The following is a 56519-nucleotide window of genomic DNA, read 5'->3' as shown; positions in this document are numbered from 1 at the left end:
TTCAACGTATACAGGTGAATGCCCGGCGCCCCGGCATCAAGCAGACTACGTATCTGCCGCACCGCGTAATCAAGGCCCACCTGCCGCACGGCTTCCGCCCCGCCATCGTTATTGGCTTTCTCAAGGGCAAGGTAGAGCTTGCCCGGAATATTGGCCCCGCACAGCGAGAGCACCCGCCGCAGCGAGTCAAAACTCTGGATGGGCAGAATACCGGGGATGACCGGCGTAGTAATGCCCTGCCCGCGCAAATGGCTCACCAGGTCTTCATACTCGCGGGCGTCAAAAAACAGCTGGGTCAGGGCAAAATCCGCCCCGGCGCGCATTTTTTCAGCCGTGCAGCGCCTGTCGTCCGCAAAGGTGGGCGATTCGGGATGCGGGGCGGGATAGGCAGCTACGCCTATGCCCAGATCAGGCTGCTGCTCGCGGGCAAAGGCCACCAGATCAGAGGCGTGGCGAAAGTGGGCTTTGTTCCAGTCCCACGGCTTGTCGGCGGGCGGGTCGCCGCGCAGGGCCAGTACATTGTTGACGCCAGAAGCCTGCAAATCGTGCAAAAATGCGGCGATGGACTGCGGCTCCGCGCCCACGCATGTGAGATGCGCCATGGCAGTAATGCCCCGCCGCGCCAGCTCCGCCGTGACGGCAAGAGTATTCTGCTGCCGCGCGCCGCCCGCGCCGTAGGTTACTGACGCAAACAGGGGGTTGAGCGCGCGCAGGCGATCCACCGTGGCATAAAATCAGGCAACTGGGCCGTGTCAGAAGGAGGAAAAAACTCCAAAGAGTAAAACGGGGCCGAAAGTTCCCTGATCATTTTGCCGATATGCATGGAAAGACTCCTTGGCGCGATATGCCCGCAGCCTGATAAATTACTGCGGCGTGATTGTTTATGTTTATATCAAGATAAATTGATATGTCAATAAAAATGTGCCATCGCACCTTGCCAAATGGCAAAAGCGGTCGTAATGCAGGTTACGGACAATAAAAATAGACGGCAAGACATGAATACCCGGCAGTTTTTCTTTATAGCAACGGACGCAATCCGGCCCGCTTGGCGGGTAATCCGCAGTCTGCCGACAACATGGCTGGCGGCCCTGATTGTCTGTTGCACCGTAGCCATGCCCCGGCTCGGCCTTGCCGCGCCAGACCAGCAGGGCAATCAGCCCCCCGGCGCTGTATTGCCCGACGAGGGCCACGCGCCTGCGTTGCCTGCCGCTGCCCCCCACGCCATGCAGCCCGCTGACGCCGCAGCCGCCAAAGGCGGCGTGGACGCTCAGGGCCGAGCCGACTGGCGGGAGCTTGAACCGGGCCTCCTGTTTGGCGAATTTCAGCTCAACGAAGGCGATGCCCGCCTCACCGTCCTGCGTATTGACCCTGCATCATTTGACTTTACGCTCTGCTCCCGCTCTCAGGATGGCTGCCCCTCCCGCCAACTGAACCAGTGGGGCGAACAGTACAACCTTGTTGCGGCCATCAATGCCAGCATGTACCTGCCCGACGCTTCCACGAGCACAGGCTACATGCGCCAGGGTTCGCATGTGAACAACGGGCGCGTGGTGCAGCGGTTTGGCGCTTTTTTTGTGGCCGGGCCGGATGAACCTACCCTGCCCAAGGCAGCCATTCTTGACCGCGATAACCCCCTGTGGCGGCAACAGATGGATCATTATGATCTTGTGATTCAAAACTACCGCATGATCAATGCCGACAGGCGCATCCTCTGGTCGCCCGGCGGCCCGCACTACTCCATTTCGGCGGTGGCGCAGGACGGAGACGGGCAGATCCTCTTCATGCACTGCCGCCAGCCCGTGGAAGCCTATTCCTTTGCGCAACAGGTCTTGCACCTGCCCCTCAACGTGCGCACCGTCATGTACGTGGAAGGCGGGGGCCAGGCTGGCCTGCTGGTTCGTTCCGCAGCGCTTACCCGCGAACTTGTGGGCCTGAGCCCCAGCGGCCTGCTGGTGACTGGCGACCTGCGGGCAGTGCTGCCTAATGTGCTTGGCGCGCGCCGCAAAAACGGTGAAGGAAATTCCGATGGCAACCCTGGCGGCGCTCCCGGCGGCGTGGACGCAAGGCCCGCAGCACCTGTGGAAACACAAGCGCCACCCGTTTCTGCACCTGCACCCGCGGCAAATGCGGATCAAACCCAGCCCGTAACCGACACGCCTGCGCAACCGGCGCAGACCAATCCCTCCGGGCAAGCTCCTTCGGACACTGCGCCCGACATGGTTGTGCCCACCAAGCCAGAAGCCACCCCTGACGCTGAGGCTGCTCCGGCAAACGCAACTCCGCCTGCGCAAGCCCCGGGCACCGCAACAAGCGCGCCTGACGCACCCAAGGTTTCCCCGGCAGAATCGGCTCCTGCTGCCTCGCCGCTCACAGAACCGGGAACGTCCCTTGCCCATCCGGCATCCGGCCCGGAAAGCTCCAGTTTGCCCAAGGGTCCAAACAAGTAATTTACGGGCTAGTCTCTGCTTCTGAAAATTGGCTTTTCATGCGCTTCTCGTGGACTCACACCTCTCGCCTCTTTGTTGATAATAATTATCAATGCTAAAAAAAAGACTTTACATCGGGAGCCACTTCTTTCACAATATTTCTTGGTAAGGGGCTGAACGCGCTGATTGCGGCATGCTCAGCCGCCTCCCCCCAAGCTAACCTGTCAAAACAAGTGAGGGACTCATGCCCACGCAACTCGAAGTGTATAAGTGTACCCACTGCGGCAATATCGTTGAAGTTCTCCACGGCGGCGGCGCAGACATCGTCTGCTGTGGCGACCCCATGAAGCTGATGGTCGAAGGCGCAACCGACGGCGCGCTTGAAAAGCACGTGCCTGTTATCGAAAAGGTTGAAGGCGGCTACATGGTCAAGGTCGGCAGCGTTGCCCACCCCATGGAAGAAAAGCACTACATTGAATGGATCGAGCTGCTGGCCGACGGCAGGAGCTACACCAAGTTCCTGAAGCCTGGCGATGCGCCCGAAGCCTTCTTTGCCATTGACGCTGCCAAGGTTACCGCCCGCGAATACTGCAATCTGCACGGTCACTGGAAGGCCGAAAACTAGGTTTTCTGATGCAGGAACCGCACGGTTCCCATTTGTTACACCGGCATCAAGCCACAATTATATATTCAGGAGACATGCCATGCAAAAGTATGTTTGCGGCGTTTGCGGCTACGAATACGACCCCGCTGAAAACGACAACGTGCCTTTTGAAGATCTGCCCGATGACTGGACCTGCCCCGTTTGCGGCGTGGGTAAAGACCAGTTCACCCCTGCCTAATTTTTTTCTTTCCCCGTTCTTTCCCCCGCTTTGCCTTGCCCTAAGGCAGGGCGGGGATTTTTATAGAAGGGGATTCCCCAACACTGCGGAGACACATCATGCAGCCAGTAGAAATAAAAAAAGATATTTTCTGGGTCGGCTTTGTCGACTACGATCACAGGGATTTTCACGGTTATTCCCGTTCACCTGACGGTTCGACCTACAACGCCTACCTGATCAAGGACGAAAAAAACGTCCTGCTTGATACCGTCGCCTCGGGCTGCGAGGGCACCCTGCTGTGCCGCATGGCCCAGGTGCTTGAGCCGGAAAAGATCGACTACATCATCTGCAACCACATGGAACTGGATCACGCTGGCGCGCTGGAAGCCATTATTGAGCGTTGCAAGCCGGAAAAGATCTTTGTGTCGCAGACCGGCCTCAAGTCGATGGCTGGCTATTTTGACTGCAAAGACTGGCCCGTGCAGGCTGTGAAGAGCGGCGACAGCATCAACATCGGCAAACGCACCATCGTGTTTCAGGAAACCCGCATGCTGCATTGGCCCGACAGCATGGTTTCTTACATTCCCGAAGACAAGCTGCTGGTCAGCAACGACATTTTTGGTCAGAACATCGCCAGCTCCGCACGCTTTGTTGACGAATTCGGTGATGACGGCGAATACACTCGCCGCGTCAAGGAATACTACTTCAACATTGTGTTGCCCTACTCCCCCATGGTTCTCAAGACCCTGCCCGTGGTTGAAAAGCTCGATATCGACATGATCGCCCCTGACCACGGCCTCATTCAGAGGGGTGAAAAGGCCGTGCGCGGCATCATCGACATGTACCGCGCCATGGCCGAGCAGAAGCCCCAGCAGCGCGCGCTCATTTTTTACGACACCATGTGGGAATCTACGGAAACAATGGCCTACGCCATTTGCAGCGGCCTGGAAGAAAACAACGTTCCCACGCGCATCATGAGCGTGAAGCAGAACCACCACAGCGCCGTCATGACCGAACTGGCAGACTGCGGCGCGGTCATTGCCGGTTCGCCCACCCACAACAATACAGTGCTGCCCCTCATGGCCGCCCAGCTTACCTATATGAAAGGTCTGCGCCCCCTGAACCGCATTGGCGGCGCGTTTGGCTCCTACGGCTGGTCGGGAGAAGGTCCCAAGTTCCTGCACGAGCAGCTTGCCTCCATGAATATGGAAATGCCTGCTGAACCCGTAAAGTGCAACTGGCGGCCCGATCACGAGGCCCTCAAGGCCTGCCACCAGATGGGCGTCACCATTGCTGAGGCTCTCAAAAAGAAATGCCAGGGCTAAGCCCGGACTGCCCCTGACTGAAAACAGCAGCGCCCGCATATGCGGGCGCTGCTGTTTTTTTATGATGTGCGCACCTGTGCGGCGTGCTGTGCAATCAGGCCATGCCGCGCAATTGGCAGGCAGACGTGGCAGGCGGGCAGGCCATGCTACTCCGCCAGCCCGGCCTTTGCGGCAAAAGGATCCCAGGAAGGGTCACGGTGGGGTTCGTATTCCGTCACGAGAGCAAGCCAGTCGCTCATGGTCTGTCCGTACAGACGGGCTATAACCGCCAGGGTCATGTCCATACCGGCAGAAACTCCCGAAGATGTCACAACCGAACCGTCATCCACCCAGCGGGCCTTGGGCACCCAGTTCACCTTCGGGCCAGGGGCTGTGGACGCCTTAAAGGCCATCTTGTTTGTGGTGGCGGGCCTGCCGTCCAGAATGCCCGCAGCGGCAAGCAGTGACGCGCCGTTGCACACAGACATGACAAGCTTGGCGCTCTTGGCTTTTTTCTGCAGCCAGCCCAGAGTTGCCGGATTCTGAAGTTGCTGCGCAACATTGCCGCCTGGCACAAGCAGGTAATCCAGCTCTGGGGCATCCGCGTAGCTATAATCAGCCATGGTTTTGGGCCCCTGGTTGGATGGTACGGCTCCCTTCACAACAGCAACGGTAACCAGCCTCACATCCACACGCTTTGACGCATCCTCCCAAAAACGGGCCGGGGCGTGCCTGATGCTGCCCCACATTTCCATGGGGCCGTAGGCATCCAGCATTTCAAATCCGGGGAACAGCAACACGCCCAATGTTATCTGCCGGGCCCCTGGCGCGGGGTTTACATCGTACATGTTGTCAATCTCCACCTGTGCGGATATTTGCCCGGCTTGCGCCTGTACGCCAGTGGGCCAGAACGCTGCAAGCAGCGCCAGCAAAAGAGCCAGGGGTTGCAGACTGCGCTGAATATTCTGGTGCATACACGTCTCCTTGTTTGCCGGATAATGGAACACCCCGGCGTTGAAGTTATGCACCCATCCTAGGGCATGGCAGAGGCTGGCAACAATGACAATAAATCTGATCTTTCTGCCAATGCTGGCAGCATGCATGCCCATGCGGTAAGGAAGGATATAACGCGCACCAAAAGACGGGAGCGCAGACCAAACAAAAAAGCCCTCCGAAGCGGAAGGCTTTTATCATAATCGGGCGGCGTGCAGAGCGCACGCCCCATCATCAGCGGAGGAGCACCCCGCTGCTAATTGCGCACGTCGTCATCATTGTCGGCAGGACGCGCAGCAGGCCGCTGCCCTTTCTGGGAGTCGCGCTGCTGCATGTCGCGCGGGGGACGGCGGTCATCGCGCGGGCGGCCCATCTCGTCGCCACGGGAGCTGCGGCGGTCGCCCTTTTCGCTGTCGTAGCGGGGCTTGCCCATTTTTTCGCCCTGTTCGCTGCGGTTGTCGTGGCGTCCGTCCATGCGCCCATTGGGGTGGTTCTTGCTGTCCTTGCGGTCATACTGACGTCCGCCACGATCAGCGTCCTGGCGCCCGTTACGGTCGCCCTTCTGTTTGTACCCTTGCGGGGCATCTCCATTCTGGGCCGCCTGCACGGCAGGGGTGCCCACAAAGAGCAGGCCCACGGCAAGGGCGCTCAGCGCCAACGGTTTCAACACATATTTCATACGCATAAAGTTCCTCCTTGGGTGGGCATTTCGCCCATTGCCTCCTTACGCCAGCTCGAGCCTGTGCGCAAGATGGCAGCCATGCTATGGAACTTTATGTTAAAAAGCCGTTAGTGCGCCAACCAGCAGAATACAAGAAGCAGACCTTGTGCCGCAAAAAGGCCATCAGTTTTTGACGCGCGCATTGCGCAGGGCCGGGACGCCCACGCCGTCTCGCAAGGCTGCGGCCTTGAGCGCTTCTGCCTCGGGGCGCACATACGTTTGCCCTTCAATAGAATACTCCTTGGCGGCAAGAGGTTGCCCCGCCACGTCCACTGAAACAGCGCGACGCGGTGCAACCACGCGATCAAGCGTCTGTTCGCGCAGGCCCAGAGTGTGGGTGTGGCGCAGCACGGCATTTTCCACGCAATCTCTCTGCCCGGGCAGGCACAGCACACGCAGCAATCCGGCAGGGCGGTTCTTCTTGCCCACACCCGGCAGCCACAGCACGTCAAGAACCTCCGGCATGGCGGAGAGCGCCTCCAGCGCCATACCCAGGTCTTCGCCGTTAAGGTGATCAATATGGCTCTCGAACTGCATGACCTTTTCACGCCCTCCAAGCACATGGTCAGCGCCGCCTGCGCCGTCTTCCACAAGCCACGCCCGCAGGCCAGCGGGCGCGGGACGGGAGCCGTAGCCTGTGCCAAGCGCAACGGCAACGCCCTCCGGGCCGGAAACAAACTGGTCTGTCAGGACATGCACCAGGGCTGCGCCCGTGGGCGTAACAAGCTCCTCGCGCGCATCTGTGGCAAAAACCGGCTTACCGCGCATAAGATACGCCGTTGCGGGCGCTGGCAGCGGGATGCGCCCGTGGGCGCACTCCACGGTTCCGGAAAACCACGGCAACGGCGAGGCGCATATCCGGCTCACGCCCAAGGCCTCCACGGCATATGCCGCGCCCAGAATATCCACGAGGGTATCGATGGCCCCCACCTCGTGAAAGTGCACCTCAGCCGGGGCAATCTGGTGCGCGTGCGCTTCGGCTTCAGTCAATGCATTTAGGGCTGCCAGAGCGCGGCTGCGCACGCCGGGCGAGACTTCAACCCTTTCAAATATGGCGGCGATATCCGCCGGATGCCGCAGGGGCTGCCCCTCGGCATTCCAGCTTACGGCAACCATCTGACCCGGCCCGCCGGGCCGTGTTTCGCCCCTGGCGTCAATGCGGCAATCCACTCCGGCGCGGGCCAGAGCAGCAGCCAGCGGGGCATAATCCACCCCAAGGTGCGCAAGGGCCGCAAGGGTCATATCCCCGCTGATGCCGCCAGAGCAATCAAGATATAAAAACATATCGGCCCCTTCCAAATTTGTCTGCGCGCGCAAACTGAGCACGCGCACTTGTGCAGCCTCGGCACATTGGTGTATAAAAGGATTGTGCGGGTCGCTGCGACCACGCCGTTATAACCTGAAACATATCCCCCCGGAGGGAAGCATGCCTGTACAGAATTGGATGACCACCGATGTTGTCAGCGTTGGCCCCGATACATCGCTGCTCAAAGTGGGCAAGCTCATGAAGGATCACCACATCCGCCGCATCCCGGTTGTTGATGATAACGGTCAGGTCGTTGGCATTATCTCTGACCGCGACGTGCGCGACGCCTCCCCCTCCAAGGCCACCACGCTCGACATGTACGAAATGCACTACCTGCTGGCCGAGCTGAAGGCCAAAAACATTATGACGGCCAAGCCCATCACCGTCAAACCGACCGACACTGTCGAGCAGGCAGCCCTGATCATGCTGGACAACAAGGTTGGCGGCCTGCCTGTAGTGGACGACAACGGCAGGCTTGTGGGCATCATTTCTGACCATGATGTTTTCAAGGCTCTGGTCGACATCACCGGCGCACGCATGGGTGGTTTGCAATTTGCCATAGAATTGCCCGACCAGCCCGGCACGGCGCGCCCCCTGTTTGACCTGCTGCGCGCGCACAATGCCCGTTTGCTCTCGGTGCTGACCGTCTCCAATGCCGATGGCAACCGCCAACTGTTCATCCGTGTGCGAGACCTTGAAAATTCCAAGGCCGAGCAGGAGCTTATGGACGGAGTCGGCAAGCTCGGCAAAGTGCTCTATTGCCAGCACTAAATCCCTACAATTAAATCATATTTATCCTATCGCATCTGAATTACTCAACAAAAGCCGCAACAAAAAAAGTGGGGCAAGAGCAAAAAAGATGCACAGGACTTGCCATCAAAAATTATTTGTGTCATAAGGACTCTCGTTGTGATTGCGGTATGCTTTCGCGCCCAACGGAGGAATTCGGCCGGAAATATCCGGTTGTGCAACGCCTGGGCGTCCGCCCCGGCGAGGTTGAGCAATAGCTGTCCAAGGAGGACACACGCATGGCTGAGATCACCTATAAAGGTAAAAGCTTTGAAGTTGACGAAGACGGTTTCCTTCTGCGTTTTGACGACTGGTGCCCCGAATGGATGGACTATGTGAAGGAATCCGAAGGCATCTCTGAGATCAACGCTGATCACCAGAAGATCCTTGACTTCCTGCAGGACTACTACAAGAAGAACGGCATTGCCCCCATGGTCCGTATTCTTTCCAAGAACACCGGCTACAAGCTGAAGGAAGTGTACGAACTCTTCCCCTCCGGCCCCGGCAAAGGCGCCTGCAAAATGGCCGGCCTGCCCAAGCCCACTGGCTGCGTGTAGTCCAGCCGCAACATTTTGGAAAAAAGCGGAAGGGAAACCTTCCGCTTTTTTTTGCCCATACCGCCCTGCTCGGGCATGCGCCGCCCATACCGTGCGGCGCGCCCGCCGGGGCTTGCCTTTCTGGCAACATTTCATATCTTCTCATCAGCCCGCGCTACGCTCCCCTCCCTTTACGCCGGGCCAAAAAAACGGTATCGCCCTGCCATGAAAATTCGTCTGTCCCTGAAAAAATGCGCCCTCTGGTTTATGGGCATCGTTATAGTCTGCGGCCTGCTGGGCGGCGGCGCGGTGGCCATGCTTTTTTACTGGGCCTCGCGCGACCTGCCCGACCTGAACCGTATCGCCGAATACAAGCAGCCGCAGGCTACTGTCATTCTGGCGCGCGACGGTTCAACCCTTGGCACCCTCTATCACGAAAAGCGCTTTGTCATTGGGCTCAAGGACATGTCGCGCTATCTGCCCATGGCCTTTCTGGCTGCGGAAGACGACGCCTTCTACAGGCACATGGGCATTGACCCCGTGGCCATCGCACGCGCCGCCATCAACAACTTCCGCAAGGGACGCCAGGGCGAGGGCGGCAGCACCATTACCCAGCAGCTCATCAAGCAATTGCTGCTCACATCCGAGCGCAGCTATACCCGCAAGATGAAAGAGGCCATTCTGGCCTATCAACTTGAAAGAAACTTCACCAAGGATCAGATCCTTACCATATATCTGAACCAGATATATCTGGGTGAACACGCCTTTGGCGTGGAATCGGCTGCCCGCACCTATTTTGGCAAGCATGCCGCTGATATCACCCTGGCCGAAAGCGCCGTCATTGCGGGCCTGCCCAAGGCCCCCAGTTCTTACAATCCCTTCCGCAGGCCGGAGGAAGCCAAGAACCGGCAGATGTACGTGCTTGGCCGACTGCGCGACCTCAAGTGGATCACTCAGGCCGAGTATGATCAGGCTGTGGCCGAACCGCTGGTCTACTGGAGCATGCCCGAGGGCATGGGCGGTGCGGCGCAGTGGTATCTTGAAGAAGCCCGCCGCCTGCTGGTGGAATTTTTTACGGAATCCAACCTCCGCGCACTGGGGGTGGAAACCACCAAGTACGGCGCGGATTACGTGTATGAAGCAGGCCTGACAGTGCAAACCGCCATGGACCCTGCACATCAGACTGCGGCTGGCGCGGCCCTGCGCCGTGGGCTGGAAGAACTGGACAAGCGCCAGGGCTGGCGCGGCCCTGTGGAGCAGCTTGACCCTGCAAAACAGAAGGAATTTCTGGCGAAAAACCAGTTTTCTCCCCTTGATCTGGCAGGCGGTGACTGGGTGAAGGCCCTTGTGACCACCGTGGATACCAAGGAAGTCAAAGTGGCGCTGGGCCAGGGATATACGGGCATTGTGCCTGTTTCGGCCATGTCCTGGGCGCGCAAGCCCAACCCCAAGGTTGCGGCTGCCAACGCGCCAGCCATCAAAGACCCCCGCCAGGTGGTGGCGGTTGGCGATGTTATCTGGGTTTCCGCAGAAGAAATCACGGTTACGGAAACCAACGCCAAGGGCCGCAAAGAGCAGAAAACCATTCCTTTTGATCCCACTGCGGTCAAAAAGAATACCCCTATCCATCTGCGCTTGCAGCAGGATCCGCTGGTGCAGGGGGCCATTGCCTCCGTGGAACCGCAGAGCGGCGACGTTGTGGCCCTTATCGGCGGCTACCAGTTTGGCGACAGCCACTTTAACCGCGCAACGCAGGCTCGCCGTCAGCCCGGCTCCAGCTTCAAGCCCGTGGTCTATTCCACGGCCATGGACTTTGGCTTTACGCCCGCCTCCACGGTGCTGGACGCGCCCTTTGTGTATGTGAACCCCTACACCAATGAAGTGTGGAGGCCCTCAAACTACGAACACAACTACAAGGGCGAACTGCCCCTGCACACGGCTCTGGCCCTTTCCCGCAATACCTGCACCGTGCGCGTGGCGCAGCAGGTGGGCATAGCCAATGTGGTGCAGCGCGCCAAGGCTCTGGGGCTTGAACCGCATTTTCCGCAGGAACTGGCTATCAGCCTCGGCGCTGTGGCCGTGTCTCCGCTTAATCTTACGCAGGCCTACGCTGCCTTTGCCAATCAGGGGCTTGGGGTGCGCCCGCGCATCATCACCTCCATCAGCGACCCGCAGGGCCGTGTGCTCTACAGGCAGGAAGTGGAACACTGGCAGGCTGTCAGCCCCCAGAACGCCTACATTATGGACACTCTGCTCAAGGAAGTTGTCAATTCCGGCACTGGCGGGCGCGCCAGGATTGATGGGCGCATCATAGCGGGTAAAACCGGCACCACCAATGATGAACGCGACGCGTGGTTCATGGGCTTTTCGCCCTACCTCGTGACCGGCGTCTACGTGGGTTACGATCAGGTGCAGAGCCTTGGCCGCCTTGAACAGGGCGGGCGTACTGCCGCCCCCATCTTCCGTTACTACCGCAGTGAAGTGGAAGACCGCTACCCCAAGGACGACTTTGTGATGCCCGAGGGCATTGTGATGGCCGATGGCCTGGCTTTCAAGGCCGACCAGCCCATGCAGGGCGCATCTGCGACCTCCCCCACCACTGCCGATGGAACGGCAGTGGATACCTCGGAAGGCGGCGAAGACCTGATGCGCCAGATGTTCTAAGCGCAGGCCCCAGAAGCCAGACGTTTAAAGCCACAGTCACGCACGGAATTGCACCAGCCGAAAGACTATGCAGCTTCCGTGCGTGACGCGGCGTAGACAAGACCGCCCGGCAAAAGCCGAATTTCCCATCCTGCAAGCGCTCCGGCGTGGTGCAGCCTGCCCTGCGGGGCGGAGACCTCCATGAAACACCGCATCAACATGGCCGCCGGAACCGAACCGGCGGATATCCTCATCACAAACGCCAGAGTCGTTGATGTTTTTTCCGGTCTGGTGCGGCAGGATTCCGTGGCCATCGGCGACGGCGTTTTTCTGGGTTTTGGCCAGCGCGAGGCCCGCGAAGTGGTGGACGCACAAGGGGCCTATCTGCTGCCCGGCTTCATCGATGCCCACATCCATCTGGAATCCAGCATGGTCACTCCAGCGCGCTTTGCCGAGATGGCCCTGCCCCACGGCACCACATCCGTTGTGGCAGACCCGCACGAGCTGGCCAACGTATGCGGCACTGCCGCCTTGCGCTTCTTGCTTGCCAGCGCCCAGACCCTGCCCTTGAGCATTTTTCTGGCCCTGCCTTCATGCGTTCCGGCCACGCCATTTGAAGACAGCGGCGCGGTGTTGAAAGCCGAAGACCTGGCTCCCTTCATGGACGACCCGTACGTGGCCTCGCTGGGCGAAATGATGAACTACCCCGGCGTGCTCAGCGGCGATCCTGAAGTGCTGGAAAAGCTTGCCCTGAGCCGTTCACGGCGCAAGCCCGTTGACGGACACGCCCCGGCCCCGCTGGGCAGGGAACTTGACGCCTACCTGTGCACGGGCATTGCCAATACGCACGAGTGCACCACAGCTGAAGAATTTCACCAGAACCTCATGCGCGGCTGCCGCATCTTTTTGCGAGACGGCTCCGCAGCGCGCAACCTGCCCGCGCTGGCCCCGCTGGTCACGCCCGGCAACTGCCACCGCTGCGCCTTTTGCTGCGATGACCGCCACGCCTCCGAACTCCTTACTGCGGGCCATATGGACGAAGTGCTGCGCAAGGCCGTGGCCCTGGGCATGGACCCCGTCACGGCAGTGCGTCTATGTACCCTCAACGCCGCCGAGGCCGAGGGACTGCCAGGCAAGGGGGCCATTGCCCCCGGCTATGACGCCGACTGCGTGCTGGTTGACGATCTGGCATCCTTCAACGTGCGCATGACCTTTGCGGGGGGGAGGCAGATCGCCGCAGAAGGCCGCATGCTCGTCCTGCTGGCGGATCCGCCCCTGAACGACCTGACCAATACGGTGCGGCTTGCGCCCCTGCCGGATGACGTGCTTGCTCTGCCCCTGCCGTCGGGCCGCGCACGGGTTATCCGCCTGCACCCCGGTTCGCTGGTGACGGATGCCGAAGAGCATGACGTCGCCTGCACCAATGGACTTTTTGACGCCCGCCAGAACGACGGTCTGTGCAAGCTGGCAGTTGTGGAGCGCCACAAGGCCACTGGCAAGGTGGGCGTGGGCATTCTGGCAGGATACGGCCTGCGCAACGCGGCTGTGGCAACCTCTGTCAGCCACGATTCGCACAATATTGTGGTCTGCGGGGACAACGATGCAGACATGCTGGCCGCCGTGCGCCGGGTTGCCGCCATGGGCGGCGGCATCGCCGTTGCGGGCGAAGGCCGGATTCTTGAGGAACTGCCCCTGCCAGTGGCCGGGCTGATGACCCACGAAGCCCCGGAAACCGTGGTGCGCGCTCTGGATGCCATTCACGGCCTGCTGCACGGGCACGGGGTTCCGGCCAATGTGGCTCCGCTCATGGCCCTGAGCTTCATGGCACTGCCCGTGATTCCCTCGCTCAAGCTGACCGCGCGCGGTCTTTTTTCCGTTGCCGACTGGCGCTTTGTTTCGGTAGACGCGGCAGCGCGGCACTGAGGCATTTTTTCTGACACCTGAGGGTAGCGCCCATTGCGCAGCCCTGAAGCAGCTAATAAAGGAACCTCATGATTCCCTTCGGTACGCTTGTCGTCTATGTAACCCCCAAGGGCCGCCGCTATGTCAAACGCCTCGTTGAAGGCCAGGATTGGCACAGCAATGATGGCACCCTTGTTTCCACCGAGGTGGCGCAGGCTGACCTTGGCTCTGTGGTCTACACCAACCAGAATGTGCCCATTCAGGTGATGGAAGCCACCCTGTATGACCGCCTCAAGGGCCTCAAGCGTCAGACGCAGATCATCTACCCCAAGGATATCGCCTATATCTGCCTGCGCCTTGGCGCTGGCCCGGGGCGTACCATCATTGAGGCGGGCTGCGGCTCCGGCGGCCTGACCACTGGCCTTTCGTGGTTCTGCGGCCCCACCGGGCGCGTGGTGAGCCATGAGGCCCGTGAGGAATTCATGAAGCTGGCGCGCCGCAACCTTGAGTGGGCTGGCGTGGGCGAAAATGTGGAACTGCACAACCGCGATGTGGCCGAAGGCTTTGCCGTGACCGGTGCGGACGCGCTCTTCCTTGATGTGCGCACCCCGTGGGAATACCTCGACCATGCCCTGGCCGCAGTGCGCCCTGGTGCGAGCTTCGGCTTTTTGCTGCCCACCGTTGACCAGGTGAGCAAGCTGCTGCTGGGCCTTGAGCGCGGCCCCTTTGCCGATGTGGAAGTGTGCGAGATTCTCATCCGCCGCTGGAAGCCAGTGGCTGACCGCCTGCGCCCCGAAGACCGCATGACGGCCCACACGGGTTTTCTGGTCTTTGCCCGTCAGCAGGATCGCAGCGCGGATTTTGACTCGCGCAAGCCCATGGGCACGCGTGAACGCAAGCAGGAAGCCGCCCGTCAGGCCCGCCTTGGCCTCACAGACGAAGCCCCAGAAGCTCTCGAAGGTGATATGGAGTGAATCCCTGGGTAGCGCTCATTGCAGCAGGATTATGTGAAATAGGCTGGCCCCTCGGATTCAAGGTGGCGCAAACAGCGCCCGCCTGGCGAATGGCGGCGATCTCGCTTTCCGTTGCCAGCATGGCCCTGAGCGGCTGGCTGCTCTTTCTGGCTCAAAAGCAGATCCCCATGGGCACGGCCTACGCCGTGTGGACGGGGATTGGCGCAGCAGGCACGTTCATTCTTGGCGTTGCTGTGTTTGGCGATGCCCTCAACTGGGGCCGAGCGCTGGGCGTTGCCATGATTATCGGCGGCGTTGTTGTGCTGAAAGCAATGACGCCCTGATCCCGCAAGTATTGCATAAAACGAAGGCCCGCCATTTGGCGGGCCTTCGTTTTTACTCTTCCCGGCATTTCCAGTTGATGGAGCGACCCCACAAAAGCAGGAGCAGCACGCACACGCTGCTAAGCGCCAGCGCCGGAGCAAAGCCGCCCAAGTATTCGCGCACCACGCCCAGCAGCAGAATCAGGCCCACATTCACGCAGTTGGCAAGCATGGACATGAAGCCGATGCCTGTTGCCGTATGGCTGGCCCCAGCGGCCTCAATGGTCAGGGTAAAAACAGAAGCATAGGTGCCGCCGCAGCACACGGCCAAGGCAAAGGCGCAGGCCAGCAACATCCATGTGCTGCCAGCCAGAGCAAGAAGCAGATAAAAAAGCCCGATGCCGAGTACAAGGGCCACAAGAAGTTTCTGCTTGGGCAGGGCGCGGCCAAGTTCGCCGCCTGCAATCCGCGCCATTGTGCCTGCCAGCAGAACAAGACTTGTGGGCAAGGCCCAGGCTTCTGCGTTGCTGCTGCCTGCAACGGCCCCAGAACTGGCGCTGTCCGCCAGCATCACGGAAAGCCAGTTGCCCAGAGCCGTTATGGTGCCGAAAGAAAATCCGTGGCAGCAACCGATAAACCACAGCCGCCTGTTGCGCGCCACCTGCCCAAGCACGCGCAGCACATTGCCCGCAGAGGTCGGTTCTGTTCTGGTTTCCCGGCGCAGCGGCGCAAGGGGCGGGCACAGGAGCGAAGCCAGCAAGGCCACGGACATAAGGCCCCCCAGAATATAGGCTGCCGCCCAGCCGCTTTCGCCAAAATATGGCAGCACGATAAAGGGAACCATTGTTCCCAGGCTGAATGCCGCGCCCTGCAAGCCTTGCGCCCGACTCATGAATGCCGGGGGGCACAGGGTCTTGACGGCGGAAACCATTGAAAGAAACAGCAAGCCCGTAGCCAGACCGATAAGCATGCGCATACACACGGCCAGAACCATGTTGTGCGGCAGGAGCAATGGCACAAAGCCGCCAGCGGCGCACAAAAGAGCCGAGAGCGCCAGTGTGCGCAGCGTACCCAACCTGTCCACCACAAGGCCCGCTGGAACCTGCACCAGCGTGTGCGCCCAAAAGGGCGCGCTGAGAAAAACACCAAGGCCTGCGTAATTCAGGCTGAAAAGACTCCTGAACTGCTCCGCCACGGCGGATACGTTCAGAAACATAAAACCCATGCCCATACAGCCCAGAGCAGGAAGCCAGTAATAAACGGGAACCATACAGCGTCCTTGCCGCGAAACAGACGCGGGCGGGTTTGCCCTCGGTCAAACAGCTATTTCAGGCGGTAACAGTTCTAAAAAAAACGGTTGCGCCCCAATGGAACGCAACCGTGTGGATGTATACCCCTCAACGCTGATCCGCAATGCCTGAAACAGGGGCCTCGCCTAGCGCATGATCTTGAAGAAACGCAGCCGCAGAGCGTTGGTGACTACGGAAACGGAAGAAAGCGCCATGGCCGTGCCCGCCAGCATGGGCGAAAGCATGGGGCCGCCAAAAGCATGCAGCAGGCCTGCCGCCACAGGCAGGCCGAGCACGTTGTAGCCGAATGCCCAAAAGAGATTCTGACGGATGTTGCGCATGGTCGCGCGCGAGAGCGCCAGAGCCGTGAGCACGGCCTCCATGCCGTCCCGCATGAGCACGATATCGCCCGCCTCGGCGCTCACGTCCACGCCCGTGCCCACTGCCATGCCCACATTGGCGGCAGCCAGAGCCGGGGCATCGTTGATGCCGTCGCCCACCATGCCCACCACGTGGCCTTCATCCTGCATCCGCCGCACATAGGCGGCCTTGTCTGCGGGCAGCAGGCCAGCGGCAATTTCCTCCACGCCTGCCAGCGCTGCCACGGCTTTTGCCGTGCGCTCGTTGTCGCCTGTCAGCATGACCACGCGCACGCCCATGCCGCGCAGGGCTGCTACCACTGAGGCTGATTCGGGCCGCAGGGCATCCGCAAGGGCCAGAATACCCGCAAGGCTGGTGCTGCCATTCTTTTCAAGAGCCAGCAGCAAGGGAGTCTGCCCCGCCTCGGCCAAGAGGGCCAGCTTTTGCTGCGCTTCTTCCGACACGACGAGCCCGCGCTCAGTCATGAATGCTCTGTTGCCCACGGCAAGGCCGTAGTCCACGCCATCCAGCTTCACCCGGCCCGAAATGCCCATGCCGGGCGCTACCTGCACATCATCCACGGGCAGTGATGCGAGATTGCGCTCCCTTGCTGCGCCTACAAGGGCCAGTGCCAGCGGGTGCTCGGAGCGCGCCTCCAGCGAGGCTGCCATGCCCAGCAACGTATTTTCGTCCATGCCCTCCGGAGCATCCAGCAGTGTCACGCCTGTCAGCACGGGTTTGCCCGTGGTGAGGGTGCCTGTTTTGTCCACGGCCAGCACGCTGATATGCCCGGCCTGCTCCAGGGCAGCGCCGTTCTTGATGAGCACGCCAAGCTGCGCGCCCCGCCCCGTGCCCACCATGATGGACATGGGCGTGGCAAGACCCATGGCGCAAGGGCAGGCCATGACCAGCACAGCCACAAAAATCGTCAGCGGCGTTGTTATGGGTTCAGAGCTGAACACAAGCCATGCAAGGGCCGCCACAAGGGCAATGACCATGACGGCGGGCACAAAATAAAAGCTTACCCTGTCGGCCAGCCGGGCGATGGGGGCCTTGCTGCCCTGAGCCTCGCGCACCAGTCGTATGATGCGGGCAAGACGGGTGTTGCCGCCCACGGCGTCAGCCACAAATGTCAGCGAGCCTTCGCCGTTTACGCTGCCCGCCGCCAGCTTGTCCCCCGGCCCGATGGGTACCGGGATGGATTCACCCGTGAGCAGCGACAGATCGACAGCGCTTTTGCCGGTCAGCACGGTACCGTCAACGGGCACACGCCCGCCAGGACGCAGCAAAAGATGATCTCCCACGCGCACCTGTGCCAGAGGAGTTTCTTCCGGCGCTGCGGCGGCATCGTCAGGGTTGAGCCGCAGGGCCGTTTCCGGCGTCAGGCTCATGAGCGCGCCCATGGCATCGCCAGCGCGACGCTTGGCAACGGCCTCCAGATACTGGCCGAATTCGATCATGGTCAGCAGCACCGCGCAGGATTCATAATAGAGGTTCATGGCGCGGGTCATGGGTTCGCTGCCGGCAAGCCCCAGCAGGGTGTTGCCAAGGCTGAACAAAAAGGCCGCGCCCGTGCCCACGGCCACAAGGCTGTCCATGGCCGGGGCCTTGCGCAGGAGGGCCTTGATGCCGTCCACATAGAAATGGCGGCCCAGCCACACCACGGGCAAGGTGAGTACAAGCTGCGCCAGCATGAAGGCGCGTGGCGAAAGGTGCGGATCAAGCGCCTGCGGCAATGGCAGGCCGAGCATATGCCCCATGGAGATAACAAGCAGAGGTACGGCAAAGGCAACCATGGGCAGCAGACGACGCAAACGGGCCTGAATGTCAGCCGCAGCCCTGGCCTTACCTTCTTCAAACTGGCGCGCGGCGTCATCGTCCGCAGCGGGAGCCGCACTGAACCCAAGGGAGGCCACGCGCTCCATTATCCTTTGCTGCAAGTCGCTGTCCTGCCCGTCGCCGGGCCACACTTCCGCACTGGCGGCAGCAAGGTTCACGCTGATTTTTTCCACCCCTTCCATGCGGCCCACTACCCGCTCAATGCGCGAGGAGCAGGCGGCGCAGTGCATGCCGCTGATGTCAAAACGCAAAGGGCAGGCTTTATCCGTAGTTGTACTCATGGGTTCTCCACTTGTCATTCCGTATGGCGGCGAGTAAGCTGTAGATGAAAATGAAAACTCATTCCTGCATGGAGGATATGATGAAAACCCTGAAAGTCAATGGCATGCGTTGCGGCCACTGCAAGGCCGCTGTAGAAGAAGCTGCGGCAAAGATATCTGGCGTTGCCAATCCCCAGGTCAGCCTTGAGGATAAAGAACTGCGCTTTGAAGAAAGCGGGCCGGTGGATTTGCAGGCCTTGAAGACAGCCATCAGCAACATTGGTTTTGACCCGGAATAAGCTCATGAATCTGTGACAACCATCACAGAACTACACCTTCATGGCGCGCTGCCCGATTGCAGGTTTTCAGACCATGCACGGCAGCGCGCCTTTGTTTCATGCTGCCACCAGTGGTGTTTTTTACAGACGCCGTTCAGGCAAGGGCGCACAAGACTTCTCATGACATCACGCTGCCAGGTGACCCTGCCTTGCGCGTCCAGAGTCCGTTCATCTTGCCGTTTTCTGCCGAATAGCGTAGTTCTTGGCAGGTAAATACGGTCACTGATCCACTGCACCTTCAGCGCGAAACACCACAGGCATGCTAATACAAACCACTCGCATCATCGGCATATTTTGCGCGGGCAAGGGCTGTTTTCAAGCCCTTCTGTTCTTTTTCCTGTGCTGTTTTTTCGTGGCTGCTCCCTCAGTGGCGGCACCCGGCAACTTTGCGCTGGACTTTACAACTATCCGGCTGGGCGACGATGCGCAGGGGCTGACGCAGGGCATCCCCGCAATTGTACGCCCTGACAGAAGTGATACTGTAACCGCCAGTGCAGATGCAGCCGCTCAGCTGGCGGCTCCGGCTTCGCCAGTGGTGCTGGTGGTTGGCGGCATTCAGGGTGATGAACCTGGCGGATTTTCTGCCGCGACGCTGCTGACCACACACTACACCATTCGCAAAGGCGTGTTGTGGGTTGTGCCAAACCTCAATTTCCCAAGTATTATCAAAAGGTCACGCGGGCTGCACGGCGACATGAACCGCAAGTTTGCCAAACTTGACGACCACGACCCAGAATTTGGCACCGTGCGCCGCATTCAGGAACTCATAAGCCACCCCCGCGTGGGGCTGGTGCTCAACCTGCACGATGGCAGCGGGTATTACCGCCCCACCTTTGAGGACAAGCTGCGCAATCCCAACCGTTGGGGGCAGTCTGTGATCATTGACCAGGAAGCGCTTGACGGCGTGTTCATGGGGTCACTGGGAAATGAAGCCCGGCAGGCCGCAGAATCGGCCAACAGCAAGCTGCTCTCCCCGCAGCATGCCTTGCACGTGCACAATACCAGAACTGCCGAGGGCGATCACGAGATGGACAGAAGCCTCTCGTACTACGCTGTACGGCAGGGAAAGGCAGCCTTTGGGCTTGAAGCAAGCAAGGAATTTCCTGTTGAAGTGCGGGCATATTACCACCTGCTGATGGTGGAATCGTTTCTTGCGCAGGCTGGGGTGGAATTTACACGCGGCTTTGCGCTTACCCCCGAGGGAGTGCGCGAAGCCCTGCTGGACAAGCTTGACGTCACCTTTGCCGACAACAAGGTTTTTTTGCCGCTGGAAGATGTGCGCCCGGCCATCAACCTGCTGCCGCTTTCCAAGGATGCTCCAGCACAAGCGGTCACATCCAAGCCCATCATGGCAGTGCTGCCCTGCGCCAAGGGCGAGGAAGGCCAGTACTGCGTGCACTATGGCAACCGCATGATCACTCTTATCCGCCCCGACTGGCGCGAAATGGACCATAGCATCACAGGCATGCGGGTATTGGCTGACGGGCGCGAAACCGAGGCCCCCTTCGGGCAGGTGCTGGAAGTGAGCAAGAGCCTGCTCGTGCAGCCAACAGAAGGCTACAGAGTCAACGCCATCGGTTTTGACAGCGGGCGCAAGGACGAAAGCGGCGAGGTCATGGCTCTCAAGGATTTTCAGTCCCGCTTTTCCGTTGACCGCCAGGGCAGGCTGTATCGCGTTGAAGTATACAAAGACCAGCGTTTCAGCGGCATGTTTCTGGTGCGTTTTGGTTCAGGCAGCAACCGCCTGACAAGCAAGGAAACTCCGTCCATTCCCAAGGACAGACTGCCCGACAAACCGGGGCAGGAATCAAATCTGGGGTTCTGAGCCTACCATGTCCAATCCTGAAATCTGCGTTGCTGGCGGCGGGAGCTGGGGCACGGCCCTGGCGCACCTGCTGGCGGGAAACGGCTACAAGACCTGCCTCTGGCTGCGCGATGCCGCAGTGGCCGAGGCTGTGCGCAACCGGCACGAAAACCCGCGCTATCTGCCGGGCTTTGCCCTGCATCCCAGCCTTGACGCTACCACTGACCCTGCCGCCATGGGGCGGGAAATCGTTGTGCTGGCGGTTCCCTGCCAGCAGTTGCGTGGCTGGCTTGCCGCCAACGCTGCCTTCTTTCGCAAAAACGTGGTGCTGGTAAATGCCGCCAAGGGCATTGAAACCACAAATCTCGCCACGTGCGCGGAGGTGACGGAACAGAGCCTTGGGCATCTTGCACCCCGCTACGCGGCACTTTCCGGGCCATCTTTTGCTGCGGACGTTCTGCGCGGTCTGCCCACGGCCGTGGTTCTGGCTACGGCGGACGAAGCTCTGGGGCACCTGCTGCGACAGATATTTTCCGGCAGCGCTTTTCGCTGCTATTCCAGCACCGATGTGATGGGCGTTGAAATGGGCGGCGCGGTCAAAAATGTCATGGCCATAGCTGCCGGCGTTTGCGACGGCCTCGGCCTTGGGCACAACAGCCGCGCGGCGCTCATTACCCGTGGCCTTGCCGAAATGAGCCGTCTTGGGGTTGCCCGAGGGGCACAGCCGCATACCTTCATGGGGCTTTCCGGCCTTGGGGACCTCACCCTCACATGCACGGGCGACCTTTCGCGTAACCGCCAGGTAGGCCTGCGGCTGGGGCGCGGTGAAAAGCTTGAACATATCACGACCAGCCTTGGCATGGTGGCCGAAGGTGTTAAAACCACAGCCGCCATTCACAAGCTTGCCCGCAGGCTTGAAGTTGACGCGCCTCTTACAGACGCTGTGTACAGCATCCTGTATGAAGACAGCGATCCTCAAGAGGTGCTGCACAATCTTATGTCCCGCCGCCTGCGTGACGAATAGCGCAGTACACTCCACATCAGCATTGCACCATTCCATATAACATGCATTTTGCAGTGCAAAATGCTGTTTCCCTTTTCTCTGATGCAGCAAGTTCTGGAGCTTTTCGGCAGCCGCAAGCCCGGCCCGAAGAGCGCTGCTTTTGCCCGCTCTACCCCCTCTTTTTTCCCCTTCAGAAAATTTTTTTCTTTTTTTTCACGGGGTCAAAATTTTATTTCACATTTCTTGTGCTGCGCACACACTGGTAAAATAAATCACAAAAAAGGTGACTGCGCGCAATGGAATTGTTATCAATTTCGGCGCAATTTTAACACGTTTTTTAAATTTGTATTACTTCATTTTTTGCGCGATCACCCCCTTTTAACGATAGTTCAAAAAATCACATTTTAACGTGGCGTTGTCATTGAATTTCACAACGTTGCACAATGCATTAGCGCTTTTTTGCACAATTTGTTTGTGTAACCAGTTAAATCAAGACTAACATACCGATTTCACAGCCTCTCAAAATCGCGCAAATAGCAAACCGTTTATTGCTCTCACCCTCACATTACCCATTTTGATACCATTTTTTGCAATCTACCTGTTCTTCTTGGAAGAGTTGTTGCTTGCAACGGTTTGCAAAGTGGGCTAAGCCAAAAAAACTTTTTAAGATCATTTTTTCACGACATGGTATTGTGGTGATACCACGATGCCATTTAGGAAGTGCGGCCCGGACTTGACCGGGTTGATCCGCCGGGTACATCCGAGAGACCCGCAAACCACGGGGCAAACTATGACGGAATCACTGTTTTCGGCAGGCGGCTTTCTTGTGCCGCTTCTCGTGGGCATGGCCCTTATGCTGTATGGCGCGGCGCAGTCCGTGCGACAGCGCAACAATCCCCGCAGCCTGATCCTATGGGGTTCGCTGCATGATGCAGGCATTTTCTGCCTGGGTCTTGGAGCAAGCGGCGGCATCAACAGCACGGGCCTGTGGCTTTTTGTGCTGTTCCAGGCAGCCGCACGGCTGCTGGCCTGGGCCGCCCTTTCACGGCTGACCCCCCCGGCGCTTAACGCACCGGTGCAGCTGCAGGATTTGCGCGCCACTGGCAAACGTCAACCCTGGACAGCAGCCTGCTTCGGCCTTGGCATGCTGGCTGCAGTGGGCGGCTCGCCCTTCCTGGTGCCTGAAGCCCGCATGTTCATCAGTTCTGGCATTCTGGGCAGCATGCCCGGCGCCATGGCGGCGCTCATGTGCATGGCCATTGCCACCACAGTTCTTATCTGGCTGCATGTGGAAGCAGTGCGGATTGCCGTGCTGGACACCACAGGCGAAGAAACCCCGGCTTCATGGGCAGCGCCTTCCGGCAATGTTTTTGTGATGCTGGGCCTCGCGGTAGTTGTGGCTCTGTTGGGCCTGTTCAGAGGCCCCATCACCGAACTGTTCGCTTCTTCCTACAATGTGGCTGTACCGCATTCGGCAACGCACCCGGCATACTGGTGTTATTACGCCGGTGCGTTCCTGACCGGCATCGCATTCCTGGCAAAGTTCGACCGCGCGCCCCTGGTGGGCGTGGCCTTCTCCGCTCTGGCGCTGGCGACCACCATCGCCACGCCTGCGGGTCCCACGGCCAAACTCTTCCTGGTTATGATCGCCGTTGTGGGTCTGGTCGTCAGCATATACTCGCTGAGCTACATCCACGAACGTCAGGGCCGCTACTGGTTCTTCCTGCTGCTGACATTCGCATCGCTGGCGGGCATCGTCTCCGCCGCCGACTCGGCGACCATGTACGGCTACTGGGAACTCATGACCTTCGCCTCCTACTTTCTGGTGGTGCATGAGAACAACCGCAGCGCCTACAATGCTGGCCTCAAATATTATGTAATGTGCGCGGGCGGCGCGCTGTTCATGCTGCCTGGCCTTCTGTTGCTGGGCGATCCTTCGCTTTCGTTCGGGCTGATGCAGGGCGCATTTGTGCTCTGCCTGGCTGGCTTCGGCGTGAAAATGGGTCTTGTGCCCCTGCACTCCTGGCTGCCTGACGCCCACCCAGCCGCGCCTTCCTCGGTGTCTGGTCCCCTTTCGGGTATCATCACCAAGATGGGCGTGTTCGGCATAGTGGCAGTGCTGCTCATGCGGCCCATGATCATGGGCATGCCCGGCCTGTTCGGCCTTTCCTGGCTGGGCACCGGCCTTGTGGCCATGGGCGCGGCAACCCTGATCTTTGGCGAGATCATGGCTCTGCGCCAGGACGACATCAAACGCATGCTGGCCTATTCGACCCTCGGGCAGATTGGCGAAATCGCCCTGGTGCTCGGCGTAGGCACGTGGCTTTCGACCACAGGCGCGCTGTGGCACATGCTCAACCACGCCATTATGAAAGACCTGCTCTTCCTTGGAGCTGGCGCTCTCATCATGCGCGCGGGCAGCCGCAAGCTTGCAGACCTGCGCGGCCTTGGCCGCCAGATGCCGGTGACCGTTGCCTGCATGGGCATCGGCCTTGTGAGCATCATGGGGCTGCCGCCTTTTGGCGCTTTCTACAGCAAGTTCCTGATGATTCAGGCGGCCACCGCCGCCGGGCACATCTGGCTGGCGGCCCTGATTCTGGGCGGCTCGCTGGTGGGCCTGATCTACTACACGCGCATTCTGAAAACCCTTGTGTTTGAAGAGCGCCCCGCCGACCTGCCCGCCGTGACCGAAGCGCCGCGCAGCATGCAGATCGGCCTGATCATTCTGGCGGGCATTTGCGTTATCATGGGCCTTGCCCCGCAGCTCGCCATGAACCTTGTGGTGCCGGTGGCCTCCATGTGCTTTACGCCCAACCTCAACGACCCCGATGTGCTCCTGGCCATGAATGTGTCCTGGCCCATCTTCGTGGTTGTTCCTGTGTTTGGCGCAGTGCTGCCCGCCCTGTTCTACCGTGACCGCAAAAAGGCCGGATGGGCCAGCGTGGGCGTGTTGCTGTTCACCGCGCTGCTGGTCATCCTGTTTGGCCGCGATCTGGATACGCTTTCCTTCTGCTTTGCCCTGCTGGTTCCTGTGCTTGGCGCGGTCAACATGGCCTACGCCCTTGGCTACATGGAACACAGCCACCGCCAGTGGCGCTTCTACTGCGCCTTTACCGCCATGTGCGGCGGCCTGGTGGGTATGGCCGCCAGCCAGTACATGCTGAGCTTCTTCCTGTTCTGGGAAATAATGAGCTCGTGGACGCTGTATCTGGCCATTGCCCATGAGGGCGACAAGGACTCGCTGCGCGAGGCCTTCAAGTACTTTATCTTCAACGTGTTCGGCGCGGGCTTCATCTTCCTGGGCCTGTGCGTTGTGGGGCCGTTCACGCCTTTCAACGCCACCCTGCTCACGGGTGCCGCACCTTACATTCCCCACGGCGCGGCATGGCTTGGCATGGCCCTGCTGGCCGCCGGCTTCCTGATGAAGGCGGCCCAGCTGCCCTTCCGCATTGACTGGCAGATGCACCCGGCCCTGGCCCCCACGCCTGTTTCCGGCTACATCTCGTCCGTGCTGCTTAAGAGCGCCATCTTAGGCCTCATCAAGCTGTTCATGCTCATGGGCGGCGGCTTCATGCTGGCCGGCGTGCTCGGCGGCATGGAGCAGAACATCATCAGCACCGTTGCCATGTGGATCGGCGGCATCACCATCATCATGGCTGCCGTGCAGGCCCTGCGCACCAACGTCATCAAGCTTGTGTTCATCTATTCCACTGTGAGCCAGCTTGGGTACATGGTGCTGGCGGTTGCCGCTGGCGGCGCGCTGGGTTACGCGGGCGGCATGCTGCACGTGATCAACCACGTGTTCTTCAAGGATCTGCTGTTCCTTGTGTGCGGCGCAGTCATGTTTGCCACCCACAGGGAAACGCTGGAAGACCTCGGCGGCATTGGCCGCCACATGCCCTTTACCCTTGCCATGTTCGCCATTGCCGGGCTTTCGGTTGTGGGCGTGCCGCCCACCAGCGGATTCTCGTCCAAATGGCTCATCTACCATGCCCTCATGGAAGCGGGCCAGCCCTTCCTGGCGCTGCTCTCCCTGATCGGCAGCGTGCTGACCATGGCCTACATCGCCAAGTTCCTGCATGCGGCCTTCCTGGGCCAGCCCTCGCCCAACCTGCACGAAGTGCATGAGGCCCCGCTGATCATGCGCGTGCCCATGGGCATTCTGGCTGCCGGTTGCGTGATCACGGGCGTGTTCCCCGGCCTGGCCCTTAGCCCCATCAACAACGTATTGGCTGAATACGGCTTTATGCCGCTCAACGTGGGCCTGTCCGGCGTGCTTTCCGGCCCCGGCGCATGGAACGCCACAGGCATGTTCGTCATGATGGCCCTTGCATTTGCTGGCGGACGCTGGTTCGTGCTGCGCTTTACCCGCCTGCGCGAAATCGACGTCCACACCTGCGGTCTGCCGGTCGAAACGTCCACCAGCCGCATGAAGCCCTCCAGCATTTTCGGGGAAATCCTCGGCCTTATGGGCGGCAATAAGCCCGCCAAGGAGAACCGCTGATGAGCGACACCCTGCTTGCCATACTGCACATGTGCATCTTCCCCGGCGGGGCCTTTGCCCTGCTGGTGGCGATGTTCTTCAAAGGACTTGACCGCCGGGTCGAGGCGCGGCTGCAGCGCCGCGTCGGCCCCCCGCTGATCCAGCCCTGGCTCGACATCGCCAAGCTGCTGACCAAGGAAACCCTTATCCCCAAAACCGCCTGCCGTTCGGCCTTTTTGATGGCCCCGGTGTTCGGTTTCACGGGTATGGCCGTGTGCGCGGCCTTTATCCCGATCCCCGGCGTGTTCAACGGCCTGTTCAACATGGGCGACCTGCTGGTGATCTTCTACCTGCTGCCCATCCCGGCCATGGCCATCATGCTGGGCGGCTCGGCCTCCAGTTCGCCCTACGGCGCTGTGGGCTTCTCGCGCGAAATGATGCTGATGCTGGCCTATGAAACGCCGCTGCTCATGATTCTGCTCTCTGTCGCCATGCTTACGGGCAAGGTGCTGAGCGGCGGTGCCTGGGGCGCGGAGTTCTCGCTGCTCAAGATCGTCGCCATGCAGCAGCAGGTGGGTTCCTTCGGGTTCAACCCGACCATGATCCCAGCTCTGCTGGCTTATCTGATCTTCCTGCCCGGCACCATGGGCGTTGTGCCCTTTGATATCCCCGAGGCGGAAACTGAACTGATTGAAGGCCCCCTGCTGGAATACGGCGGCCCCCTGCTGGCCCTGTTCCAGATCACGTCCGCGCTCAAGACCTTTGTAGTTTTGGGCTTGGGGGTTGCGCTTTTCTTCCCCGGCACCATATCTGACATATGGCTGGTGAATCTGGTCTGGTTCCTGCTCAAGTGCCTTGGGCTCATGCTGGTTTCGCTCACGCTGGTCAAATCGGCCACCGGGCGCTTCCGCATTGACCAGGCCTTCCGTTTCTACATAACTGTGCCCACGGCGCTTGCGCTGTGCAGCCTTATACTGGTCTGGGTGATGTAAGGAGGCCGACGTGTCGCTGGATAACATGCTTAAAAAACTCTCCGTGCGGTCGCCGTGGCTTTTCCGCATCAACGCAGGCTCGTGCAACGGTTGCGACGTGGAACTGGCAACAACCGCCTGTATTCCGCGCTATGACGTGGAACGCCTGGGTTGCCGCTATTGCGGCAGCCCCCGGCATGCCGACATTGTGCTTGTAACAGGCCCTCTGACCACCAGGGTGCGTGACCGCGTGCTTAAAGTGTGGAACGAAATTCCCGAACCCAAGGTCACTGTGGCGGTGGGCATCTGCCCCATCTCGGGTGGCGTGTTCCGCGAAGGCTATTCCATTGAAGGCCCGCTTGACCGCTACATCCCGGTAGACGTCAACGTGCCCGGTTGCCCGCCTCGCCCGCAGGCCATTCTTGAGGCTGTGGTGCTGGCGCGTTCCATCTGGCTGAAAAAACTGGGCGTGGAGGAGTGATATGGCGGGCTTTCTGAAAGTTCTGTTCCGCAATTTGCTGGAAGGTCCAAGTACCGACCCCTTCCCCTTGGGCGAAACCTTCACCCCCGAAAGGCTGCGCGGCAAGGCTGTTGTGGATCCCGACCTGTGCATGGGCTGCGGCATCTGCCGTCACTCGTGCGCGGCAGGGGCCATCAACATCTCGCCGCTGCCCGACCGCAAGGGTTTTACCATCACCATATGGCAAAACTCCTGCTGCCTGTGCGCCTCGTGCCGCCATTACTGCCCCACCGGGGCCATGAGCATCACGACCGACTGGCACACCGCGCATCCGGAATCGGAAAAATTCAACCGCATCGAACAGCAGACAGTTCGCTACGAGCCCTGCGCCGGTTGCGGCGAGCTTATGCGCCCCCTGCCCAAAAAGCTGGCCGAAAAGCTCTATGCCTATAATGACGAAATCGACAGGGATCTGACGCGCAGGCTCTGCCCCAAATGCCGCCAGCTTGAGGACGCCAAGCGCAATGCCTGCGTACTGCCCGCCGCCAGCGGCGAGGCAGCGGCGACCAGCGTCACTTCTGCCGCTCCCACCAAGGATTAGCGGTTCATACCCGCGGAGAACATATGCAAGAGACAATTAACGGCAACGCCAAAGTCATCGAGGGGCTTTCAGCCCTGTGTACCGAAGACGACGCCGTACATCACAGCACGGACAGCTTCGGCAACGCTTTTCACTGGTTCAGGCTGGGTACGCCCCGCATGTTGCAGGATGCCGCCGCCATCATGAGCGAAGCCAAGGCGCGCCTGTGCATGACCACTGCTTACAACCGCCGCCAGCTCAGCGAACCCATGCAGGAAGTTTGCTACCACTTTGAGCTGGACGGCGTGGTTTACAACATGACCGTGACCCTTAACGGCGAGTGGCCCACCGTGCCCTCCATCACCCCCCTGTTCGCCAATGCCGACTGGCACGAACGGGAAATGATGGAACTCTACGGCATTCAGGTTACAGGCCACCCCAATCCCACGCGCCTGTTTCTGGATGAAGAGCTTGACGCAGGCATTCTCAACGAGGCCGTGCCCCTGTCCATCATGATGAACGGGGCCTGCACCACCGACCTCTGGGAACGCATTCTCAATGACAAGGAGCGCAACCATGAGTAACACCTTCACCATGCCTCTGGGCCCCGTACACGTGGCCCTTGAGGAGCCGGTATATTTCCACCTCACGGTGGAGGGTGAAACGGTTCGCCACGTGGAACTGACCTCCGGTCACGTGCACCGCGGCATGGAAGCCATGGCTACCCAGCGCAACCTCGTCAAGAACGTCACCCTCACCGAACGCGTGTGCTCGCTCTGTTCCAACAGCCACTCCTTCACTTACAGCATGGTGGTGGAAAACGTGCTCGGCATCACCATTCCCGAGCGCGCCTGCTACCTGCGCGTGGTGGCCGAAGAAATCAAGCGCATTGCCTCGCACCTGTTCAACACGGCCATTCAGGCGCATATCATCGGCTTCAAGTCGCTGTTCATGCACGTGATGGAAGTGCGTGAAATGATGCAGGACCTCAAGGAAACCGTTTACGGCAACCGCATGAACCTGGCGGCCAACTGCATCGGCGGCGTTAAGTACAACGTCACGCCCGAGCTTTTGGACTACATGCTCAAGACCCTTGCCAAGGTTGAACCGCAGGTGGATGAAATCCGCGAGATCTACGCCACCAACGGCATGGTTCTTGGCCGCACCAAGGGCCTTGGCCTGCTGCCCAAGGAAGACGCAGTGCATCTTGGCGTGGTTGGCCCTGTGGCCCGCGGTTCCGGCGTTGCCATCGACGTGCGCAAGGATTCGCCCTACGCCGCCTACGGCAAGCTGAACTTCAACCCGGTTCTTGAGCACGGCTGCTGCGTGAACTCACGCACCATGGTGCGGCTGCACGAGATATTTGAATCGTTCAGCCTCATCCGCCAGTGCATCGAAAGGATGCCCGAAGGCGAGGTCACGGCGCCCATGCGTCAGATCCGCACGGCAGAGGCCTGCGCCCGCACCGAAGCTCCGCGCGGCGAAGTGTTCTACTACATCCGCACCAACGGCACGGATATGCCCTCGCGCCTCAAATGGCGTGTGCCTTCATACATGAACTGGAAGGCCCTGGGCGTCATGATGCGTGACTGCAAGGTGGCCGATGTGGCGCTGATAACCAACAGCATCGACCCCTGCGTTTCCTGCACCGAACGCTAGGCGTAAAGGTTTGGAGAGTTTGATCCATGCATGAGGCAACGCTGGTTCAGGGACTGCTGAACATGGCCATCAAGGCCGTGGAAGACCACAATAAGGCGCATCCGGAATCTCCGGTCAGCCGTATTGCGGAATTTCAGTGCGAACTGGGCCTGCTTGCCTGCGTGGAAGCGCAAACGCTCACCGCCTGCTTTGAACTGCTGGCGGAAGGAACCCTTGCCGAGGGCGCAAAGCTTACGCTTGCATGCGCGCCCCTGGCCTGTACCTGCAATCAGTGCGGACATGAATTCAGCCTGACGCAACGGCATTTCGTCTGCCCAAGTTGCGGCGGCGAAAACATCCACTTCAACGGGGGTCATGGGATGACGCTTATGGCCCTGCACGTTGCATCCGAGGAAACGGACCATGACTGAACATATCCAGGTCGTACCCGACAAATGCCGCGCCTGCCGCCGCTGTGAAGTGGCCTGCATTGCCGCCCACCACGGCATGAGCTTTAAAGAGGCCATGAAACACCGCGACGAACTGGTTTCGCGCGTACAGGTGGTCAAGGCCGAAGGCTTCAAGACCACCGTGCGTTGCCACCAGTGCGACCACGCGCCCTGCGCCAACGTGTGCCCCACCGGCGCATTGCAGCAGGATGCCGATGGCCGCATCATCATGCGCGTACAATACTGTGTTGCCTGTAAGATGTGCATCGCTGCATGCCCCTACGGCACCATCACCCTTGACACCATCGGCATGCCCTCCGTGGACGGCGACGATGGTGAAACCCTGGCCCAGCGCGCCCGCCGCGAAGTGGCCGTGCGCTGCGACATGTGCCGCGCATGGCGCATGGAAAACGGCAAGCGCATCACCGCCTGCATGGAAGCCTGCCCGGCCCACGCCCTCTCGCTGGTGCTGGCAGACGGTTCTGTGGTGGAAGCCCCTGCGCCGGAAAAGAAGCCCGCCATGGAAGGCGCGCCGGAAAAACCCGCCGCTCCAGTGGCAGAACCCGGCCCCCGTGCATCCGTGACCGCTGCTGGCCGCGCCTCTGAAGAGCCTAAGGCTGAGGAAACCAAAGCTGAAGAAGCCAAGGCTGAAGCCCCTGCCGCCCCAGTGGCGGAAGCGGCGGCTCCGGCCCCAGTTGCAGAGGCTCCCGTAGCGCCCAAAGCCGAGGAACCCAAGGTCGAAGCGCCTGTGGAAACTCCCGCAGAAGCCCCTGCCGAAGCCAAAGCCGCTCCGGTAGTGGAAGAAGCCCCCGCGCCTGAAGTCAAGGCGGAGCCTGCGGCAGAAGCCCCGGCAACGGAGCCCGCAACGGCGGCAAAACCTGTTGAAACCAAGCCCGTGGCTGCCCCTGCAGCACCCACGGCTGCGGCCTCCAAGCCTGCCAAGAGCAACAAAAAGGCCACCAAGAAGGGCGGCAAGAAGTAAGCGCTTCTGCCCACTCTGCACATTCAGGCCTCGGCGCGGCAGTCGGAATATTCCGGCTTCTGCGCCGAGGCTTTGCGCTTTATGCAAAGGCCGCACGTTTCCCGCATGCAGCCTCTATAATCATTAGCGCTTGAAATGCTCGCTTACACCAACCAAAAACCTGCCTGCTCGCATTTCGTGGCAAGGATTTTCGGGAACATCCTTGCAGAACAGTTAATTCATTTCATTTGCACCCTGTTATAAAATCACCTTAACATACAGCACGTTGCTTTGATTTAGCCTGAAATGCGGCTCTGAATTGCAAGTTTTTGTGATCTCGGTCACAGAACATCCCGGGCATTTCTGGTGTATTGCCAGTGGTGCTGACAACAGGCCTTGCTGTCAGCCATGGCACTGAGGCGTTCCGTACAGACGTAAGCGAAACTGCAATACCAGACCGTCCGCACGCATGCTGAGGTCTGAGGGGAGACAAGATGGAAAACAGCGACCTGCAAACCATCCATGCTGCCTTGCAAACCGGCCCTTTTGCGGCCATGTCGGATACTGAACGCCAAAAGCTGGCCCTGCACGCCCGTGTGCAGCCATTCAGCCAGGGCGCGACGCTTTTTCGCGAAGGCGAAGCCACTACCGATGCCATGCTGCTGCTCTCGGGCATGGTCAAACTGTGCCGCCACTCGGCTCAGGGCAAGGAATGTGTGCTGCACCTCGTGCGTTGCGGCAGAATGCTGGACGCAGGGGTGCTTTTTTATGAAGAAGGCCTGCCCGCAACGGCTATCGGAGTGCAGAACGGCGTAGTTTTGCGGCTCGAACGCAAGGCCCTGCTTGAAGCCCTGCGCAACGACGCGGCCCTTGGGGTAGCCATGCTGGCGGCCATGAGCCTGCGCCAACGCCTGTTCATCAACAAGATTGCGGGGTCGCAGGGTCGCATTTCCGTTTCGGGCCGGGTAGCGGCGTGGCTGCTGCACCGTGCGAAAATGGAAAAAAGCGCTACCCTGAGCATGGGCGTTACCCAGGAAACCCTGGCCCGACAGATGGGGATAAGCCGGGAGAGTTTGAGCCGGGAGCTTAGCGCCCTGACATCAGCCGGACTCATTGACCGCGACCGACGCCGCATCATTCTGCTTGATGCCAACGCCCTGCGCGAAAGGGCAGAAGCATAGATTCATTGCATATCGATACCACTCTGTCGGCTGCAGGCGCAGCTTTGACCGTTATACAGTGAAGATGCCGCCACTCAGGCAGCACCGCCTTTATGAGTGCGCGCTCGCCAAGGAGCGCTCCAAACGCGATGAGAATGCAAACTCTCAAAACAGATTTTCAGGATCAGCATGAACGCTTGCATTGTTTATTCTTCCTGCACGGGCAATACCCGCAAAGTGGCTGAGGCTCTGGCCGACACCTCGGGTCTTCCCTGCTTTCCCGTGCGCATCGCCCCTGAGCCGGATGACTTTGATATACTGGCTCTGGGCTTCTGGGTGCGCAAAGGCCTGCCTGATGCCCGCGCCCTGCGCTACATGGAGCGTATACGCGGCAAGCACGTATTTTTTTTCGGCACGCTGGGCGCGTGGCCCCATTCAGACCACGCCCGCCGCTGCATGGCGGCAACGCACAAAATTTTACAGGCTGGCGGCAATACGGTAGTTGATGGATTCTTGTGCCAGGGCCGGGTCAATCCGCAGGTGGTTGCCGCATCCCAGCGCAAGGGCGGCCATCCCCTGAGTCCAGAGCGTCTGGCCCGCCTGCGCGAGGCTGAGCGCCATCCGGACGCGGCAGATCTTGCTGCGGCGCGCCTGCACTGGCAACGCAGCCTGCAAAAATACACTGCCAATGCCCCAGCCCCGCAACCCCCTTGTCTTGCCGCAGGCATCTTATCCACGCCGGAACCCATCGGCAGCAATACCTCGCTGTAACCAGACAGCAGGCCAGTATCAGGAGCCGCAAATGCGCAAACAAAACCGCGAATGCCTTGATCCGGCATTTTTTGAAGAAGTTTTTTCCACCGCCGAAGACCTCTGCCTTGCCATGCACGACGGGGAATTTCCCTATGTCATTCCGCTCAACTTTGTGCGCCAGGGCAACTGCATCTACGTCCACTGCGCCCTTGAAGGTCACAAGCTGGACTGTATCCGCCGCAACCCCAATGTGGCCTTTACCTTGTGTGCGGATGTGACCATCCATAGGGAAAAGTCCACGACCTATTACAAATCGCTGTGCGGCACCGGCCGCGCCGTGATTGTGGATGATCCGGCGGAAAAGGGCCTCGCCCTTGATGCCCTGGCAGTGCGCTACGCCGCCCTTTGCCCCACGCCCACGCCGGATGCGGCCCTTGCCCGCACGGGCGTGGTACGCATTGACATTGTGGATCTGGTGGGCAAGCGCAAACTGCCCAAGTAAACGCCTCACCCCATGCACGGCGGCGCGTAACAACGCCATAACATGCCGAATGTAAAGGAAGTCTGACATGCGCGGAGCTTCCCGCCTTATCCCCTTGCCTTCTTTTCTGGCCCTGCTGCCTGCTGGAGCGCACTTCTGGCGCAGCGGTCAGCCCGGCCTCGCCGCCGCCTGCCTTGCTCTGGCCCTGCTTGCCTGGGGCCGCGCCGCGTGGGTGCGCCTGCTGCTCCTGCTGGTGCTGCCCCTGCTGGCCGCCCGCTGGATATGGGCTGCGGCCCAGTTTGTGCAAATGCGCATGTTCATGGGCGAACCGTGGCACCGGCTGGCTGTTATCCTGCTGAGCGTTGCCCTGTTGACGGCGCTTGCCGCCCTGCCCCTGCTGCGCGAATCCGCACGACACCGCTACCACAAGGGGGACACGAGCGCGCGCACCCAACTGGCCGCCCTGTTCCTTTGCCTTGCCCTGTTGCTGCCAGTCTGGCTTATGAAGCCGCAACTGCTGGTCATTGAACGGTTCTTCCCGCAATGGGGATCACTGCAACTTGCGCTGGCGGGTATTTGGGCGGCCTGCGCAGCCGGATGGCTGAGCGGCAAAAAGGTTCCGCAGGTCAGAATGCGCCTGTGGCGGCTCTTTTCACTGGTCTTTTTCGCCCAGCTTGTTCTCGGGCTGGCACTGGAAAGCCGTTTTCTGCTCAGCGGGCAACTGCATCTGCCTGTACCGGGGCTGATCGCCGCCGCGCCCATCTATCGTGGCGGAGGCTGGTTCATGCTGGGCCTGTTCACTTTTTCCACCCTGATTGCGGGCGCGGCCTGGTGCAGCCATCTTTGCTACTTTGGCGTGTGGGATGCCAGCGCCGCAAAGTCCTGCGCCGGAGGCCCGCACGGATTATCTGCGATAAAAAATTCCGGCTCTGCAAACACCGATTCCGGTAATGTTGCTCCGCCCGTTCCCCGCCGCGCTCCCAGGTGGTTGCCATATCTGCGGCTCGCCATGCTGGGTCTGACTCTTGCCGTTCCCCTGCTCTTGCGCCTTTCGGGCGCGCCGCTGGAGGCGGCTCTTGCCTGCGGCCTCTTGCTGGGTCTGCTGGCTGTACCGGCTTCCCTGCTGGTCAGCCGCAAGGCCGGATACGCCGCCTACTGCCGGGGCCTCTGCCCCTTGGGGCTGCTGGCAAAGTGGATTGGGCGCATTGCCCCCTGGCGCGTGCGCCGCACAGGCTCCTGCCGCCGCTGCATGGCCTGTGTACGGATATGCCGTCAGGACGCCATGGGTGACCCCATGACGACATCAGGCCCCAATGCGGACTGCAATCTGTGCCGCGACTGCGTAGCTGTATGCCCGCAAAAGGCGCTCTCCATAACCTGCTACGGCATGCACGGCACGCAAGCCTGGGCAGGCCCAGCACTCATAGCCCTGCTTGCTGCCCTGCACGCGGCATTTCTTGCCATGGCCCGTATCTAGACCAGATTAGCTTTGAAATGCTCCAACGCAGCCACAAACAGTTCATTCAACCAGGGAAGCACGGCTTCACAACCCGCGATTCTCGCAACATCTAGTAACGAGGATGCCAATGATGCGTGTTTTGCGCCGCCTGCGGGCAGGCACAATGGCCCCGCCCAGGGCCGACTGGAATGAAATATTCTGGGCGTGGGCAGGCAGTTGCCTGTCCATAATCAGCCTTGCGCTGCTTGAAAAGCTCTGCTCGCAAGAGTGGAATCTGCCCCTGCTCATCGGCTCGTTCGGCGCTTCCGCCGTGCTGGCCTTTGGCGCGCCCCACAGCCCGCTGGCCCAGCCCCGCAATCTTGTGGGCGGGCACGTGCTTTCCGCGCTTGTGGGCGTGAGCTGCCAGCTCCTGTTCAGCGATAATCCGGTGCTGGCCTCGGGCCTTGCTGTTTCCACAGCCATCGCCCTCATGCACGCAACGCAGACCCTGCATCCTCCGGGCGGCGCAACGGCTCTTATCGCCGTCATCGGCGGGCCCGGCATCCACAGTCTCGGCTACTGGTACGTACTCCTGCCCTGCGCAGCGGGGGCCATCTGCATGCTGGCCCTGGCCTATGCGGCCAACAATCTCGCTGCCCGCAAGAGGTATCCCCTTTTCTGGTGGTAAGGGTCTTACAAAAAACGCGGTGCTGACGATCCATATTTGCAGCACAGAGTCATAACAGTTTGCCTGCCTTCGTGGAGTCTGCCCTTGCGGCCCTTCACGAAGGCAGGCAAATTTCGCTTCATGGATGGAGGCAGCAAACGAAACACCTTGCTTTCTCCATTGCATCTGCTTGGCTCATGCTAGAAGGGCAGCCCGCCGAACTCCAGCCAGCCGCCGAACCTGGAACCAATCCCCGGCTCTGGCTTGCCAGCCAGGGGCAAAGGGAGTAGCCTCATCGTCTTACTTTTATCGAGGTTATGACATGTCCGGCATATCTTCCGCTTCCCCCCTGGCGGAGGGCCTGCGGCGCGCACTGCCCATTGTGCTGGGCTACCTGCCCGTAGGCTTCGCTTTTGGGGTTCTTGCAGTCAAGAACAACATCCCGCCCTCTCTGGCTGTCGCCATGTCCGTGCTCATGTTTTCCGGCTCCGGCCAGTTCGTGTTCGCGGGCATGTGGGGCGCTGGCGCAAGCGCGCTCTCCATCATGGCGGCAGTGTTTATTGTAAACCTGCGCTATCTGCTGCAATCCGCCGCAGAATCTCCCTGGCTGGCAGGCCTGCCGCGCGGGCAACGCTTTCTGCTGGGCCTCGGCCTTACGGACGAAACCTTTGCCGTCCATGTCACGGCTTTTCAGAATGGTTGGCAGCGCAGCCTCACCACGCTCTTTGTCTGCAACCAAACCGCGCAGATGGGCTGGGTGTCCGGTGCGGCCATCGGCGCGTTCTGCGGCGAGCTTGTGAGCGATGTCAAGCCGTTGGGCCTTGATTATGCCCTCACCGCCATGTTTCTGGCCCTGCTGGTGCCGCAGTGCGTCAGCCGCCTGCATGTGCTGGTGGCGCTCTTTACCACCACGCTTTCCATCAGCCTCAAGGCAGCGGGCATGACCCAGTGGAACATTGCCGTTGCCACGGTGCTTGGCGCAAGCCTTGGCACATGGCTCTTGGTGCGCAAGGCGCGGCACGAGGGCGCACCCCTTGACCTTGCCTACCGGCAAAGCAAGGATGCAGACAGCCGCGATATCAGCAACATGGCGACACCGCGCACAGAGGAGGCCGAATCATGAACGAAAGCGGATGGTTCAGCACCCATGCGGCCCTGCTGCTCTGCCTGCTTGGCAGTGTTCTGGTTACTGTTCTGCCCAAGATCCTGCCTGTCACCTTTTTGAAGGGCGACAGCCTGCCTCCGCTGCTGCGGCACTGGCTGTCCTTTGTGCCCGTCGCCGTCATGGCGGCTCTGGTGGGGCCGGACGTGTTTTTTTACGAAGGTCATTTTAACGCTGGCCCCTCCAACCTGTTCCTGATGGTGGCCCTGCCCTCTCTGCTGATTGCGTGGTGGTCAAAGAACTACTTTCTCACCATCGCCTTCGGCATTGGCCTTGTCATTCTGGCCCGCTGGACCGGGTTGTACTGATGCCGCGCGCACGAGGGTCCGCTTCCGGGCCGCCTTCCCTGCGCGAAAGGCGCAAACCGGCTCCAGCACTGCCGCCGCCAACACGCAGCGCCAGCCTTTTGGTGCGCATTGCGCCGGAGCATACGGGGCTGTTCCGCTTTTTGCTCGAAGCTTATGAGCACATTGCCTATTTTACCGTGCTTGAAAACAAGACCGCCCTGCTGCGGGTTATTTATTCCCCCCACAGGGAGCGAGAGGCGCGCGAGGCTCTGGGCCAGATGGCCCAAAGCCTGCCCTTCACCGTGGAGGAATGGCCCAAGCAGGCATAATCGACGCTCTCAGGCTGCGTCTGTAGCATCTGCGCAGGACGGCTCAGGACTGGCCGGGACTGCTGCCGCAAAAACACTTTGAGCTGCGCGCAAATTCTGTTACAATTCTTTCGTTTTGGGGCAGGGCCAAAAGTCCAGCCCTTTTCCTGCGTCCGGCGAAAGCCCGCAACACCTCAGCCTTTACCAAGGCGGACTCATGCCCACACTGAAATACAAGCGCGTGCTGCTCAAGCTGAGCGGCGAGGCCCTGGCCGGAGAAAACAAGACCGGCATTGACCCGGAAACCGTAGCCACCATCTGCCGTGAAATCGGCACCGTGCTCGAAATGGGCGTCGAAATGGCCCTTGTAATTGGCGGGGGCAATATTTTTCGCGGGCTTTCCGGCTCGGCCAAGGGCATGGAACGTTCGTCCGCCGACTACATGGGCATGCTGGCCACAGTGCTCAACGCGCTGGCCGTGCAGGATATGCTGGAAAAGCTGGGTTACCCCACGCGCGTGCTTTCGGCCATCACCATGCAGGAAGTGTGTGAACCCTTCATCCGCCGCCGCGCCCTGCGCCACATGGAAAAGGGCCGCGTGGTCATCTGCGCCGCAGGCACCGGCAACCCCTACTTCACCACAGACACCACCGCCGCCCTGCGCGGCATGGAACTGAAGTGCGACGCCATCATCAAGGCCACCAAGGTTGACGGCATCTACGACAAAGACCCCAACAAATATTCCGATGCCGTCAAGTACGACAGCATCACCTATGACGAAACACTGGCGCGCCATCTGGGCGTCATGGACGCCACGGCCTTTGCCCTTGTGCGCGACAACAACGTGCCCATCATCGTGTGCCGCATGTTTGGCGGCGACATCTGCCGCGCCGTCACCGGCGAGTCCGTAGGCACCATCGTTCAGAACTGAGCCCCCCAAGGAGAATACTGATGGATATAGACAGCATCCTTCTGGACGCCGAAGACCGTATGGAAAAGGCCATTGCCGCGCAGGAACGCGATTTTTCCAAGCTGCGCACGGGCCGCGCCTCCACCGCCCTGGTGGACGGCATCAAGGGCGACTATTACGGCACCCCCACGCCCATCAGCCAGATGGCCTCCGTTGCCGTGCCCGACAGCCGCACCGTGACCATCCAGCCATGGGACAAGGGCGGCATTTCGGTGATTGAAAAGGCCATTCTGAAGTCTGACCTGGGCCTTACGCCCATCAATGACGGCAAGGTCATCCGCATCATGATTCCGCCGTTGACTGAAGACCGCCGCAAGGATCTGGTCAAGGTGGCCCGCAAATACACCGAAGACGCCAAGGTGGCGGTGCGCAACGTGCGCCGCGACGCCAACGACAGCCTGAAAAAGCTGGAAAAAGACAAGGCCATCAGCGAAGACGAACAGAAGAAGGCTTCTGAAGACGTGCAAAAGCTGACGGACAAGTTTGTGGCTGATGCCGACAAAAAGTGCGCGGCCAAAGAAAAGGAAATCATGGAAATCTAGCCCGTGGCGGATTTTCCGCCCGGGTTGTGCGCGCCCCGCAAGCACTTTGCGGGGCGCGGCTTTGCCGCCGCAGACAAGGCCGCAGACCCGCAGGACTTTTCACCACAGGCTTTTGCATGACGGATCATCCAGACAAACTGCCCACACACCTCGCCATCATCATGGACGGCAATGGCCGCTGGGCTCAGGCGCGCGGGTTGCCCCGCGAAGCAGGTCACCGCGCTGGCGCGGAAACCGTGCGCAACATAGTGACCGAATGCCGGTCACTGGGAATACGCCACCTCACGCTCTACACCTTTTCCAGCGAGAACTGGAACCGCCCCAAGACAGAAATCAGCGCCCTTTTCAGCCTGCTGATGGAATTTCTGAGCCGCGAGGTGCCGCGCATGGTCGAACAGGGTATTTCCATGCGTGTTCTGGGCGATCTTGAATCCATGCCCCTTGCCCAGCGCACGGCTCTGCGCCATGCCATCAAACGCACCGAGGGCGGTAAGGACATGATCTTGAACCTCGCCCTCAACTATGGCGGCAGGGGCGAAATCGTGCGCGCCGTGCAGACCATGCTGCGCGAGGGCCTGCGCCCTGAAGACGTGACTGAACAGGCCGTTGCCGACCATCTTTACACTGCCGGGCAACCGGACCCTGACCTGCTTATCCGCACTAGCGGCGAACAAAGGCTGAGCAATTATCTGCTCTACCAATGCGCCTACAGCGAGCTGTATTTCACGCCCGTGCCATGGCCGGACTTCGACGCTGCGCAGCTCCGCATGGCACTTGACGCCTATGCCGCCCGTTCGCGCCGCTTCGGCAAAACACAGGAGCAAATTGATGCCCATTGATCCTTCAACGCAATCCATCGATATCCGCCGTATTTTCACAGGCCTTGCACTTGCCGCGGTCTTGCTGCTGGCACTCTGGTTCAGGGGCCTGCCCTTGCTGTTCGTTATTTTGCTGGTATGCGCCCTCGGCCTGTGGGAATTCTACTCCCTGTTCTGGGGTTCCAGCCGTGTGCCCAGCCGCATTTGCGCCATCGTGCTTGGCTGGTGCATGATCTGCCTCACGTGGCTGCACAGGCCGCAAGATGCTCTGGTCTGCCTTGGCGCTGGCTTTGTGCTGGCCTCCATGAGTTTTCTTTTTCGGTGGGATGTTGTTGAAGACGACAATGCCTTTGCCTCCAGCGGCATCTTCATGGCGGGGCTGGCCTATGTGCCACTGCTGCTGCTTCCGGCGACCTACCTCTCCACAACCAAGCTCATCTTTGTTATTGCAGCGGTGGCTATTTCAGACACCACCGCCTACTTTGTGGGGACCCGATTCGGCCACCACAAGCTGTGGCCCCGCGTCAGCCCCAAGAAAAGCTCGGAGGGCGCGGTGGGCAGCCTTGTTGGCTGCGTGATCTTTTGCGCCATTTACGGCGAAATTTACGGCAAAACCGGCTGGTTCTCCTTTGCTCTGCTGGGCATTGCGGTCAATGCCTTCGCCCAGTTGGGCGACCTTTTTGAATCCGCCCTCAAACGCTCGGTGAACATCAAGGATTCCGGCAACCTGCTGCCAGGGCACGGCGGCATCCTCGACAGGGCCGACAGCCTGCTGTTTGCCATGCCCATGGTGGCCGTTGTTGACCAGTGGTTTTTCTTCTTTTAGGGCCTGTTGGCACTATGACTCTTTTGCCCCCTGCTTGCGCGGGGGGCGAAGCTTCTCATAGTGTTAATGGCCCTTAGAGCCTCTTTATTTTGAAATCCTCGGTTATCCCCACCGGGGAGCTTGAATTTTTTGCCGCAGTACCAACCTTATGCGCACACGCGCCGCGAACACCTGCGCGCGCCCATTAAAGGACAACGTCACCATGGCGCAACTCTGGCCCGGCCTGGGCGGCCCTTCCATCAATTACATTTCTGACGCCCCCGGTGAAAGCTGGCAGCAAACATGGCCGCGCAGTCTGGTGCTGCTGGGTTCCACAGGCTCCATAGGCCGCAGTACGCTGGAAGTAGCCGCGGCGCATCCGCAGGCCTTCCGCATGGTGGGTTTTGCCTGCGCCCGCAACGTGCAACGCCTTGCGGAACAGGCCCTCACATGGAGGCCGCCGCATCTGGCTGTGCTGGACGAGGAATCCGCAGCCAAACTGCGCGCGCTTCTGCCTGCGGACTACCGCCCCCGCATTCTTGTGGGGAGCGAGGGGTACGCGGAACTGGCCTCCCTGCCCGAGGCTTCCACCGTGCTTTCCGCACAGGTGGGCGCTGCGGGCCTTGCCGGAACGCTGGCGGCGGCTCTGGCAGGCAAGGTCATCTGCCTTGCCAACAAGGAATCACTGGTGCTGGCTGGCGACCTTGTGCGCCGCGTGTGCGCCCGCACAGGGGCCGTTGTGCTGCCTGTGGATTCTGAGCACAACGCCATTTTTCAGTGCCTTGCCGGGCGCGGGCAGGAAGTGGAACGGCTCATTCTCACAGCCTCCGGCGGGCCGTTTCGCGGCTGGACACTCGAGGCCCTGAGCGCCGTCACGCCCGAACAGGCGCTCAAGCATCCCAACTGGAGCATGGGGGCCAAGATCACCATTGATTCGGCCACGCTCATGAACAAGGGGCTGGAGGTCATTGAGGCTTTTCACCTCTACGGCGTGCCTGTCGAGCGCATCAAGGTGCTGGTGCATCCTCAGTCCGTGGTGCATTCGCTTGTGGAATTTCACGATGGCAGCCAGCTTGCCCAACTCGGCACGCCGGACATGCGCATGGCCATTGCGGCCTGCCTGCTCTGGCCGCGCTGTGTGCCGGTCAACGTACCGCCGCTTGACCTTACGGCGAAGCCGCTTACTTTTCATGAACCGGACGAAAGTGCTTTCCCCTGTCTCGGGCTGGCCAGACAGGTGCTGGAAAACCGTGGCGGACGTTGCGTAGTGCTCAACGCCGCCAACGAGGCCGCAGTGGATCTTTTTCTTACAGGCCGCTGCGCGTTTATGGACATCCCCCGGCTGATAGCCGCCGCACTGGAGGCGCACGGCGCTTCCAACCCTGGCCATCAGCCTTTATGCGCGCCTCTTGAAGGTGCCGCTTCTGCAACTGACAGCGAAGCCGCACTGACAATGGAGGCGCATACACTGGCGGAGCGCATGCAGCGTCTTGACTGCCAGAGCCGCGAGCTGGTCTACGGGCTGGCCCGTGACGGAGGTTCCTTGTGCTGACAACAATTATTGCAGTAGTGGTCGTTCTTGGCGGCCTGATCTTTTTCCACGAGCTGGGGCACTTTGCCGTGGCGCGTGGTCTTGGCATGGGCGTTTCCACGTTCTCGCTGGGCTTTGGCCCCAAGATTCTCAAATACCGCAAGGGCAAGACGGAATACGCCCTGTCGCTGGTGCCGCTTGGCGGCTATGTGGCCCTGGTGGGCGAAAGTGACCCCAAGGACATTCCCGAAGGCTTTACCGAAAAAGAAAGCTTTGCCCTGCGCCCCGCATGGCAGCGTCTGCTTGTGGTTGCCGCCGGCCCTGCCGCCAATATCATTCTGGCGTGGCTGCTCTGCTGGACCCTGGCCCTTGGCTGGGGCACCCCCGTGCTGCTGCCGCAGGTTGGCGGCGTTGTGCAGAACGGCCCTGCGGACAAGGCGGGCATTCAGCCCGGCGATACCATCGTGAGCATCAACGGCGCTGCCGTTGCCAACTGGCAGGCCATGGCCGACGCCATCACGCAGAGCAACGGCAAAACGCTTGCCGTCACGCTTTCGCGCCCGGACACGGCCCCCCAGGCTGACGATCAAACCCGCGCCGATGAAGCCGCGCAGCCCGAGCAGGGCATGATCATCAGCGTGGAACTCACGCCTGAACGTTCTATCCGCAAAACCATCTTTGGCGAAGAAGAAAGCGCATGGCTTATCGGCATCCGCAATTCCGGCGCAGTGCGGCTTGTGCAGCACGGCTTTGCCGACGCGGCCATTGCCGGAGCGGGCCAGACCGCAGACATGGTTTCGCTCACGTGGCAGAGCTTTGTAAAACTGGCCGAGCGTGTGGTGCCTCTGGATCAGGTGGGCGGACCCATCATGATTATGCAGATGGTGGGCAAGCAGGCCCACGAAGGCCTTGCCGGGCTGCTGGCGCTGGCGGCGCTCATCAGCATCAACCTTGGCATCCTGAACCTGCTGCCCATCCCCGTGCTGGATGGCGGGCAGATTGTTTTTTGCCTGTGGGAAATAATTTTCCGCCGTCCGCTCAACGCCCGGTTGCAGGATTACGCCATGCGCGCGGGCATTGCACTGCTGGTGGCTCTCATGCTGCTTGCCACCTATAACGACCTGTGGCGCATCCTCAAGAATACCGGCTGGTTCGGGAGCGGCTCATAATGCAGAACGGCACCGGGCTTGAGCTTGTCCTCAATGCCGCAGAGGGCGCGCTCCAGATCATTGTCACCGAAGACGAGCGGCTGATCTGCGTGCAGGAATGGCACAAGGCCGACAGAGCTACGGAAATTCTGGCTCCGGCCCTGGCAGAGATTTGCAGCAGCCTTGGCATCAAGCCCGCCGACTTTCGGCGCATTGCCTGCGTGCGAGGGCCGGGTTCCTTTACCGGCATACGGCTGGTGCTGACCACCGCCGCAGCCTTGCGCCGCGTGGGGCAGGCCCGTCTGGCGGGCCTGGACTACATGCAGGCTCTGGCCACCAGCGCCGTGCTCCAGCACAACCTGTTTTACGGCACCCCAGTATGGGTGCTCACACACGCCCGCCGCAATCTTGTGCACTGCCAGCCCTTCATGTCGTATGGGCCGCAGATTCCGGCCCAGCCCACGCAGGCTGTTGACCTCTGCGCGCCGCAGGAGGCCCTGCGCCGTATCGAGGCCGCACAGGAAGCGCCCCTGCCGGATGGCACCGACAGGCACCGCCGTACGCACATCTGCGGCAGCGGCCTTGCCCGCAATGCAGATGTATTTGCGGCTCTGGAAGGCATGCGCATGGTTCCCGTAGGAGAGGAAACGGACTCTCCATTCGCCATGCCCCGGCTGGTCTGCCCGAATACGGACTCGCTGTGCCTGCTGGCCCGCCACGGCGATTATTTTGATGCAGATGTGGAGCCGCTCTATGTGCGACCCTGCGATGCCGTTGAAAATCTCCCCCAACTGGCCCCGCGCATGGGCATGACCGGCGAACACGCTGTCGCCGCGCTGGACACCATGCTGGAGCGCTCCCCCAAAAGCGAAATCTGAGCATTCTGTTGCAAAGGCATGCTTGACCGTGCGCGTTTGCGGAACAGGAATCTTGTCTGTATTTCATAGCGAACCGCTACTGGTACAAACCCAACCACCACACGGAGAACACCCATGATCCGTACCGTCAGACACTCACTGTCCCTATTGCTGTCATTGGCGGCTCTTGCGCTTATCCCCGCCGCTCCCACAACTGTGAACGCTGCGGACAGCAACGCCCGCATGGAGCTGCCCGCCCCCAATAAAACCGGCGGCATGCCCCTGATGCAGGCTCTGGCCCAGCGCCGCTCCATAAAAACGGGCTTCAGCGGAGTGCCCCTTTCGCCCCAACAGTTGAGCGATCTCTTGTGGGCTACCTGGGGCGTCAACCGCGAAGATGGACGCAGAACCGCCCCCACGGCCATGAACCGTCAGGATGTGCGCCTGTACGTGGCCCTTGAAAGCGGCGTATGGCTCTATGAACCCGCCCACGCCCTTGTCAAGGTGCTGGATGGCGACTGGCGCGCCCAGATGGGCGGCGGCTCGCTCACCCTGCTCTACGCCGTTCCGCAGGGCAATGAATGGGGCGGGGCGCATGTGGGCTCCCTGTATCAGAATGCCGGACTTTTCTGCGCATCAGCAGGCCTTGGCAACTATGTGCACGTGTCCGGCCTGCACGCGCTGGACGGCAAGCTCCCGCTGACCGAAGGCTGGAAGATATTTATTGTTCAGACTGTGGGCCTGCTGAAATAAGGCTTTGCCGGACACAAAAACGAATCCCCGTTCTTCATGCGAAGAACGGGGATTTTTCATGTCTTGCACACGCAGAGATGTGAGTAAAAGGGGCCACTAGGGCTAGAACGACAGTTCCCTGCGCTCGCGGGCCACGCAGATGCGGCTGCGCGTAAAACCAAAGGACGCGGCATAGGCCGCCAATTCCGTGAAGTGCGAACCCGTGTCTTCCATATTGTGCGCGTCTGAACCAAAGCTGATGCGCAGGCCCAGATCTGCCGCCAAGCGCATGATGACCGGGCCGGGGTAGGGTTCGTGAAATGGTTTGCGCAAGCCTGCCGAAGAAACTTCCATGGCTGTATCTGTGGCGCGCATGGCCTCAAGCACAGCTGCTATGCGCTCTGTGCTGCCCGGCAGGGCCAGCCAAGCCTGAAAATCATCAAAGCAGCACACCTTGATGAAATCCGGGTGGGCCACCACATCCACCATGCCGCTGGCAGCCAGCCCCCGCATGACATCATAGTAGGCATCGTAGCGCGCAAAGCGCTCTTGGCGCTCAACCTCCGGCCCCCAACTGCGGGGAGAGCCTACAGGCACGTCGTCCACAAAATGCAGCCCGCCGATAATGTAGTCAAAGGCATAGCGGCTGACCATATCGCACATCCAGGGTGTGTTGACCGGCAGCCAGTCAAGCTCCATGCCCAGCAGCACACGCGGTTGGGCATGCGCGCCGGATCTGGGGCTGGATGTCTGCTCTCTCAAGGCCAGCACTTCGTCGGCATAGGCAGGGAAGGTCACGACGAGGTCGCCCTTGTACAAGGGGCAGGAATAACCGGGCGGCAGTGGGGAATGCTCTGAAAAACCGTACCAGACCAGATTACGCGCCTGTGCGGCAGCAAACATTTCGCCCACTGTGGCAAGGCCGTGCGAAGCAACGGTATGGTTATGAATGTCGGCGCAGATCATGGTTTCTCCAGCCGCCCCCGGCCCTCCTAAAATGCAGCCTGTGCAAGCAGGGAACGGGCGTCCTTCACGTCCTGGGCAATGCGCTGCTTGAGGGCGTCCACCGAGGCAAAGCGTTCTTCACCACGCACACGGCCCACAAACTCCAGGCGCATCATCTGACCATAAAGGTTTTTGCCGTCTTCCAGCAAAAAAGTTTCAACACCAAGCTCGTTGTCGCCAAAGGTGGGTTTGCGGCCCACGCAGGTCACTGCGGGCCATGCGTGGCCCTCCAGGGTGGCGCGGGTGGCGTACACGCCTTCCACAGGAAGCACCACTTCGGGCTTGCGCTGGTTGGCGGTGGGAAAGCCCAGGCCAGCCCCGCGCCCATCGCCGTGCACAACTTCGCCGCTGAAACCGTGGAATCGCCCAAGCAGGCGCGCGGCCCTCGCCACATCCCCCTGGCCTATGAGCCCGCGCAGAGACGTGGAGCTGACAACCGTGCCTTCTACCAGCACGGGTTCAAGCTGCTCCACGGTAAAGCCGGTCAGTGCGCCAAGCTCGCGCAGCACCGTGACCTGCCCCCCACGGTTGCGGCCCAGCGTAAAATCGTAGCCCACCACAAGGCGGCGCAGATGCATGGGTTCAAGAATGGTCTGCACGAATGTTCCGGCATCCAGCGAGGCCAGTTCGCGCGTAAAGGGCAGCTCAAGCACAAAGGGAACACCCAGCGCTTCAAGCAGGGCGAACCTGTCTTCGCGCGTGGTGAGGGGCATGTGCCCGCGCTCGGGAAAGAGCACCTGGCGGGGATGCGGCCAGAAGGTCATGACCACCGGGGTCAGGCCTTCCTGCGTAGCAACCTCGAGGGTGCGGCGGATAAGAGCCTGATGCCCAAGATGGACGCCGTCGAAATTGCCGATGGTGACGGCGGCACCCGCGAGGGCGCCCAGCGCGTCAACTGAATGGACGATTTTCATTATATATGTCGGTTCCCGAACAGATAACGCACGCCCGGCGGCTAGATGAGCCGGTCGAAAACGAGTTTGTAAATCTTGCGGATATGCAGCACCAGCTTGAGATTGATGCTCTTGGCCTGACCGGGATCCTGCGTGGAAAAGGAGCACAGGTGCCGGGCAACTTCGCTGAAGTCGCCATCGCCCCGTGGCTCAAGCATGGCCCAGTATTCATTGGCCCGCTGCACAATATGGCTGCTGTGCTTGTCCTTGTGCGCCCGCACGTATTCCTGCTGAAAAAGCTCAAACATGCGCGGAGCGTCAACAGGAAAAGACCGCGCCAGCGCCAGTCGCCACAGGGCCATGTAGAGCCCCATGAGTTCCGACTGCATCTGGCGGCGACGCATGAACTGCATGCGCTTGATGCCCAGCAGTTCAAGCTCAAGGGTAAAGTCGGCATCGGCCAGCAATGCCTTGAAATTCTCCAAAGCCGCTCGCGCGGCTTCAGACGGGGCACCGTCTGTCGATGCCTCCTGCGTGGTGAGATCGTCACTGTTCTGCATGGCTGTCACACTTAACTGTTTGCTCGTAAGATCCCCAAATGCCTAGTCTCCGTCCTCGCGGGACGAACCCTGGCCCTGCCCGTCAGCAGATTGCCCTGCAGTACCCTCGGTTGCATTGCCGCCACGACGTCGCGAGGAACGGCGACGGCGTTTGCCGGAATGCGAAAAATTGCCCTCGCCAGCGCCGGAATCAAAACCGGAATCCGCTGATCCGCCCTGCCCTTCAGGGGCAGCGGGGCTGGCTTCCACTTCGTCCGCGCTGCGGCCACCGGATGGCTTTGGCCGGCCACCGCGTGAACGGCCCGGCTTTGCCTGACGCGACTGACGCTGCTGGCCCTCGGCGGCGCGAGGCCGCCCATCGGGAAAGCGTGTTTCGCGCAGGCTTTCCTGATGGCAGGCATCCAGCAGCATGGCCAGAAGCAGCACGTTGTCTTCCTCATCGCTCTGCGTGGCCAGATCGCGCGCAAGCTGGGCATAGCGCCCAACGCGCATGCGTTCAAGCCCGGTCAGATTGCGGAACCGCCCTTCAAGAATGGCGGTCAGTCTGGCCCCGGCTACCCGCGCCACGTCTTCGTCCGAAGGCAGAGGCAGGGGCATTATGCCGATCTTGTAGTGTTTGGCGATACGGTCAAGCTCCATGCGCTGCATCACGTCCACCAGCGAAATGACCGTACCGGCGGCACCCGCGCGGCCAGTGCGGCCTGCGCGATGGATGTAGCTTTCGTGATCTTCCGGCGGCTCATAAAGAAAAACGTGCGAGAGCTGCGCGATGTCAATGCCGCGCGCCGCAACATCTGTAGCCACAAGGTATTGCAGCTTGCCCTCGCGGATTTTTTCAAGCACGGCCTCGCGGCGCGACTGCGAAAGATCCGCGGAAAGCTCGTCGGCGCTGTAGCCAAAGCCCTGCAAAACGCCCGTCACATAATGAACGTTGGACTTGGTATTGCAAAAAATAATGGCGGAGGCGGGGTTTTCCGTTTCCAGCAGGCGCACGAGCGCCCGGTCTTTATCCATGGGCTTCACCTCGCAAAAGAGGTGCTGCACTTCGGCCACGTGCACTTCTTTTTGCGAGAGGGAAAGCATGGCCGGTTCCGCCATGAATTCACGCGCCAGCTTGAGCACATGGGGCGGATACGTGGCGGAGAACAGGCAGGTATGAATGCGCTTTTGCGGCAGATAGCTCTGGATTTCCTTCATGTCGGGATAAAATCCGATGGAAAGCATGCGGTCGGCCTCGTCAAAAACCAGAACGCGCAGGTCGCGCAGTTCCATGGTGCGGCGCAGCAAATGGTCAAGCACACGACCGGGCGTGCCCACAATAACCTGCGCGCCGTCGCGCAGGGCATCCATCTGCTTTTTATAGCCCACGCCGCCATAAACAGCGGCAGTACGGATGCCTGTTTCTGCAAAAATTACAGCGGCCTCGCGCTCAACCTGAACGGCGAGCTCGCGCGTTGGGGCCAGCACCAGAGCCTGCGGGGCCTTGAGGTCGGCAGAAATATGGGGAAGCATGGGCAAGAGGTAGCAGCCGGTCTTGCCGCTGCCAGTGCGGGACTGCACCATGATGTCGCGCCCGGCCAGCAGATAGGGCAAGGCCAGCGACTGCACGGGCATAAGGCTTTGCCAGCCGGCCCGGCGGCAGGCCGCACTCACGGCCTCGGGCAATTCGTCAAGGGTAACCCTGGGCAGGGCGTCATCGGGTTCGCTGACGGAAATGCCGTGCAACGCGGCGTCAGAAGCGGAATCCGCACACTCATTCACAGTGGAATCGTAATCGGCCATGTATTTTCCCGGCGGCACACCCGCCATAACTAAGAGTTTTGCTAACGTGCCAGCATGCCACACCCGGCATGGATTCGCAAGTTGCGCCTTTTGCGGCAGACCATGCCGCCTCAGGAACGCCGCGCTTGCGTCCTGCGGCTCTTGCAGGTAGATTTAACTGTTTGCGCGGAACAAACCGCACTATTAGACACCGCATTTTGTCGGCACAACGCAAGCGCGCACAGCCCTGCCAGCCGACACAACAAAGGAGGCCCCATGTCCGCTACCCCTGACGGCAGCGCGGCTCTGGAAGGCAACCCCGGGTTTCAGCCCGACTTCAGCAAGGGGCTTTTGCCCGCCATCGCACAGGATTGCGACAGCGGCGAAGTGCTTATGCTGGCCTATATGAACGAAGACGCATGGCGCAAAACCCTTGAAACCGGCGAGGCCCATTACTGGAGCCGTAGCCGCAAGGAACTTTGGCACAAGGGCGGCACATCGGGCAATGTACAAAAAGTGCGTTCCCTGCGGCTCGATTGTGACAATGACACAATACTGCTGCTTATTGAGCAGATCGGCGGGGCCGCCTGTCATACAGGACGGCGCTCCTGCTTTTACAGGGAATTGAAGCAAGGTTCGGTGCGGGAATGCTCCCCGCAGGTTTTTGACCCCAAAAAAGTCTACGGTCGATAGAAGGAAACTGTCATGAGCGCGGATACCATGCCCATCATCAAGCTTGGCGTGCCCAAGGGCTCGCTGGAAGAAGCCACCATCAACCTTTTTGAACGCGCGGGCTGGAAAATCCGCAAACATACGCGCAACTATTTTCCCGACATCAACGACCCGCAGATCACTGCCTCGCTCTGCCGCGTGCAGGAAATCGGCGAATACATCGAAGCTGGCGTGCTGGACGTGGGCATCACCGGCCTTGACTGGCTGACCGAGCGCAACCACGAAGACAAAGTGGTGCGCGTTTCCGACCTCGTATATTCCAAGACCTCCAACCGCCCCTGCCGCTGGGTGCTGGCCGTGGCGGGCGATTCGCCCTACCAGAAGGCCGCCGACCTCGCGGGCAAGCGCATCGCCACAGAGCTTCAAGGCCTGACGCAGCGCTATTTTGACCGCGAAGGCGTTAAGGTTGACGTGTTCTATTCGTGGGGCGCGACCGAAGCCAAGGTCGTGGAAGGTCTGGCTGACGGCATTGTGGAAGTGACCGAAACCGGCACTACCATCCGCGCTCACGGCCTGCGCATTATTGACGAGGTCATGGTTTCCTACCCCGTGCTCATTGCCAATAAAAAAGCATGGGAAGACCCCGCCAAGCGCGCCAAAATCGAACAGCTTGATCTGCTGCTCCAGGGTGCGCTCAAGGCAGAAAATCTGGTGGCCCTCAAGATGAACGCGCCAGCAGACAATCTGGCAGCCATCCTTGAAATGCTGCCCTCGCTCAATTCGCCCACGGTTTCGCCCCTGCGCGACACCCACTGGCTCTCGGTGGAATCCGTGGTGCAGATTGATGTTGTGCGCGATCTGATTCCCCGCCTGCGCCTTGCTGGCGCAGAGGGCATCATTGAATACGCGCTGAACAAGGTCATTTAGCATTAGCCGTCCGCACGGGCGGCAACACAAATAACGGCAAGGCGGCCTGCGCAAGCGGGCCGCTTTCTGCCCGCGCGGCGGGCATTTATTGTTTCCCCGCCCCGCGCCGCCGCGCCACGGGCACGCAACCAGGAGCGCCCATGTCCTCTGACGCCAGCCGTGAACTTCTCGACAGCCTGCCCGAACTGAAACCTGACGAAACCTTCTGCTTCGACTGCAACCCCGATGTTCCCTGTTTCAACCGTTGCTGCGCTGAGCTCACCCTGCCCCTCACCCCATATGACGTGTTGCGCCTGCGCCGCAATCTGGGCATTGGCAGCGAAGAGTTTCTTGGAACCTTTACCACCATGCGTTCCTTTCCCGACACGGGCTTTCCCCTGCCCATGCTGCGCATGCTTGACGGCCCGGACGAACCCTGCCCCTTTGTGACCCCCGCGGGCTGCTCTGTGTACGAAGACAGGCCCGGCGCTTGCCGCTACTACCCCTTGGGGCGCGGCACGAAAATGGCAACAGACGGCGTTTCGGAACGCTTCTTTGTGGTGCGCGAGCCGCACTGCCTTGGCTTTGACAAAGGTACCGTGCGTACCCCCCATCAGTGGCTGGAAAATGAGGAACTAAAACCCTTCAACACTTCCAACGACCGCTATATGCGCCTCATGGCCATGGTACGGGCAACGGGTCAACCACTTGAACCCCGACTGGTAACTATGATAGTGCTAAGCCTGTTTCAGATCGACAAGTTCCGTGAGCTTATCACAAACATGCGTGTATTCTCGCATGTGGACATAAGCGATCAGCGCAAGGCCGCCATCATGGAAGACAGCCAGCAGGGCGATGAAGCCGCTCTTGATTTCGGGCTGGACTGGATGGAACTTGTCATCTTTGGTCAGAGCCAGGGCCTGGCCAGAAAATAGCTTGTTTTGAATTTCACAAATGCGGCGAAAAAGCGCCCCCCACAGCAATGCGAGGGAGCGCTTTTTCATATCTTGCCGAGGTTATTGAGCATTCCAGCATAGCGAAAACCTGGCGAATTCCGCGACTATTTTTGGAAAGTTTGCTGACCGAGCAGCCTTGCTCGTGATAAATTTCTTTTACAAATTCCGGCTAATATGTCAGAGTGACTGGGTACAGGATATTTTGAGCTGGAGATTAATAAAAAATCAAAGAATTCAAGCATATCTACTGACAGAACCCAGCTGTGTGTGACGCGACGCACGGCATTGCCTTAGACGGTTTGTTTGTATTGGGGCCACGACCTCGGCCATTGGCCGGAACAATCGTATTGGAGGAGAGTATGAGTTTTGGCAGACAGGTGTATGAGTTTCTGCTGAGCAGCTCCCAGGCTTATGCCAAATGGGATTTGGAAGTCTCCACTTCCATTCTCAAAAGCAGGAAAAAGCTGCTCATCTTGTTGGCTCTTGCAGTTCCCATTCTGGCGGGCTGCCTGGCCGAAGCCTATGAGTATCACGAAATGCTGGGCGGCAAAACCGCCTATGCCCCGGCTTTTTACACCAACACCATCTTTTTGGCTTCCATCGCCGTGGGCCTTGCAGCCGGTCTGATCACCGGGTGTATCGGCGCTGGCGGCGGCTTCATCATCACCCCCGCGCTTATGGCTGCGGGCGTGAAAGGTATTTTGGCGGTGGGCACTGACCTGTTCCACATTTTCGCCAAAGCCATCATGGGCACCACGGTGCACAAAAAACTGGGCAACGTTTCCACCAAGCTGGCCATCGCCTTTCTTGTGGGTTCCGGCGTGGGAACAGTCATTGGCGGCGCGATCAACAAAGGGTTGTACAACTCTGACCCGCTGCTTTCCGAACTGTTCATCAGCACCATTTACGCAGTGCTGCTGGGCTTTCTTGGTTTCTATGCCCTGTTTGACTTTTTGAAGAGCTCCCGCGGCGGCGCCGCAGCAAATCAGGACGCGCACGGCGGCAGCGCCGGTATGACAGGCGTTGCCCTGAAGCTTCAGGCTCTGGCCGTGCCGCCCATGATTACCTTTGACGAAGACCTCGTTCCCGGCGGCCGCCGCATTTCCGGCTGGATCGTTGCCGCGGGCGGCGTCATCGTGGGCCTTTTGGCCGCCATCATGGGCGTGGGCGGCGGCTTCGTCACCTTCCCCATGTTCGTGTACATCTTCGGCGTGTCGTCCATGACCACCGTTGGCACCGACATTCTGCAGATCATCTTTACCGCCGGTTTTGCCTCCATCGGCCAGTACGCCATTTACGGCTACGTGTTCTACACGCTGGCAGTCGGCATGCTGCTTGGTTCGCTGCTGGGCATCCAGGTGGGCGCTCTGACCACCAAGGTGGTCAAGGGCATTCACATTCGCGGTTTTTACGCCATCTCCATCATTGCCGGTTTCATCAACCGTGCGGCCACCCTGCCCAAGAAGCTTGTTGAGCTTGAAGTGCTGAACTGGTCGCCCAGCGTGGTGGGCATTATTGAAGACGTGGGCAACGTGATTTTCTGGGTTGTTGTTGCCTTCTTCGGCATCTGGGTATTCAGCAAGTTCTTCTTCAACCTCGGCAAGCTTAGAGGGGAGGCCTGATCATGCTTATTCATGCCAAAGCCCCTTTCTTCCGGGGCAGCTTGATGCTCATTTCGTTTCTGGTTCTGTTTGCCGCCCTGCTCATGCCCATCTTGCGTGACGAGAACGGCAAGCACGTTACCGGCCTTGAATACGCCGATAACGTCTTCAACGAACTTTCCAAGGGGTCATCCTACTTTATCCCTGGCGTTCGTGAAAACCTGAAAAAGGTTGACGGAAAGGTCGTGACGGTTACCGTCAAGCTCAAGAAGGCCGCCCTTGCCCCCGTTGCCGCCATGGCCCTGCAAACTGCGGGAGCCACGGATGTCAGCGCCACTGACGGCAAGGTTACCTTTACCGGCGACCTGGGCAAAATCCTCGCCTCCGCCACTGACGATTCCGATGCCCTGTATCACAATGATGCAGACAAGGTTTCGCAGAAATACGGTGGGGAGAATGCCCTTAAAGTGGCCTCCGCATGGTGGTACCTGCTTTCGCCCAGCATCAAGGAACTGCAAAAGCAGCGCCTGATCGCCGAGTCGCAGGTGGTGGACCATGTGCTGCGCCGCGCCATTGAACCGGGCAACAACTTCTACAGCGTGACCGCCGCCAAGGTGTCCGAGCACGTTATGTTGATGGTTGGCATGCTGGTTTTCTACGTGCTTTACACCCTGTGGTACGGCTTTGCCATCTTCGAACTGTTCGAAGGCATTGGCCTTGCCATGACCAAGTCAAAAGTCAAAAAAGAAGGCTAAGGCATAAATCCGGAGACGCACACATCCCCATAGCTCGCGTCTGCTAAAAAATGGGGATATGCCGGCTTGCCTGGTTGGATATTGAAGAAGGCCGTCTTCCTGTGGAAGACGGCCTTCTGAGCGTTGATGCCATCAACGCGACCAGCAATCTGGAGCAGGCTGAGGCTTGCCCGCGCCGTCGCGACAGATTGATGGCTTCTTATTCCCGTTGACAGCCGTCTTCCTGTGGAAGACGGCCTTCTGAGCGTTGATGCCATCAACGCGACCAGCAATCTGGAGCAGGTCGCGGCTTGACCGCGCCGTCGCGACAGATTGATAGGTTCTTATTACCGTTGGCAGCCGTCTTCCTGTGGAAGACGGCCTTCTGAGCGCTGATGCCATCAACGCGACCAGAATCTGGAGCAGGTCGCGGCTTGCCCGCGTTCCCACCAAACACAACATATGCAACCTGATACCTTTCACAAAAAGTCTGTTACAAGTAACAGCTTAGGCACAATCGGACTGCATATTATACAAGTAAATACCACTAACACATTGACATAATAACAATATTGATATATCTACACAGCTTTACCAACTCATTCAAGGCTGTCCCATGAATTCAGACGCTTCATTCTGCCTCTGGAACTCAAGCTGCCATGAGGCACTGGCCGATGCACAAAACACCGGGGCCAATGTACACCTTGAATGCTGCCTTATCTGGTGCGGCGAAACTGCCTGCATATCTGTGGAGGGTCTGGTACGCGAGGTCAACGGCAGGGAAGCCCAGCTTGTTGTGCGTTCCATGACCATGCAGACCCAGAACCACAAGGCGGTGGTAAACCAGGGCAAATTTTACTTCAGCGTCAAACGGCATATTGCGCAGGATACGACGGCGCGTCTTGGCGTTTACGGTACCGCGCAAATTCTCGAAACAGCTGTCGGGCCCAGTGGCGAAATGCTGTATTTGAGCCTGCGCTTTTCACGCCATGTGACGGTACGGCAGTTGCGCAGCAGCAAGCGGATACCCTGGCGCGCCGAATACAGCCGTATGTCGAGCGTGCTGCTCGCGCCGGAGCGCCCCGACACCACCAACGATTTACGCATCATGCTCGAGGCGTACAGTCAGGTGGCCCCGCCAGCCACCCGCATTCTGGATGTTTCAGAAGGCGGGGCATGCGTCTGCATGCCGGAAGAACTGGCGATGCCCTCCTTCACCTCCGATGCAACCTACCTGTTTTTTCTCCAGCCCAGCGTGGTGCCAGTTACTGTGCCTCCCTACGTTTTTCTTGCCAAGCGGGCAGGTTTTGGCAAGGCCCCTGACGCCCAGGGCGTTGCCGTGCGCCTGCGCTTTCAGGAAGAACTGGACTGGAGCGCCCGCCGCGCCCGGCTGCGCTGGCTCAACGTCAAGGGCGGCTCCCCCCGTTTGCGTCAGTGCCTCACCCAATACACCGATGCGTCAAAGGATCAGCAAGACTCCGCCTAGACGCAAGTACTCGTATCGTCCCTGCATTTACCACGGCCTCACCCCCTGCGCTTTCTCCCAATCCGGGGTTTATGGCCCTAAAATTGCATTCATTATGGCAGTACTGCCGCCATGCGGAAAATTTGACCCATGCAGGTCATCAACATAAAGGATACCGCCATGAAAATTTCCGGACTCAACCCCACTCCGGCCTTTGCCTTCCCTGCCATGGAAAAAGATGACAACACAGCTGCCAGCGCGCCTTCCCGCGATGTTGTCAGCCTGAGCGCCCCCAATTTGCTGGCAGATGACGAAGTGGACGGCGTGCTTGACGACACCATGAGCATGATCTCGCAAAATCCCATGGACGCGCTTTCCGTTCACAGCGGCCTGAGCGCCAGCCGCGTCGCCTCCCTGCTGAGCCTGTAGGCTGGCTGATTCTCTGCGGCATGGTTTGACACTATCGCCGCCTTGGGGGTATCACTTTCCGTCTACGTCGGCGCATATTCTTTTTTGGGTCCGGCGTTTTTTACCGAAGCCAGCACAGAGGTAAGGGTGATGACGGATATTGACCGCCAAATGGCCACCATCAAGCGCGGCATGGCCGAGCTGATTGACGAGAACGAACTGCGCAAAAAGATAGCGCGCGGCAAGCCGCTGCGCATCAAGGTGGGCTTTGACCCCACCGCTCCTGACCTGCACCTCGGGCATACGGTTGTTATGCACAAGATGCGTCATTTTCAGGAACTGGGGCACCATGTCATCTTTCTTATCGGCGACTTTACGGGCCGCATAGGCGACCCTTCCGGCCGCTCGGAAACCCGGCCCCCCCTCACTGAAGAGCAGGTTCTTGCCAACGCGGAAACCTACAAAAAGCAGGTTTTCAAGATTCTTGATCCACAGAAGACCGAGGTTGCCTTCAACTCGGCCTGGCTGGGCAAGATGGACGCCACGGGCTTTATCAAGCTGGCTTCCAGCTATACCGTTGCCCGCATGATGGAACGCGATGATTTTGAAAAGCGTTTCCGTGAACAGCGTCCCATATCCATCCACGAATTCCTGTATCCGCTGTGTCAGGGTTATGACTCCGTCGCCCTCAAGAGCGATGTGGAAATGGGCGGCACTGACCAGAAGTTCAACCTGCTGGTGGGCCGC

The 56519-nt window shown here is 60.0% G+C and carries 55 protein-coding genes and 1 pseudogene (2 of these 56 running past the window's edge); 46 read left to right on the top strand and 10 right to left on the bottom strand.

What is annotated here, in order from left to right; all coding sequences use genetic code 11:
* Positions 1–823, bottom strand: a pseudogene (locus ACUZ9Q_RS01615) (methylenetetrahydrofolate reductase) (it extends 49 nt beyond the left edge of the window).
* 172 nt (positions 824–995) lie between these two features.
* On the opposite strand from ACUZ9Q_RS01615, the gene ACUZ9Q_RS01610 reads away from it, so the two are divergent.
* The 4 genes from ACUZ9Q_RS01610 to ACUZ9Q_RS01595 all read left to right on the top strand — a co-directional run bounded on the left by ACUZ9Q_RS01610 (position 996) and on the right by ACUZ9Q_RS01595 (position 4572).
* Entirely contained in the window at positions 996–2447 is a 1452-nt protein-coding gene (locus ACUZ9Q_RS01610; protein ID WP_449247202.1) for a phosphodiester glycosidase family protein, read from the top strand.
* 223 nt (positions 2448–2670) lie between these two features.
* A complete protein-coding gene (locus ACUZ9Q_RS01605) occupies positions 2671–3051 on the top strand; it encodes a desulfoferrodoxin (protein WP_192112255.1) in 381 nt (126 codons plus the stop codon).
* Between the two features lie 79 nt (positions 3052–3130).
* Positions 3131–3268 carry a rubredoxin gene (locus ACUZ9Q_RS01600; RefSeq protein ID WP_022657703.1) on the top strand — a complete coding sequence of 46 codons (138 nt, stop codon included), beginning with the start codon at positions 3131–3133 and terminating at the stop codon, positions 3266–3268.
* Between the two features lie 98 nt (positions 3269–3366).
* Positions 3367–4572 carry an FprA family A-type flavoprotein gene (locus ACUZ9Q_RS01595; protein ID WP_192112254.1) on the top strand — a complete coding sequence of 402 codons (1206 nt, stop codon included), beginning with the start codon at positions 3367–3369 and terminating at the stop codon, positions 4570–4572.
* 146 nt (positions 4573–4718) lie between these two features.
* On the opposite strand, the gene ACUZ9Q_RS01590 is transcribed toward ACUZ9Q_RS01595, so the two are convergent.
* The 3 genes from ACUZ9Q_RS01590 to ACUZ9Q_RS01580 form a co-directional block, all read right to left on the bottom strand.
* Complete coding sequence (locus ACUZ9Q_RS01590) at positions 4719–5525, bottom strand: DJ-1/PfpI family protein (protein WP_227118296.1); 807 nt, start codon at positions 5523–5525, stop codon at positions 4719–4721.
* A gap of 275 nt (positions 5526–5800) precedes the next feature.
* Entirely contained in the window at positions 5801–6229 is a 429-nt protein-coding gene (locus ACUZ9Q_RS01585; RefSeq protein WP_227118297.1) for a hypothetical protein, read from the bottom strand.
* Positions 6230–6388: 159 nt separating this feature from the next.
* On the bottom strand, positions 6389–7549 hold the full coding sequence (locus ACUZ9Q_RS01580) for a LarC family nickel insertion protein (RefSeq protein ID WP_449247201.1): 1161 nt from the start codon (positions 7547–7549) through the stop codon (positions 6389–6391).
* Between the two features lie 142 nt (positions 7550–7691).
* On the opposite strand from ACUZ9Q_RS01580, the gene ACUZ9Q_RS01575 reads away from it, so the two are divergent.
* From ACUZ9Q_RS01575 to ACUZ9Q_RS01550, 6 genes are all read left to right on the top strand, one after another.
* A complete protein-coding gene (locus ACUZ9Q_RS01575; protein WP_227118298.1) occupies positions 7692–8342 on the top strand; it encodes a CBS and ACT domain-containing protein in 651 nt (216 codons plus the stop codon).
* A 257-nt stretch (positions 8343–8599) separates the two neighbouring features.
* Entirely contained in the window at positions 8600–8917 is a 318-nt protein-coding gene (locus ACUZ9Q_RS01570; protein WP_022657697.1) for a TusE/DsrC/DsvC family sulfur relay protein, read from the top strand.
* Between the two features lie 204 nt (positions 8918–9121).
* Entirely contained in the window at positions 9122–11560 is a 2439-nt protein-coding gene (locus tag ACUZ9Q_RS01565; RefSeq protein WP_215646658.1) for a penicillin-binding protein 1A, read from the top strand.
* 180 nt (positions 11561–11740) lie between these two features.
* Positions 11741–13462 carry an adenine deaminase gene (gene ade / locus ACUZ9Q_RS01560; protein WP_449247200.1) on the top strand — a complete coding sequence of 574 codons (1722 nt, stop codon included), beginning with the start codon at positions 11741–11743 and terminating at the stop codon, positions 13460–13462.
* Positions 13463–13530: 68 nt separating this feature from the next.
* Positions 13531–14415 (top strand): tRNA (adenine-N1)-methyltransferase, encoded by an 885-nt coding sequence (locus tag ACUZ9Q_RS01555; RefSeq protein ID WP_192112248.1) that lies wholly within the window; start codon positions 13531–13533, stop codon positions 14413–14415.
* Positions 14412–14738, top strand: coding sequence for a DMT family transporter (locus tag ACUZ9Q_RS01550; protein ID WP_192112247.1), 327 nt, complete (start codon positions 14412–14414; stop codon positions 14736–14738). Before ACUZ9Q_RS01555 ends, ACUZ9Q_RS01550 begins: the two co-directional genes overlap by 4 nt.
* 52 nt (positions 14739–14790) lie before the next feature.
* On the opposite strand, the gene ACUZ9Q_RS01545 is transcribed toward ACUZ9Q_RS01550, so the two are convergent.
* A complete protein-coding gene (locus ACUZ9Q_RS01545) occupies positions 14791–15987 on the bottom strand; it encodes an MFS transporter (RefSeq protein WP_215646662.1) in 1197 nt (398 codons plus the stop codon).
* A gap of 165 nt (positions 15988–16152) precedes the next feature.
* Positions 16153–18486, bottom strand: coding sequence for a heavy metal translocating P-type ATPase (locus tag ACUZ9Q_RS01540; RefSeq protein WP_449247199.1), 2334 nt, complete (start codon positions 18484–18486; stop codon positions 16153–16155).
* A gap of 80 nt (positions 18487–18566) precedes the next feature.
* Here ACUZ9Q_RS01540 and ACUZ9Q_RS01535 point away from each other — a divergent pair, with 80 nt between their 5' ends.
* From ACUZ9Q_RS01535 to ACUZ9Q_RS01405, 27 genes are all read left to right on the top strand, one after another.
* A complete protein-coding gene (locus ACUZ9Q_RS01535; RefSeq protein ID WP_022657692.1) occupies positions 18567–18764 on the top strand; it encodes a heavy-metal-associated domain-containing protein in 198 nt (65 codons plus the stop codon).
* 391 nt (positions 18765–19155) lie between these two features.
* Complete coding sequence (locus ACUZ9Q_RS01530) at positions 19156–20628, top strand: M99 family carboxypeptidase catalytic domain-containing protein (RefSeq protein WP_449247198.1); 1473 nt, start codon at positions 19156–19158, stop codon at positions 20626–20628.
* Between the two features lie 7 nt (positions 20629–20635).
* Positions 20636–21631, top strand: coding sequence for an NAD(P)H-dependent glycerol-3-phosphate dehydrogenase (locus ACUZ9Q_RS01525; RefSeq protein WP_449247197.1), 996 nt, complete (start codon positions 20636–20638; stop codon positions 21629–21631).
* A gap of 769 nt (positions 21632–22400) precedes the next feature.
* Positions 22401–26114, top strand: a complete 3714-nt coding sequence (locus ACUZ9Q_RS01520) for a complex I subunit 5 family protein (RefSeq protein WP_233483669.1) — start codon at positions 22401–22403, stop codon at positions 26112–26114.
* On the top strand, positions 26114–27085 hold the full coding sequence (locus ACUZ9Q_RS01515) for a respiratory chain complex I subunit 1 family protein (protein ID WP_192112241.1): 972 nt from the start codon (positions 26114–26116) through the stop codon (positions 27083–27085). The genes ACUZ9Q_RS01520 and ACUZ9Q_RS01515 overlap by 1 nt, the downstream gene beginning before the upstream one ends.
* Before the next feature lie 25 nt (positions 27086–27110).
* Entirely contained in the window at positions 27111–27545 is a 435-nt protein-coding gene (locus tag ACUZ9Q_RS01510) for an NADH-quinone oxidoreductase subunit B family protein (protein ID WP_034604940.1), read from the top strand.
* Position 27546: 1 nt separating this feature from the next.
* Positions 27547–28125 carry a 4Fe-4S dicluster domain-containing protein gene (locus ACUZ9Q_RS01505; protein WP_192112240.1) on the top strand — a complete coding sequence of 193 codons (579 nt, stop codon included), beginning with the start codon at positions 27547–27549 and terminating at the stop codon, positions 28123–28125.
* 23 nt (positions 28126–28148) lie between these two features.
* Complete coding sequence (locus tag ACUZ9Q_RS01500) at positions 28149–28688, top strand: NADH-quinone oxidoreductase subunit C (RefSeq protein WP_022657683.1); 540 nt, start codon at positions 28149–28151, stop codon at positions 28686–28688.
* Positions 28681–29763, top strand: coding sequence for a hydrogenase large subunit (locus ACUZ9Q_RS01495; RefSeq protein ID WP_192112239.1), 1083 nt, complete (start codon positions 28681–28683; stop codon positions 29761–29763). The genes ACUZ9Q_RS01500 and ACUZ9Q_RS01495 overlap by 8 nt, the downstream gene beginning before the upstream one ends.
* Positions 29764–29789: 26 nt before the next feature.
* Positions 29790–30173: a hydrogenase maturation nickel metallochaperone HypA/HybF gene (locus ACUZ9Q_RS01490; RefSeq protein ID WP_022657681.1), complete on the top strand. Its 384-nt coding sequence runs from the start codon at positions 29790–29792 to the stop codon at positions 30171–30173.
* Entirely contained in the window at positions 30166–31173 is a 1008-nt protein-coding gene (locus tag ACUZ9Q_RS01485) for a 4Fe-4S dicluster domain-containing protein (protein ID WP_323390388.1), read from the top strand. Before ACUZ9Q_RS01490 ends, ACUZ9Q_RS01485 begins: the two co-directional genes overlap by 8 nt.
* Positions 31174–31646: 473 nt before the next feature.
* Positions 31647–32333 (top strand): Crp/Fnr family transcriptional regulator, encoded by a 687-nt coding sequence (locus ACUZ9Q_RS01480; protein ID WP_192112238.1) that lies wholly within the window; start codon positions 31647–31649, stop codon positions 32331–32333.
* A 168-nt stretch (positions 32334–32501) separates the two neighbouring features.
* Positions 32502–33083: a flavodoxin family protein gene (locus tag ACUZ9Q_RS01475; protein WP_192112237.1), complete on the top strand. Its 582-nt coding sequence runs from the start codon at positions 32502–32504 to the stop codon at positions 33081–33083.
* 31 nt (positions 33084–33114) lie between these two features.
* A complete protein-coding gene (locus tag ACUZ9Q_RS01470) occupies positions 33115–33567 on the top strand; it encodes a pyridoxamine 5'-phosphate oxidase family protein (RefSeq protein WP_449247196.1) in 453 nt (150 codons plus the stop codon).
* 67 nt (positions 33568–33634) lie between these two features.
* Positions 33635–35023, top strand: a complete 1389-nt coding sequence (locus ACUZ9Q_RS01465) for a 4Fe-4S binding protein (protein ID WP_449247195.1) — start codon at positions 33635–33637, stop codon at positions 35021–35023.
* 109 nt (positions 35024–35132) lie between these two features.
* Entirely contained in the window at positions 35133–35672 is a 540-nt protein-coding gene (locus ACUZ9Q_RS01460; protein WP_022657675.1) for an HPP family protein, read from the top strand.
* Positions 35673–35973: 301 nt separating this feature from the next.
* Complete coding sequence (locus tag ACUZ9Q_RS01455) at positions 35974–36774, top strand: AzlC family ABC transporter permease (RefSeq protein WP_192112234.1); 801 nt, start codon at positions 35974–35976, stop codon at positions 36772–36774.
* Positions 36771–37121 carry an AzlD domain-containing protein gene (locus ACUZ9Q_RS01450; protein WP_192112233.1) on the top strand — a complete coding sequence of 117 codons (351 nt, stop codon included), beginning with the start codon at positions 36771–36773 and terminating at the stop codon, positions 37119–37121. The genes ACUZ9Q_RS01455 and ACUZ9Q_RS01450 overlap by 4 nt, the downstream gene beginning before the upstream one ends.
* Positions 37121–37429, top strand: coding sequence for a DUF4911 domain-containing protein (locus ACUZ9Q_RS01445; protein ID WP_192112232.1), 309 nt, complete (start codon positions 37121–37123; stop codon positions 37427–37429). Before ACUZ9Q_RS01450 ends, ACUZ9Q_RS01445 begins: the two co-directional genes overlap by 1 nt.
* A 196-nt stretch (positions 37430–37625) precedes the next feature.
* Positions 37626–38339, top strand: coding sequence for a UMP kinase (gene pyrH, locus ACUZ9Q_RS01440; RefSeq protein ID WP_022657672.1), 714 nt, complete (start codon positions 37626–37628; stop codon positions 38337–38339).
* 20 nt (positions 38340–38359) lie between these two features.
* Positions 38360–38920 (top strand): ribosome recycling factor, encoded by a 561-nt coding sequence (frr, locus tag ACUZ9Q_RS01435; RefSeq protein WP_192112231.1) that lies wholly within the window; start codon positions 38360–38362, stop codon positions 38918–38920.
* Positions 38921–39036: 116 nt separating this feature from the next.
* Positions 39037–39759, top strand: coding sequence for an isoprenyl transferase (locus ACUZ9Q_RS01430; protein WP_192112230.1), 723 nt, complete (start codon positions 39037–39039; stop codon positions 39757–39759).
* Positions 39749–40564 (top strand): phosphatidate cytidylyltransferase, encoded by an 816-nt coding sequence (locus ACUZ9Q_RS01425; protein WP_192112229.1) that lies wholly within the window; start codon positions 39749–39751, stop codon positions 40562–40564. Before ACUZ9Q_RS01430 ends, ACUZ9Q_RS01425 begins: the two co-directional genes overlap by 11 nt.
* A gap of 202 nt (positions 40565–40766) precedes the next feature.
* Positions 40767–42095, top strand: a complete 1329-nt coding sequence (gene dxr / locus ACUZ9Q_RS01420) for a 1-deoxy-D-xylulose-5-phosphate reductoisomerase (RefSeq protein WP_449247194.1) — start codon at positions 40767–40769, stop codon at positions 42093–42095.
* Positions 42089–43243: an RIP metalloprotease RseP gene (rseP, locus tag ACUZ9Q_RS01415; protein WP_227118311.1), complete on the top strand. Its 1155-nt coding sequence runs from the start codon at positions 42089–42091 to the stop codon at positions 43241–43243. Before dxr ends, rseP begins: the two co-directional genes overlap by 7 nt.
* On the top strand, positions 43243–44100 hold the full coding sequence (gene tsaB / locus ACUZ9Q_RS01410; protein WP_449247193.1) for a tRNA (adenosine(37)-N6)-threonylcarbamoyltransferase complex dimerization subunit type 1 TsaB: 858 nt from the start codon (positions 43243–43245) through the stop codon (positions 44098–44100). Before rseP ends, tsaB begins: the two co-directional genes overlap by 1 nt.
* Positions 44101–44214: 114 nt before the next feature.
* On the top strand, positions 44215–44832 hold the full coding sequence (locus tag ACUZ9Q_RS01405; RefSeq protein ID WP_449247192.1) for a nitroreductase family protein: 618 nt from the start codon (positions 44215–44217) through the stop codon (positions 44830–44832).
* A 102-nt stretch (positions 44833–44934) separates the two neighbouring features.
* Here ACUZ9Q_RS01405 and ACUZ9Q_RS01400 read toward each other — a convergent pair whose 3' ends face one another.
* The 4 genes from ACUZ9Q_RS01400 to ACUZ9Q_RS01385 are packed head-to-tail and all read right to left on the bottom strand — an operon-like array spanning position 44935 to position 49051.
* Complete coding sequence (locus ACUZ9Q_RS01400) at positions 44935–45777, bottom strand: histidinol-phosphatase (protein ID WP_227118313.1); 843 nt, start codon at positions 45775–45777, stop codon at positions 44935–44937.
* Between the two features lie 26 nt (positions 45778–45803).
* Positions 45804–46730, bottom strand: coding sequence for a bifunctional riboflavin kinase/FAD synthetase (locus tag ACUZ9Q_RS01395; RefSeq protein WP_227118314.1), 927 nt, complete (start codon positions 46728–46730; stop codon positions 45804–45806).
* Positions 46731–46771: 41 nt separating this feature from the next.
* On the bottom strand, positions 46772–47269 hold the full coding sequence (locus ACUZ9Q_RS01390; RefSeq protein WP_297144836.1) for a hypothetical protein: 498 nt from the start codon (positions 47267–47269) through the stop codon (positions 46772–46774).
* A 42-nt stretch (positions 47270–47311) separates the two neighbouring features.
* Positions 47312–49051, bottom strand: coding sequence for a DEAD/DEAH box helicase (locus ACUZ9Q_RS01385; RefSeq protein WP_449247191.1), 1740 nt, complete (start codon positions 49049–49051; stop codon positions 47312–47314).
* A gap of 255 nt (positions 49052–49306) precedes the next feature.
* On the opposite strand from ACUZ9Q_RS01385, the gene hisI reads away from it, so the two are divergent.
* From hisI to tyrS, 9 genes are all read left to right on the top strand, one after another.
* Positions 49307–49723 (top strand): phosphoribosyl-AMP cyclohydrolase, encoded by a 417-nt coding sequence (gene hisI, locus ACUZ9Q_RS01380; protein WP_022657658.1) that lies wholly within the window; start codon positions 49307–49309, stop codon positions 49721–49723.
* A 12-nt stretch (positions 49724–49735) separates the two neighbouring features.
* Positions 49736–50629, top strand: coding sequence for an ATP phosphoribosyltransferase (gene hisG / locus ACUZ9Q_RS01375; RefSeq protein WP_192112222.1), 894 nt, complete (start codon positions 49736–49738; stop codon positions 50627–50629).
* A 140-nt stretch (positions 50630–50769) separates the two neighbouring features.
* Positions 50770–51543: a YkgJ family cysteine cluster protein gene (locus tag ACUZ9Q_RS01370; protein ID WP_308583842.1), complete on the top strand. Its 774-nt coding sequence runs from the start codon at positions 50770–50772 to the stop codon at positions 51541–51543.
* A gap of 380 nt (positions 51544–51923) precedes the next feature.
* Positions 51924–53186 (top strand): sulfite exporter TauE/SafE family protein, encoded by a 1263-nt coding sequence (locus tag ACUZ9Q_RS01365; RefSeq protein ID WP_192112220.1) that lies wholly within the window; start codon positions 51924–51926, stop codon positions 53184–53186.
* A 2-nt stretch (positions 53187–53188) separates the two neighbouring features.
* Positions 53189–53920: a hypothetical protein gene (locus tag ACUZ9Q_RS01360; RefSeq protein ID WP_215646690.1), complete on the top strand. Its 732-nt coding sequence runs from the start codon at positions 53189–53191 to the stop codon at positions 53918–53920.
* A gap of 74 nt (positions 53921–53994) precedes the next feature.
* Entirely contained in the window at positions 53995–54132 is a 138-nt protein-coding gene (locus ACUZ9Q_RS01355) for a hypothetical protein (protein ID WP_275161339.1), read from the top strand.
* Positions 54133–54515: 383 nt separating this feature from the next.
* Positions 54516–55385, top strand: coding sequence for a hypothetical protein (locus ACUZ9Q_RS01350; protein WP_192112218.1), 870 nt, complete (start codon positions 54516–54518; stop codon positions 55383–55385).
* Between the two features lie 159 nt (positions 55386–55544).
* Positions 55545–55793 (top strand): hypothetical protein, encoded by a 249-nt coding sequence (locus ACUZ9Q_RS01345; RefSeq protein WP_192112217.1) that lies wholly within the window; start codon positions 55545–55547, stop codon positions 55791–55793.
* A 129-nt stretch (positions 55794–55922) separates the two neighbouring features.
* Positions 55923–56519 carry the start of a tyrosine--tRNA ligase gene (gene tyrS, locus ACUZ9Q_RS01340; protein ID WP_227118926.1) on the top strand. The gene runs 600 nt beyond the window's last position, so only the first 597 of its 1197 coding nucleotides appear in the window; the start codon lies at positions 55923–55925; its stop codon lies off the right edge, out of view.

The organism is Desulfovibrio desulfopostgatei, assembly GCF_053570645.1.
Note: the sequence above shows the minus strand (reverse complement) of the source record. Positions and strands in the feature narration are given on the sequence as shown.

Bases quoted from the DNA above. Each gene is read 5' to 3' on its own strand.
- hisG (WP_192112222.1), top strand. From the start codon at position 49,736: ATGAGCGCGGATACCATGCCCATCATCAAGCTTGGCGTGCCCAAGGGC.
- ACUZ9Q_RS01460 (WP_022657675.1), top strand. From the start codon at position 35,133: ATGATGCGTGTTTTGCGCCGCCTGCGGGCAGGCACAATGGCCCCGCCC.
- pyrH (WP_022657672.1), top strand. From the start codon at position 37,626: ATGCCCACACTGAAATACAAGCGCGTGCTGCTCAAGCTGAGCGGCGAG.
- ACUZ9Q_RS01450 (WP_192112233.1), top strand. From the start codon at position 36,771: ATGAACGAAAGCGGATGGTTCAGCACCCATGCGGCCCTGCTGCTCTGC.
- ACUZ9Q_RS01605 (WP_192112255.1), top strand. From the start codon at position 2,671: ATGCCCACGCAACTCGAAGTGTATAAGTGTACCCACTGCGGCAATATC.
- ACUZ9Q_RS01555 (WP_192112248.1), top strand. From the start codon at position 13,531: ATGATTCCCTTCGGTACGCTTGTCGTCTATGTAACCCCCAAGGGCCGC.
- ACUZ9Q_RS01465 (WP_449247195.1), top strand. From the start codon at position 33,635: ATGCGCGGAGCTTCCCGCCTTATCCCCTTGCCTTCTTTTCTGGCCCTG.
- ACUZ9Q_RS01360 (WP_215646690.1), top strand. From the start codon at position 53,189: ATGCTTATTCATGCCAAAGCCCCTTTCTTCCGGGGCAGCTTGATGCTC.
- ACUZ9Q_RS01470 (WP_449247196.1), top strand. From the start codon at position 33,115: ATGCGCAAACAAAACCGCGAATGCCTTGATCCGGCATTTTTTGAAGAA.
- ACUZ9Q_RS01595 (WP_192112254.1), top strand. From the start codon at position 3,367: ATGCAGCCAGTAGAAATAAAAAAAGATATTTTCTGGGTCGGCTTTGTC.
- ACUZ9Q_RS01345 (WP_192112217.1), top strand. From the start codon at position 55,545: ATGAAAATTTCCGGACTCAACCCCACTCCGGCCTTTGCCTTCCCTGCC.
- ACUZ9Q_RS01370 (WP_308583842.1), top strand. From the start codon at position 50,770: ATGTCCTCTGACGCCAGCCGTGAACTTCTCGACAGCCTGCCCGAACTG.
- ACUZ9Q_RS01600 (WP_022657703.1), top strand. From the start codon at position 3,131: ATGCAAAAGTATGTTTGCGGCGTTTGCGGCTACGAATACGACCCCGCT.
- ACUZ9Q_RS01400 (WP_227118313.1), bottom strand. From the start codon at position 45,777: ATGATCTGCGCCGACATTCATAACCATACCGTTGCTTCGCACGGCCTT.
- ACUZ9Q_RS01520 (WP_233483669.1), top strand. From the start codon at position 22,401: ATGACGGAATCACTGTTTTCGGCAGGCGGCTTTCTTGTGCCGCTTCTC.
- ACUZ9Q_RS01525 (WP_449247197.1), top strand. From the start codon at position 20,636: ATGTCCAATCCTGAAATCTGCGTTGCTGGCGGCGGGAGCTGGGGCACG.
- ACUZ9Q_RS01485 (WP_323390388.1), top strand. From the start codon at position 30,166: ATGACTGAACATATCCAGGTCGTACCCGACAAATGCCGCGCCTGCCGC.
- ACUZ9Q_RS01580 (WP_449247201.1), bottom strand. From the start codon at position 7,549: ATGTTTTTATATCTTGATTGCTCTGGCGGCATCAGCGGGGATATGACC.
- ade (WP_449247200.1), top strand. From the start codon at position 11,741: ATGAAACACCGCATCAACATGGCCGCCGGAACCGAACCGGCGGATATC.
- ACUZ9Q_RS01570 (WP_022657697.1), top strand. From the start codon at position 8,600: ATGGCTGAGATCACCTATAAAGGTAAAAGCTTTGAAGTTGACGAAGAC.
- ACUZ9Q_RS01535 (WP_022657692.1), top strand. From the start codon at position 18,567: ATGAAAACCCTGAAAGTCAATGGCATGCGTTGCGGCCACTGCAAGGCC.
- ACUZ9Q_RS01365 (WP_192112220.1), top strand. From the start codon at position 51,924: ATGAGTTTTGGCAGACAGGTGTATGAGTTTCTGCTGAGCAGCTCCCAG.
- ACUZ9Q_RS01545 (WP_215646662.1), bottom strand. From the start codon at position 15,987: ATGGTTCCCGTTTATTACTGGCTTCCTGCTCTGGGCTGTATGGGCATG.
- ACUZ9Q_RS01445 (WP_192112232.1), top strand. From the start codon at position 37,121: ATGCCGCGCGCACGAGGGTCCGCTTCCGGGCCGCCTTCCCTGCGCGAA.
- hisI (WP_022657658.1), top strand. From the start codon at position 49,307: ATGTCCGCTACCCCTGACGGCAGCGCGGCTCTGGAAGGCAACCCCGGG.
- ACUZ9Q_RS01455 (WP_192112234.1), top strand. From the start codon at position 35,974: ATGTCCGGCATATCTTCCGCTTCCCCCCTGGCGGAGGGCCTGCGGCGC.
- ACUZ9Q_RS01590 (WP_227118296.1), bottom strand. From the start codon at position 5,525: ATGCACCAGAATATTCAGCGCAGTCTGCAACCCCTGGCTCTTTTGCTG.
- ACUZ9Q_RS01540 (WP_449247199.1), bottom strand. From the start codon at position 18,486: ATGAGTACAACTACGGATAAAGCCTGCCCTTTGCGTTTTGACATCAGC.
- ACUZ9Q_RS01575 (WP_227118298.1), top strand. From the start codon at position 7,692: ATGCCTGTACAGAATTGGATGACCACCGATGTTGTCAGCGTTGGCCCC.
- ACUZ9Q_RS01490 (WP_022657681.1), top strand. From the start codon at position 29,790: ATGCATGAGGCAACGCTGGTTCAGGGACTGCTGAACATGGCCATCAAG.
- ACUZ9Q_RS01405 (WP_449247192.1), top strand. From the start codon at position 44,215: ATGATCCGTACCGTCAGACACTCACTGTCCCTATTGCTGTCATTGGCG.
- ACUZ9Q_RS01495 (WP_192112239.1), top strand. From the start codon at position 28,681: ATGAGTAACACCTTCACCATGCCTCTGGGCCCCGTACACGTGGCCCTT.
- ACUZ9Q_RS01515 (WP_192112241.1), top strand. From the start codon at position 26,114: ATGAGCGACACCCTGCTTGCCATACTGCACATGTGCATCTTCCCCGGC.
- ACUZ9Q_RS01610 (WP_449247202.1), top strand. From the start codon at position 996: ATGAATACCCGGCAGTTTTTCTTTATAGCAACGGACGCAATCCGGCCC.
- ACUZ9Q_RS01500 (WP_022657683.1), top strand. From the start codon at position 28,149: ATGCAAGAGACAATTAACGGCAACGCCAAAGTCATCGAGGGGCTTTCA.
- ACUZ9Q_RS01510 (WP_034604940.1), top strand. From the start codon at position 27,111: ATGCTTAAAAAACTCTCCGTGCGGTCGCCGTGGCTTTTCCGCATCAAC.
- ACUZ9Q_RS01480 (WP_192112238.1), top strand. From the start codon at position 31,647: ATGGAAAACAGCGACCTGCAAACCATCCATGCTGCCTTGCAAACCGGC.
- ACUZ9Q_RS01390 (WP_297144836.1), bottom strand. From the start codon at position 47,269: ATGCAGAACAGTGACGATCTCACCACGCAGGAGGCATCGACAGACGGT.
- ACUZ9Q_RS01565 (WP_215646658.1), top strand. From the start codon at position 9,122: ATGAAAATTCGTCTGTCCCTGAAAAAATGCGCCCTCTGGTTTATGGGC.
- ACUZ9Q_RS01385 (WP_449247191.1), bottom strand. From the start codon at position 49,051: ATGGCCGATTACGATTCCACTGTGAATGAGTGTGCGGATTCCGCTTCT.
- ACUZ9Q_RS01475 (WP_192112237.1), top strand. From the start codon at position 32,502: ATGAACGCTTGCATTGTTTATTCTTCCTGCACGGGCAATACCCGCAAA.
- ACUZ9Q_RS01585 (WP_227118297.1), bottom strand. From the start codon at position 6,229: ATGCGTATGAAATATGTGTTGAAACCGTTGGCGCTGAGCGCCCTTGCC.
- ACUZ9Q_RS01425 (WP_192112229.1), top strand. From the start codon at position 39,749: ATGCCCATTGATCCTTCAACGCAATCCATCGATATCCGCCGTATTTTC.
- dxr (WP_449247194.1), top strand. From the start codon at position 40,767: ATGGCGCAACTCTGGCCCGGCCTGGGCGGCCCTTCCATCAATTACATT.
- ACUZ9Q_RS01505 (WP_192112240.1), top strand. From the start codon at position 27,547: ATGGCGGGCTTTCTGAAAGTTCTGTTCCGCAATTTGCTGGAAGGTCCA.
- ACUZ9Q_RS01430 (WP_192112230.1), top strand. From the start codon at position 39,037: ATGACGGATCATCCAGACAAACTGCCCACACACCTCGCCATCATCATG.
- frr (WP_192112231.1), top strand. From the start codon at position 38,360: ATGGATATAGACAGCATCCTTCTGGACGCCGAAGACCGTATGGAAAAG.
- ACUZ9Q_RS01350 (WP_192112218.1), top strand. From the start codon at position 54,516: ATGAATTCAGACGCTTCATTCTGCCTCTGGAACTCAAGCTGCCATGAG.
- ACUZ9Q_RS01395 (WP_227118314.1), bottom strand. From the start codon at position 46,730: ATGAAAATCGTCCATTCAGTTGACGCGCTGGGCGCCCTCGCGGGTGCC.
- tsaB (WP_449247193.1), top strand. From the start codon at position 43,243: ATGCAGAACGGCACCGGGCTTGAGCTTGTCCTCAATGCCGCAGAGGGC.